Genomic DNA, 52,408 nt, shown 5'->3' with positions numbered 1-52,408 from the left:
CTCTTCTCTCGTCCCTGGTGTGGTCACGGGCAGCCATCTCGACTCCGTCATTGACGGTGGGGCGTTTGATGGGCCGCTGGGGGTTGTCTCGGCTTTGGCGGCTGTGGATCAGCTGCGGGCGGAGGGATTTGAGCCGGGCGTGCCTATTGGGGTGGGTGCGTTTGTGGAGGAAGAAGGGTCTCGGTTCGGGATGCCCTGTCTAGGGTCCCGGGTGGCGGCTGGTGTGTTGTCCGCTGAGAAGGCGCTGGCTTTGCAGGACCGGGCCGGGGTGCCTTTGGCAGCCGCGTTGGAGCAGGCTGGGATTGACCCGGCTGGAGTGGGACCTTCGCCGCTTATGCAGCGGATGGGGACGTTTGTCGAGTTGCATGTGGAGCAGGGTCGGGGGCTGACGGCGCCGGTGGGGGTGGCGAGTTCGATCTGGCCGCATGGGCGGTTTCGGTTCGCGTTCGGTGGTGAGGCCAACCATGCCGGCACCACGCTGATGGAGGACCGCCACGACCCGATGCTCACCTACGCGATGACCGCACTAGCCGCCAACAAGCAAGCCCGTCTGGCCGGCGCCCGCGCCACCTTCGGCCGGGTATCGGTCGAGCCCAACGGCACCAACGCCGTACCCTCCCAGGTCACCGCCTGGCTGGACGCGCGCGCCGCCGACACCGAAACCCTAGAACTGTTGCTCGCAGCAATCACCAAGCAAGCCATCGAACGCGCCGAACGCGACGGCACCACGCTCGAGGTCACCGCGGAATCAGTCTCCCCGATCGTCAACTTCCCGACCGGCCTGCGGGATCGACTGGTGAATGTGCTCGACGGCGCCCCCGTCCTCCCGACCGGCGCCGGTCACGACGCGGGCGTGTTCTCGGACGCCGGCATCCCGACCGCGATGCTGTTCGTCCGCAACCCGACCGGCATCTCACATTCGCCCGCCGAGTACGCCGAGCAGGACGACTGCCTCGCCGGCGTCGACGCGCTGGCCGCAGTACTGAAGGATCTCGCGAAGTGACGTCGTACTGGTGTGAGACCGCGCTCCTCCCGACCGGCCTCGCGCACGCCGTCCTGGTGACGACCGCCGATGGCCGCTTCACCTCGATCGAGCCCGACGCGGCCCCCGGTGACGCGCAGATCCTCAACGGACTCGTCATCCCAGGCCTCGCGAACTGCCACAGCCACGCCTTCCACCGCGCCCTCCGCGGCCGCACGCAGACCGAGCGCGGCACGTTCTGGACCTGGCGCGAGCAGATGTACGCCGTCGCCGCCGCGCTCACCCCCGACACGTACTACGAGCTCGCAAAGGCCGTGTACGGCGAAATGCTCCTCGCCGGAATCACCGCCGTCGGCGAATTCCACTACCTCCACCACGCCCCCGGCGGCCAGCGGTACGACGACCCGAACGCGATGGGCCTGGCGCTGATCGCCGCCGCGCGCGACGTCGGCATGCGGATCACGCTGCTCGACACCTGCTACATCGCCGGCGGAATCGACCAGCCACTCAACGAGGTCCAGCAACGCTTCAGCGACGGCGACGCGACGGCCTGGGCAGCCCGGGTCGCGCAGCTGAGCGGCAACGATGACGTCGTGATCGGCGCGGCCGCCCATTCGGTCCGAGGCGTGCCGCAGGATCAACTCGGTGCGGTGGCGTCGGCGTTTCCCGACGTACCGCTGCATATTCATCTGTCCGAGCAGGTCGCGGAGAACGCGGCTTGTCTCAAGGCGTACGGGCGGACGCCTGCGCAGGTGCTCGACGAGGCCGGGTTCCTCAGCGGGCGGACGAGCGCGGTCCACGCCACGCATCTCACCGACGTCGACGTCGGGCTGCTCGGCAGCTCCGCGACGTACTCCTGCTTCTGCCCGACGACGGAGCGCGACCTCGCCGACGGCATCGGCCCGTCGGTGCAGCTGCGCGACGCGGGCTCGCCGCTGACGCTCGGCTCCGACAGCCACGCGGTGATCGATTTCTTCGAGGAGATGCGAGCCGTCGAGCTGAATGAACGCCTCGCGTCCCAGGAGCGCGGCCACTGGTCGGCTCCCGAGCTCCTCAAGGCAGCCACCACCGACGGCCACCGCTCGATCGGCTTCACCGACGCGGGCACGATCGAGGTGGGTGCCCGCGCCGACCTGGTAGCCGTCTATCTGGACACGGTCCGCACCGCCGGCACCGGCGGCGGCCTGGAGACCGCAGTCTTCGCGGCATCAGCCGCAGATGTCTCCGACGTAGTCGTCTCCGGAAGTCATCTGGTTGCCGACGGCAAGCATGTTCGTCTGGATGTCCCGGCCCAGCTGACGAAATCGATCGAGGCAGTGACCCGATGACCTCACTCTTGCTGACCAACATCAGCTCGCTGGTGACCAACGACCCCACGTACGGCGGTCTCCTCGGCGAGCTCCACGACGCAGCCCTGGTCATCGACGGCACCAAGGTCGCCTGGGTCGGCCCGCGACGCGACGCACCCGCGGCCGACGGCGCGCTGGACCTCGGCGGCCGGGCTGTCATCCCAGGCTTCGTCGATTCACACTCACACCTGGTCTTCGCCGGCGATCGCGCCGAGGAGTTCGCCGCCCGCATGACAGGTACGCCGTACTCCGCCGGCGGCATCCGCACCACCGTCGCCGCGACCCGCGAAGCCACCGACGAACACCTGACCGCGAACGTGTCCCGCCTCGTGGCCGAGATGCGGCGGCAGGGGACCACGACGGTCGAGATCAAGTCCGGGTACGGGCTGACCGTCGCGGACGAGGCCCGTGCGCTCGAGATCGCGGGCCAGTTCACCGACGAGACGACGTACCTCGGGGCGCATGTCGTGCCGGCCGAGTACGCCGACGATCCGGCCGGCTACGTGGAGCTGGTGACCGGCCCGATGCTCGACGCGTCCGCCAAGCACTCGAAGTGGATCGACGTCTTCGTCGAGCGCGGTGCCTTCGACGCCGACCAGGGCCGCGCGATCCTGCAGGCCGGCATCGCCCGCGGCCTCCAGCCCCGGGTCCACGCGAACCAGCTCGGCGAGGGTCCCGGCGTACAACTGGCGTGCGAGGTTGGCGCAGCCTCGGCAGACCACTGCACCTATCTCACCGACGCCGACGTCGACGCCCTGGCCTCGGCCGGTGTCGTCGCCGGCCTCCTGCCCGCGATCGAGTTCTCGACCCGCTCGCCGTACCCCGACGCCCGACGCCTCCTCGACGCCGGCGTCACCGTAGCCCTCGCCACCGACTGCAACCCCGGCTCCGGCTACTCCTCGTCCATGCCGTTCTGCATCGCCCTCGCCGTCCGCGACATGCACATGACCCCGGCCGAAGCGCTCTGGTCCGCCACCGCCGGCGGAGCCGCCTCCCTCCGCCGTCCGGACCGAGGCCGCTTGACCCCCGGCGCCCAGGCCGACCTGGCCGTACTGGACGCGCCCACGCATCTGCACCTCTCCTACCGCCCCGGCGTTCCCCTGATCAAGCAGACCTTCATCGCCGGCCGTCCGGTGTAGCTGCAGATTCCAGGTGCGCTCCCGCCCGGATGCCGTCACTCTGGGGGCATGACGACTGAGCTGACCAGGCGACTCCGCGATGGCTTCCGCTGGCGGACGGATCGTGGCGCCTGAAGCAGCTATGCCGATGTGACCGACTGGTGGCGGGACGCCGACCTGCTCCGCGAGCTCGGACCGGCCTTGGCCGGGCTGTACAGCGAGGTGCCCACGCTCGTCCTCGGGCCGGTGTCGCGCGGGTCGTTGGTCGGCGCGCTGACGGCGGTCGCGCTGGGGGTCGGCTTTGTCGAGATGCGGAAGGACGCCGAGCCGGCCGTCGACAGCGATCGGTGGGTACGGCGTACCACCGGGCCCGACTACCGGGATCGGCACGTCGTGTTCGGCTACCGGCGCGACCTCGTCCGCGCCGGTGACAGGGTGTTGATGGTCGACGACTGGGTGGATACGGGCGCGACGGCGCTGGCCGCGCGGTCGTTGGTCGAGGAGTGCGGCGCGCGCTGGATCGGGGCGGCATGCATCGTCGACGCATTGACCGAACCGCGGCTCCGGCACGAACTGCCGGTCCGGTCGCTGCTCGACGTACGGCGCCTCTAGTCGGCCAGCTCCTTGGTGAGGAGGATGGCCGGGGTGCCGTCGGGGAGGCGTTGTTTGTCTATCTGGACGTAGCCGCGGGCGGTGTGGAAGGTCAGGCCGCCGTCGTCGAGGGGATGGGTCCGGACGCGGACGACGGCGCGGTCGAACGGCTTGGCGGCGCGTTCGATCGCGCGGTAGACCTGCGATCCGATGCCCTCCCGGCGGTGCTCGGTCGCGACCACGATCCGCTCGATCAGCAGGAAGCGGTTCGCGTACGTCTGGGTGAACCAGTCGAACTCGAGACCGTCGTACGCCGATCCCGGGGTGAAGGTCAGGACGAAGCCGGCCGGCTTGCCGTCCAGGTCGATGATCGCGGCGTGCGCGGCGATCAGGCGGAGCCAGTCGAGGCGGTCGGCGCCCAGCGGATCGACCAGGCCTACGGCGGCGTTGTTGAGCGCGAGCACCGCGCCGTAGTCGGCGGGGCTCATTGCGCGGAGTTTCACAGGGACAGGGTCGCACGGTAAACCTTTCCCCGGGAGGGGTCTCCCTGGCCGCACCCTGGCCCGGACCCCGAAATTCGGGCCTGCCCTTGGGAATGACCTGGGCCATGTGCAATGTTGAGCCTAGTGAACTCAAGTTTGTTGCGTCACGGATTTGAACCGAGGCGGACGAACGTGCAACATTGAGTCTGCATCACTCAACTTCGTGGAGGTATCAGAATGGCCCGCGCGGTCGGAATCGATCTCGGTACGACGAACTCCGTCATCGCCGTACTCGAAGGTGGCGAGCCCACCGTCATCCCCAACGCCGAGGGAGCGCGCACGACGCCCTCGGTGGTGGCTTTCGCCAAGAACGGCGAGGTCCTGGTCGGCGAGGTGGCGAAGCGCCAGGCCACCACGAACGTCGACCGCACCATCCGCTCCGTCAAGCGTCACATGGGCGAGAGCTGGAGCGTCGACATCGACGGCAAGAAGTTCACCCCCCAGCAGATCAGCGCGTTCGTGCTGCAGAAGCTGAAGCGGGACGCCGAGGCGTACCTCGGGGAGCAGGTCACCGACGCGGTCATCACCGTGCCGGCGTACTTCTCCGACGCGCAGCGCCAGGCGACCAAGGAGGCCGGCGAGATCGCGGGCCTGAAGGTGCACCGGATCGTCAACGAGCCGACCGCGGCCGCGCTCGCCTACGGCCTGGACAAGGGCACCGAGCAGACCATCCTGGTCTTCGACCTCGGTGGTGGCACGTTCGACGTGTCGCTGCTGGAGATCGGCGACGGCGTCTTCGAGGTGAAGGCGACCAGCGGTGACAACCACCTCGGTGGTGACGACTGGGACGCGCGCATCGTGCAGTGGCTGGTGACCCAGTTCAAGAACAAGAACGGCACCGACCTGTCCGGCGACAAGATGGCCATGCAGCGCCTCACCGAGGCCGCCGAGAAGGCCAAGATCGAGCTGTCCGCCGCGGCCGAGACCACGATCCACCTGCCGTACCTGAGCCTGACCGAGTCCGGCCCGCTGCACCTGGAGGAGAAGCTCTCCCGGGCAGAGTTCCAGAAGATGACCAACGACCTGCTCGAGCGCGCCCGCGCGCCGTTCAAGGCCGTCATCAAGGACGCCGGTATCGACGTGTCGAAGATCGACCACGTGATCCTGGTCGGCGGTTCGACCCGGATGCCCGCGGTGGCCGACCTGGTCAAGGAGCTGACCGGTGGCAAGGACCCGAACAAGGGCGTGAACCCGGACGAGGTCGTCGCGGTCGGCGCCTCCCTGCAGGCCGGTGTGCTGAAGGGTGAGGTCAAGGACGTCCTGCTGCTCGACGTGACCCCGCTGAGCCTCGGTATCGAGACCAAGGGCGGCGTGTTCACCAAGATCATCGAGCGCAACACCACGATCCCGACCAAGGGTTCGGAGATCTTCACCACGGCCGAGGACAACCAGCCGTCGGTGATGATCCAGGTCTACCAGGGCGAGCGCGAGATGGCCCGCGACAACAAGTCGCTCGGCAACTTCGAGCTGACCGGCCTGCCGCCGGCGCCGCGGAACGTGCCGCAGATCGAGGTCACCTTCGACATCGACGCGAACGGCATCGTGCACGTGAACGCCAAGGACCTTGCCACCGGCAAGGAGCAGCGGATGACGGTCACGGGTGGCTCCGCGCTGCCGAAGACCGACATCGACCAGATGGTCCGCGACGCCGAGCAGTACGCCGAGGAGGACCGCCAGCGCCGCGAGGCGGTGGAGAACCGGAACCAGGCCGAGAGCCTGGTCTACCAGACCGAGAAGTTCCTGCAGGAGAACGAGGACAAGGTCCCCGACGACGTCAAGACCGAGGTCAAGGACGCCGTCGCGGAGCTGAAGAAGGCCCTCAAGGGTGACGACGCCGAGGCGATCAAGACCTCCTCGGAGAAGCTCGCCCAGTCCAGCCAGAAGATGGGTGCCGCGATGTACGCGAACGCCCAGGCCGCCGGCGGCTCCTCGGACGAGACCAGCGCCGACGAGAGCTCGACCAGCAACGACGACGACGTCGTCGACGCCGAGATCGTGGACGAGGACCGGCCGCAGGACAAGACGGAGGACAAGTGACGGATCGACCCACTGGCAGCGAGTTCGGCGACGGCGAGCCCGTCGTCCGGGACAAGCGCCGGATCGACCCGGACACCGGCGCGGCGCGGGACACTGCGGATACGTCCGCGGCTCCCGCGCCCGGCGCCCAGCCGGGTACGCCGGGCACCCCGGGCGCACAGCCGCCCCGGGACCCGTCCGACCTGGTCGGTCCGTCCGCCCAGGAGGCCCTGCTGACCGAAGCGCTGAAGGAGCGTACGGCGGACCTGCAGCGACTGCAGGCCGAGTACGTGAACTACAAGCGCCGCGTCGACCGGGACCGGGAGGCGTCACGGGAGCTCGTCATCGGCTCGGTGCTGACCGAGCTGCTCGGGACCCTCGACGACGTCGGCCGGGCCCGCGAAGCAGGTGAGCTCGAGGGCGCGTTCAAGGCGGTCGCGGAATCGCTGGAGCGCGTCACCGAGAAGCTCGGCCTGGTGAAGTTCGGCGAGAAGGGTGACACCTTCGACCCGCGGATCCACGAGGCCCTGCTGCACAACTACTCCGACGAGGTCGACGGTCCGACCGCGACGATGATCATGCAACCGGGCTACCGGCTCGGCGAGCGGGTCCTGCGCGCGGCCCGGGTGGCCGTGTCGGAGCCGACCGAACAACTGCCGGCCGACGCGAAGGCCGACGTACCGGCGGAGAGCACAGATGATGACGCGGACAGGTCCGCGGAGTAGTAACGACCACGACGGGAGGGGAGGCGTCAGATGAGCACGAAGGACTGGCTCGAGAAGGACTTCTACAAGGTTCTCGGCGTCTCCAAGACCGCCGAGGCCGACGAGATCAAGAAGTCCTACCGCAAGCTGGCGCGCAAGTACCACCCCGACTCCAACGCCGGTGACGCGTCCGCGGAGGCCAAGTTCAAGGAGGTCTCCGAGGCGTACGACGTCGTCGGCGACCCGAAGAAGCGCAAGGAGTACGACGAGGCGCGCCGGCTGTTCGGCAGCGGCGGCTTCCGGATGCCGGGCGGCAACAGCCAGGGCGGCGGCGGGTTCAACTTCGACGTCGGCGACCTGTTCAACCGCGGCGGCTCCGGCGGCAGCAGCGGTGGCGGGCTCGGCGACATCCTGGGCGGCATGTTCGGCGGTGGCGGTCAGCGCACGACCACCTCGACGACGGCCCGTCCGCGGCGCGGCCAGGACATCGAGACCGAGGCGACGATCGAGTTCGCCGAGGCCGTGAACGGTGTCACGGTCGGGCTCCGGATGACCAGCGACGAGCCCTGCCCGACCTGTCACGGGACGGGTGCGAAGTACGGCACGGTGCCGAAGGTCTGCCTGAAGTGCGAAGGCACGGGGATGCAGACCTCGGTGCAGGGCGGCGTGTTCGCCATGACCGAGCCGTGCACCGAGTGCAAGGGTCGTGGCCTGGTCGTCGACCAGCCGTGCGAGACCTGCCACGGCTCCGGCCGCGGCCAGTCGAGCAAGACCATGCAGGTCCGCATCCCCGCGGGCGTGCAGGACAACCAGCGGATCCGGCTCAAGGGCAAGGGCGCGGCCGGCGAACGGGGTGGCCCCGCGGGCGACCTCTACGTCACCGTGCACGTGAAGTCGCACCGGATCTTCGGCCGGCAGGGCGAGCACCTGACGCTGAACGTCCCGGTGAGCTTCACCGAGGCGGCGCTGGGCGCCGAGATCAAGGTTCCGACCCTGGACGGTCTGCCCGTCACGGTCCGGATCCCGGCCGGTACGGCGAACGGCAGCAAGCTGCGCGTCCGCGGCAAGGGATCGGTCCGGCGGGACGGGACCAAGGGAGACCTGCTGCTCACCCTCGAGGTGCAGGTGCCGCACGAGTTGACCGACGAGCAGAAGGAAAAGCTGCAGGAGTTCAACTCCGCGTCGGAGCATCCTGATCTGCGGGCCGGGTTGTTCGGGAGCTCGTGATGGGTATCCCGTTCAGCCAGGTGCCGACCTGGGACGACCGCACCCCGATCTACGTGATCTCGGTGGCGGCCCAGCTGGCCGGCATGCATCCGCAGACCTTGCGCCAGTACGACCGGCTCGGCCTTGTGGTGCCGAGCCGGGCGTCCGGCCGCGGCCGGCGGTACTCGGCGTACGACGTGGCGAGGCTGCGCTATGTGCAGCACCTGTCCCAGGAAGAGGGCATCAACCTCGCGGGAATTCGCCACATCCTCGCGCTACAGTCGGAAGTGGAGGACCTGCGTCAGCGGGTCAACCAGCTTCTGGCCGAGGTTCAACGTGGTGTCGGCGCCTCCCGGCGCACCGCCACCAGCCGGGTCTTCTCGGCCGGCCCAGCAGGCGACGTGATCGCCATGGGCCGGCAGCAGACCACGACACGCTGGATCCGCACCCAGCCCCTGGAACTCGGCTCGCGCTGATCCTTCACCCCGGGTGATTCCCATACCACCGGAGGTACTCCGAAACCCACCCTCGGAGGCCTCCGGCTCCGGTGGAGGCCGTCGTTCCCCCGCGACGCCTCCACAGTCGAAGGCGCGTCATTCCCCCCGGCGCCCTTCGACCCCGCGGGGTGGTCCGTCCTGGACCGCCCCGCGGCCTCTTCACCAGAGCCTCCGGCCGACCCGGCCGGGGGCTCTGCGTGCGTTCATCTGCCGGTCACCCTTGAACCTGTTGTCTGCGGCAGGCGACCGCATACCCTGGCGAGGTGACGCTGAAGCTGGAGACGGACCGGCTGCTGATCCGGGACTGGGAGGAAGACGACGCCGACGCCGCGCTGGAGATCTTTGGCTCCGCCGACGTGGCGCCCTGGCTGTCACCTGCGATCGACAAGGTGCCGGATGCCGCGACCATGCGGATGATCCTGCAGTCCTGGATCGAGGCCCAGCCGAACTTCGTGGTCCCGGCCGGTCGCTGGGCGGTCGCCCGCCGCGACGACGGCGAGATCGTCGGCGCCCTGCTGATCCGGCTGCTCCCGCCGTACGAGGAGGATCTGGAGATCGGCTGGCAGCTGCGGCCGAGTGCCTGGGGCAACGGGTACGCGACGGAGGCGAGCCGAGGGCTGATGCGCTGGGCGTTCAAGGAGGGTGACGTCGACGAGCTGTTCGCGGTCGCCCGCCCGAACAACAAGCGCGCGATCGCGACTGCGAAGCGCCTCGGCATGCAGTGGGTCGGCGAGACCGACAAGTACTACGACCTGAATCTGCAGGTCTACCGCATGCGCGCCTCCGAGTTCAGCACCTAAGGCCCTCACCGGCCACCCATCGCCGGCTCCGGCTGGAGCCCGCGATCGGTGACGCCTGCCGACTACCCGGAGTGCTGCCCACCCTGAAAGATCCCTGGGATTTTTCAGAGTTGAGTGGAATGGACTCAAGTTTCGGTAGGTTGTGTCTGGTGAGACTTGTTAGTTGAGCTGGAAAGGCTGGATATAGATGGACGTTCAGCGGTTGACGACGCTGGCCCGGGAAACCTTGTCGGTCGCGATCCGTCAGACGTCCGCGGCGGGCAACCCGACCGTGGAACCGATTCACCTGCTCTCCGCGCTGCTCGCGCAGCCCGAGGGGACGACGATCGGTCTGCTCGAGGCGGCCGGCGGCGACATCGACGCCGTACGCCAGAAGACTGCGGCGCAGCTGAGCCGGCTGCCGAAGGCGAGCGGTGGCAGCGTGCAGGCGCCGAGCCTGTCGCCGAAGACCGGCGAGGTGCTGAACCAGGCAGAGCAGCGGGCCCTCGGGCTCGGGGACGAGTACGTCTCCACCGAGCACCTGCTGATCGCGCTCGCGACCGTCGAGGGTGCGGCCCAGACCGCGCTCGGCGTGACGGCGGACGCGCTGCTGCAGGCGTTCGACCAGATGCGGGGCAATCGCCGGATCACCTCCCCGGAGGCTGAAGGCACCACGAAGACGTTGGAGAAGTACGGCGTCGACCTGACCGAGCGGGCCAAGGAGGGCAAGCTCGACCCGGTCATCGGCCGTGACTCCGAGATCCGGCGCGTGGTCCAGGTGCTGTCCCGTCGTACCAAGAACAACCCGGTGCTGATCGGTGAGCCCGGCGTCGGTAAGACCGCCGTCGTCGAGGGGCTGGCCCAGCGGATCGTGGCCGGTGACGTGCCCGAGTCGCTGCGTGGCCGCCGGCTGATCAGCCTGGACCTCGGTGCGATGGTCGCGGGTGCGAAGTACCGCGGTGAGTTCGAGGAGCGGCTGAAGGCCGTGCTGACCGAGATCAAGGAGTCCGACGGTCAGATCATCACGTTCATCGACGAGCTGCACACCGTCGTCGGCGCCGGTGCGTCCGGCGAGGGTGCGATGGACGCCGGCAACATGCTGAAGCCGATGCTGGCCCGCGGTGAGCTGCGGATGATCGGTGCGACGACCCTGGACGAGTACCGGACCCGGATCGAGAAGGACCCGGCGCTGGAGCGTCGTTTCCAGCAGGTGTTCGTGGGCGAGCCGTCGGTCGAGGACTCGATCGCGATCCTGCGCGGTCTGAAGGAGCGGTACGAGGCGCACCACAAGGTCGCCATCTCCGACTCGGCCCTGGTCGCCGCGGCCACGCTGTCGCACCGGTACATCTCCGGCCGGCAGCTGCCCGACAAGGCGATCGACCTGGTCGACGAGGCAGCGTCCCGGCTGCGGATGGAGATCGACTCGTCCCCGGTCGAGATCGACTCACTGCGTCGTACCGTCGACCGGTTGAAGATGGAGGAGCTCGCGCTGTCCCGCGAGGAGGACCCGTCGTCGCAGGAGCGGCTGGAGCGGCTGCGTGCCGACCTCGCCGACCGCGAGGAGGAGTTGCGCGCGCTCGAGGCCCGTTGGGACCGGGAGAAGTCCGGCCTTAACCGGGTCGGTGAGGTCAAGGAGCGCATCGACGAGCTGCGCGGCCAGGCCGAGCGCGCCCAGCGCGACGGCGACCTGGAGACCGCGTCCCGGCTGCTGTACGGCGAGATCCCGCAGCTCACCAAGGAGCTCGAGGAGGCCGGTGCCGAGGAAGAGGTTGCCGAGGGCCCCGAGGCCATGGTCAACGAGGAGGTCGGTCCGACCGAGATCGCCGAGGTGATCGCGATGTGGACCGGGATCCCGACCGGGCGGCTGCTCGAGGGCGAGACCGGCAAGCTGCTCCGGATGGAGGACGAGCTGGGTCGCCGGCTGATCGGTCAGCGCGAGGCGGTCAAGGCCGTGAGTGACGCCGTACGGCGGGCGCGGGCCGGCATCTCCGACCCGGACCGGCCGACCGGTTCATTCCTGTTCCTCGGTCCGACCGGTGTCGGTAAGACCGAGCTGGCGAAGGCGCTGGCGGACTTCCTGTTCGACGACGAGCGGGCGATGGTCCGGATCGACATGTCGGAGTACGGCGAGAAGCACAGCGTCTCGCGGCTGGTCGGCGCCCCGCCCGGCTACGTCGGGTACGAAGAGGGCGGCCAGCTCACCGAGGCGGTGCGGCGACGTCCGTACTCGGTGATCCTGCTGGACGAGGTGGAGAAGGCGCACCCCGAGGTCTTCGACATCCTGCTGCAGGTGCTGGACGACGGTCGGCTGACCGACGGCCAGGGTCGTACGGTCGACTTCCGCAACGTGATCCTGATCCTGACCAGCAACCTGGGTTCGGCGTACCTGGCCGACATGTCGCTGGACGAGAAGGCCAAGCGGGACCAGGTGATGGCGGTCGTGCGGCAGTCGTTCAAGCCGGAGTTCATCAACCGGCTGGACGAGATCGTGCTGTTCGACGCGCTCGGCAGCGAGGAGCTGACGCAGATCGTGGCGCTGCAGATCGCCGCGCTGCAGCGGCGGCTGACCGACCGGCGGATCACCCTCGAGGTGGACGAAGGCGCGATGGAGTGGCTGGCGATGACCGGGTACGACCCGGTGTACGGCGCCCGCCCGCTGCGCCGGCTGGTCCAGTCCGCGATCGGTGACGAGCTGGCTCGCGGGTTGCTCGACGGCTCGGTTCGCGACGGCGAGACCGTCAAGGTGACCCTCAACGAGTCCAAGGACGCCCTCGAGGTGTCCTGACAGCATCCGGGGCCCGGTCCTTCGTGGACCGGGCCCCGGTCTGTTCAGATCCGGTAGCTCAGGATCGTGACGCCGTTGTCCAAGGCGGTCTGGTTGTTCAGGGTGAGTTTCGTCTGCGGAGTGTCATCCGCGAACAGCTTCTGCCCGGTGCCCAGCAGCACCGGGTGCAGCATCAGGTCGAGCTCGTCGACCAGGTCGTTGGCGAGCAGGCTGCGGAGCAGGGTCGGGTTGCCGTACATGATGATGTCGCCGCCGTCCTGCTTCTTCAGTTGCTTGAGGGCGGCGATCGTGTCGCCCTCCAGGAGCTCGGCGTTCCAGGTCAGGTCGCCCTTGATGGTGCTTGAGGCAACCAACTTCCGCAGGCTGCGGAGGCGATCGCCGTACGGCCCCTCGGCGTTGCCCCAGGCGGCGGCGAACATCTCGTACGTACGACGTCCGCAGAGGAAGTAGTCGCATCCGGCCAGGGCCTCGATGGAGAGTCGCACCGACTCATCCCCGAAGTACGGCAACGCCCACCCGCCGAACGACGTACCGCCGTAACCACCCGGATCCTCGGCGACGCCGTCGAGGGTGACGAGGGCCGAGGCGATGATCTTGCGCATATCTCTTCCTTTCGAGTGTTTGCTGTGTAGACCGGGCTCGGCGCCGAAAGGAATCGGAGAGAATGGGGAAGTGACGCACTGGGTCAACACCACGCACGACTGGGCAGCCTCCGTCGACCGGGATCATCTGAACGCGATCCGTGCAGACGCCGATCGGTATGCGCCCGGGGGTGTGCTGCACCTGGTGCTCGAGGTGCTCGCCTACGCGGACGACGAGGCCGAGTCTGCCGGGGAGCGTGGGGTGTGCTCGGTGAGGTTGTACGACGACGGGTCGATCGCGATCGCCGACAACGGCCGCGGGACCGACACCCGCGTCGACGAGCAGGGCAAGGTGGTGAAGAAGCCGGTCATGGCGACGAAGGACCTCCGGTTCTTCGACGATCCGTCGGCCCCGTTGCTCCCCGACGGGCATCCGCGGCGCGGGATGTCCGTCGTCGCCGCGCTCAGCGACTGGCTGGTCCACACCAACCGCCGTACGAACGGCTCCTGGACCCAGCGCTACGAGCACGGCATCCCGGTCACCTCATTGGACCCGATCGACTCCGACGGCAGCACGGGCACGACGGTGCGCTTCCGGCCGTCGTACGGCGAGGTCGTGGACCTCACGCCGTACCTGCGCTTTCCTCATCTCGACATCAGGTCTTTGCGGAAGAAGTAGTTCGTGTGCCCGGGCGGGTAGTCGTGCTTTACGCCGTACTCGAGGTAGCCCGCCTTGCGGTAGAAGTCGGGCGCCTGGAAATCGAAGGTGGTGACGTCTGACCACTGGCACCCGCGTCGGCGGCCTTCCTCCTCGATCGACCGGAGCAGGGCGCTGCCCAGACCCTGGCCGCGCGTGGTGTCGTCGACCCACATCGTGTCGATGGTGAGCCAGTGCCAGACCCGCTCGACGCGCCCGACGCATCCGCCTCGGAGGGCGCCGTCCGGACCGAGAGCAAACACCTGCACCGGCTCCGACTTCAGATTCGCCGGCTCGAACCGCTCCTGGACTGCCGTCGACCGGGACTGGTTGTAGGCGACCAGTTGGTCTACCAGTTGGTCCTCGAGACCCGCGTCCGGCTCGATCCGGAGTTCGAACTCGTCCACGTGGTCACTGTCGTGCTTGCGTGCCTTCCGGGCAACACATTTCCCGGTCCGGCTTGGGCGATCTGGCAGGATCAGGGGAGGGGGCAGCTGGAAGGAACTTCGGAGCGAATGAGCGAGCAGCGCGGCGATCTGCCGGGCGAGGAACAACCAGGGCCGTACAGCGGTCTGTTCGGTGCGGCTCCGGACACCTACAGCTACCAGTCGACTCCGCCCAAGCAGGTGACGATCGCCTCGGTCATCGCGATCGGCCTGGGCATGATGTGCCTACTGCTAGCGATCCTCACCCTCACCTCCGCCGGCGACCAGATCTCCGAAGTACTCACCGGCTCCCGCGGCAACGCTCCGGTCGCGGTCGCCGCGGCGATGATCTGCGCCTTCATCTACCTCGTCCCCGCCCTCTACCTCCGCAAACGCCGCCCCTGGTCCCGCTACATGCTGATAGCCGTATCCGCCCTAGGCATAGCCGGCGGCGCCATGGCCCTCCCCGCCAGCATCCTCGGCCTCGCAATCCACCTAACCCTCCTAACCCTCATGCTCCAACGCCCCACCAAACTCTGGTTCCACCGCTGACCCCACAATCTGCCCCGGGTTGCCCCGCAATGCCCCACGACACCTGTGGATGACGACGGTCGTGCGATGCCCGACTCCGGCACAATCCGGTGGTGCCCAACTCGTCCGCCCCAGATCCCGCCCTCAGCGCAGGGATCGACGAGTCCGTCCTGGTCGGCGACGATCGGCGTCCGGGGAGCTACACACTCGCAGCGGTCATCGCCGATGATGCCGCGGCCGAGAGCCTCCGAGCGGAGCTCCGGACGCTCACGCAGCGAAAGGTTGTGCGTCTGCACTGGGTCGCGGAGTCGGCCAAGCGGAGGGATGTGATCGCCGCAACCGTTGCGCGCCTCGGTCTCGTGGCGATTGTTGTGGTCGGCAGCCCGGTTCACAGGCAGAAGCAAGAGCGTGCTCGGCGGTGCTGCCTGGAATTCCTGTTCTACGAACTGGATCAGCTGGGAGTGGGCAAGGTCTGGCTCGAGTCGCGGGCGCGGTGACAGCAGCCAACCTGAGCGAGCCGAGGTGGCTGCTGGCGATGTCCGAGATGGTTGCCGTGCATCACGTGACGGTCCGCTAGAAACGCGAAAGCTGGGCCCCATCATCCGGGTGGGAATCCCAGCTTCACTTCTCTCCAAGCAGCACCTGGTGAGCTGATCCCATTGTGGCACATCGTGGGCCTGACTGTCGTGGCCCATCCACAGTCAGGCTCAGAGTTTCTGTAGGCGGTTGAGGGCTTCTTGGAGGACTTCGGGTTGTTTGCAGAAGGCCCAGCGGACGAGGGGGCGGCCTAGGTCGGTGTTGTCGTAGAAGACTTGGTGGGGGATGGCTACTACGCCGGTTTTTTCGGGGAGTTGGCGGCAGAAGGTGATGCCGTCGGTGTGGCCGAGGGGGCGGATGTCGGTGGTGATGAAGTAGGTGCCGGCGGGGCGGTGGACCTCGAAGCCAAGGTCGGTGAGGCCGTTGGCGAGGAGGTCGCGGCGGGACTGGAGGTCGGCGCGGAGGGCGTCGAAGTAGTCGTTGCCTAAGGCAAGGGCGTTGGCGACGGCGGGCTGGAACGGGGCGCCGGAGGTGAAGGTGAGGAACTGCTTGGCGGTGGTGACGGCGGTGACGACCTCGGGCGAGCCGGTCACCCAGCCGATCTTCCAGCCGGTGACGGCGAAGGTCTTGCCGGCGCTGCTGATCGAGACGGTTCGGTCCGCCATCCCGTCGTACGACGCCAGCGGCCGGTGCTGCAGCCCGTCGTACACCAGGTGTTCGTAGACCTCGTCGGTGATGACGACCAGGTCGTGCTCGACGGCGACATCCCGAATCCCCTGGAGCTCGTCATCGGTCAGGACGGTGCCGGTCGGGTTGTGCGGCGAGTTGATCAGCAGGACCTTCGTCCGCGGCGTGATCGCGGCTCGCAGTTCATCCAGATCCAGCCGGTACGACGGTGCCCGCAGCGTCACCGGGACACGACGTCCGCCGGCGAACGCAATCCCGGCGGCGTACGAGTCGTAGTACGGCTCGAGGGCGATCACCTCATCGCCCGGCTCCACGAACGCGAGCAGCGCGGCCGCGACCGCCTCGGTGGCACCGGTGGTGACCAGGACCTGCGTATCCGGGTCATATGACAGGTCATAGAACCGCTTCTGATGGTCCGCGATCGCCTGCCGCAGCGCAGGCACGCCGCGAGCCGGCGGATACTGGTTCGCCCCCGCGCGGATCGCCGCGATCGCGTCCTCGAGCAACGAGTCCGGCCCGTCCCGGTCCGGGAACCCCTGACCGAGGTTGACCGACCCGGTCGCCACCGCGAGCGCGGACATCTCGGCGAAGATCGTCGTACCCAGTCCGTCCAACCGCTCAGCGTGTGCGCGCATTGCTCAACCCTCGACCGCCGTGACCATGTGCGCAAGCCAGGCGCGCGCGGCCGAGCGGTCGGCAGCGGTGAACGACGCCTCGAGTTCGTCCTCGACCTTGCGGATCGCCGGCGTCGCCTCGTCGAGTCGCCGGGCTCCGGCGTCGGTCAGGTGGACCTGCTGGGTACGGCGGTCTTTCGGGTTCGGCCTGCGTTCGACCAGGCCGGCCCGCTCCATCCCCGTGATCAGCTCGTTGGCCGACTGCCGCGTCGTACCGACCACGCGGCCGACGTCGGCGATGGTCAGGCCCGGATCCTTCCGCACGCAGAGCAGCGTCCCGTACTGCTGCACCGACAGCCCGTGCTCGGCGAGCGCCTCGGCGAGCACGGAGCGCATGCTCAGCCACGCATGCCGGACGAGGAACGTCACGCAGCCGTCGTCGGCGTAGGAGTCCATGCTCCCCATTCTGCCCGGGTCCGGGAGAGGACACGAAAATGGAGATTGACAGGTTCCTGTCAATCGAGGATGATCGAGATCTCGTCAGGGTCCTGACAATTATAGGAGACTTCGTGTCCTCGATCGACCTCATCCCTGAGCGGCGCCAACGCCGCATTCTTGCCATCCTGGTCGTCTCGGCCGTCCTGATCTGGATCGACTCGACCGTTCTCGGTATCGCTCTCGAACGCCTGGCCGACCCCGTCGACGGCCTCGGCGCCACGCCCGGCCAGCTGCAGTGGGCCGTCGGCATCTATTCGCTGCTCTTCGCCACCGCGCTGTTCCTGGCCGGTGCGCTCGGTGACCGCTACGGCCACCGGACCATCCTGATGCTCGGTCTGCTGATCTTCGGCGGTGCGTCCGCCTGGGCCGCCTGGGCCGGCGACCCCGTGTCCCTCATCCTCGCCCGCGCCTTGATGGGCCTCGGCGGCGCGCTGATCATGCCGCCGTCGATGGCGATCATCGGCTGGACCTTCCCGCCGGAGCGCCGGGCCGGCGCGATCGCGATCTGGGGCTCGTCGGCCGGTGTCGGCGTCGCCGTCGGGCCGGTGCTCGGCGGCCTGCTGATCGACCACTTCTGGTGGGGTTCGGTCTTCACCATCAACCTGCCGATCGTCGCGTTCGGCCTGATCGGCGCCGCCCTCGTCCTGCCGAACCCGCGCAGCCCGCAGCGTCGCCGGCTCGATCCGCTCGGCCTCGGCCTGTCCACCCTCGGTCTGCTCGGCCTCTCGTACGGCCTGATCGAAGGCGGCCACGAGGGCGGCTGGGACCGCTGGCAGGTCTGGGCGAGCATCGCGGCCGGACTCGTCCTGCTCGCCGGATTCATCTTCTCCGAATGGCGGGAACGCGAGCCGAGCTTCGACCCGCGCCTGTTCCGCAACCGCCGGTTCGCGGCCGGCAACTTCACCCTCGCGGTCGTGTTCCTCCTGCTGACCGGCCAGAGCTTCTACCTCGCCTTCTACCTGCAGGGTGCCCGCGGCATGAGCGCGCTGTCAGCAGGTCTGATGTCGTTGCCTGCAGCAAGCGGCGTCATCGTCGGCTCGCAGCTGGGCTCCCGGCTGGCGGCCCGGTTCGGTGTTGCGAAGGTCTCCGGTACGGCGGTCCTCGTGCTCGCAGCCAGCTCGTCGATGAACCTGCTGTACGACGTCGACACCTCGCTCGTCTGGGTCGGTGTCGTCGGCGCACTGGTCGGCCTGTCCATCGGCATGACCACGGCTCCGACGACGACCGCAGTACTGGCGACGCTCCCGCTGGATCGCATGGGCGCCGGATCGGCCGTCAACAACGTACTTCGCCAGGTCGGCAGCGTGCTCGGGGTTGCCATCCTCGGCACGATCGTCTCCTCGACGTACCAGCACCGGATCGCGCCGTCGCTCGTCGGCCTACCCGATGAAGCCGGTACGTCGGCCGAGGCGACCCGGCACGTCGCGGCCACGCTCGGCCGCCCCGAGTTGGTGAAGGCCGCGAACGACGCGTTCATCCACGCCATGCACGTCGCGGCTCTCGTCGGTGCCGGCATCGTCCTGGTCGGCGCCATCGTCCTGATGCTCGCATTCCGGCAAACCAGCCGGCCTGCAAAGGTTCAGGAAGAGGCGCCGACGCAGACGGTCGAGGTCTGAGGGGGTGTCACCCGGTCCCACGCCTACTGCGCGGCACTCGGCACGGCACCTCGCCGCACTGGAGCAAAGGGCACGATGCTCCGCATCGAACCCTCCGCTCCAGCACGCCGATGCACCGCGCCGAGCACCTGCTCGCTACGGCGTGGGACCGGGCGACACCCCCTAGCTCCAAGGTGACGGCGGCGGGGGCGGTACGACGGCGGGGCGGTCCTCGCACCACGTCGCGCCGGTCCAGCCGCCGTCGTTGCCACCGAGGTCCCGGACCTCGAACTCCGGCGGGCCGTTGAAGTGGAACGTCCCGCAGTTGTTGACGAACGGCGCGCCGACGTTGCGTGCGTCGACGTTCTCGAACGTCGCCCAGCCGCCGACCCGCGCGTTGACCACGTTGGTCCCGGTGCCGTCGACCTTGATGTTGCGGACGGCAACGTTCGTGATCCCGTAGTCGTCCTTCACCGGCCAATCGACGACGAACATCATCGCGTTGTACGTGGAGTCCAGGAACGAGCTGTCGGTGATCTCGATCGTCCCGGACATCGTCGACTGCAAGGCGTACAGCCAGATCGCGCCGAGCCCGATGTCCCAGTTCAGATCCCGCGGACCGCCGCGGACCGTGGTGTTGCGGGCGAACGTCAGCTTGCCCTCGAACGGCGTCGCGTTGAACCGCGAACCGGCATGCAGCGTGCTGCCCTCGCGGATCGGGTCCGCGACCAGGTTGTCGGTGACCGCGTTGTCGCGACCGCCGTAGATCGCGATGTCGTTCGCGAGCACCGGCGTCTGCACGGTGTTGTGGTCGTACACGTTGTTGTGGTTGACCAGGCCGTCGGCGTTCGACTCCGACCACATCGCCAGTCCGTCGTCACCGCTGTTGCGGACGAAGTTGTTGGTCGCCCGAACGTTGGAGACACCAAGGTGCAGGTTCATGCCGTCGGCAACAGCGTCGGTGATGACGTTGTTGCGGATCAGCAGCCCGTCCATCGGGCCGTCGAGCCAGATGCCGACCTTGGTGTGATGCAGGTACAGGTTCTCGATCGTCGAGCCGCCGCCGATCGCGCCGCCGATCCCGTTCACCTGGTCGGTGTCGATGCGTTCGCGGACATCGCTCTCGATCGCGAAGTCCGACAGATGTACGCCGGTGCTCCCGCCGTCGGCGGCGTACTTGCCGTAGAAGCCTGGCGCGCTATGCACGGACTTGTCCGGCGCGGGCTCGGCCAGCGGGAGGACCTTGCCCTTGATGATCGTCCACCAGTTGCCGGCGCCGCGGACCGTCACCTTGTCGACGACGATGTGCCGGTTGACCTGGAACGTTCCGGCCGGGATGAACACCGACCACCCGATCCGTTGCGCCGCCGCGATCGTGCGCTCGATCGCGGGTGCGGCGTCACGTCCCCCGGTCGGGTCGGCGCCGAACAGCCGCACATCCAGAGAGCGAGCGGGTTGCCGGAGCGGCGCCTTCACCAGCTCGAAGTCCGCGACGTCGAGCACGGTCCACGCCGCCGCGGTCGCCCGAGGTACGGCGAACCGGACCCGCGAGCCGGCGTGGTACGTCCGGTCGAGCATCACGCGCTGCTCGTCGTAGAAGTGGTTCGGCCGGAACGGCTTGGCGACCGGGTCCGGTTCGGGCTTCCACCAGCCCGGGATCGGGTCCACGTTCGGGTCGTTCGAGAACGGATACATCCCGTAGAGCCAGGCGTACTGCGACGTCAGCGTCATCGTCTGCTTGTGCTTCCCGTTGACCGAGACGTCCAGCGGCGCGGTGATCCCGCCGCCACCCGGCGCGTCCGGGATGCTGTACCGCAACGTCAGCGCGTTGGCCGCACGGGTCAGCGTGAATTCGACGTACTGCTTGGGCTGCAGCCGTACGGCGGTCCGCCCGGAGGCCTCGGCCGGGAGCGTGTACGCGTCCCGCCCCGGGCCGATCTTCTCGCCGGTGTAGACGGCGTTCTCCGCCTCCTGCTCGACGAACGGTACGTCGGCACCGCGGCCGGCGACCAAGGCGGGATCGAGCCCGGCCCGGGTTGTCCGCGGCGCTGGGTGCGCGGCGGCTGACTGAGATGTGAGGACTGCTCCGAGGAGTGCGGTCGCACAGGCGACCGTGAGCAAGCGTGAACGGGACATTGGCGGATCCCCTCCGGACGAATTGTCTGGAGGTTATGCACTCGACGATCGGTGCGCAAGATCTCGACAGGTCAGAGAAATTTCCGGACCATGAAGACGTCGACCGGGTCCTCGCTGTCCACGACGAAGCCGTGGCGCTCGTACAACTTGCGGGCCGGACTGCCCTGCAGGACGTTCAGCCAGACGGTCCCGTCAGTGCTGTCCAGAACGGTCCGCAGTACTTCGGTGCCGAGGCCCTGGCCCTGGTGCTGCGGAGCCAGGTAGAAGTGCTCCAGCCACCGGCGATCCTCGGCCGGTCGGACGGCGATCGAGCCGGCCAGCTCGCCGCCGACCTCGATGATCTGGGTGTGCTCGGGTGAGAATCCGTCGCGCAGTCGCTGTCGGACGCGATGCGCGTCGTACCGGCCGAGGCGCTCCAGGTCCGGGCGCATGACGACGGCCCGGATCTCGACGAGGTCTTCGAGGTCACCGGATGCGGCCTGGCGCAAAGCGAATCTCATGGCAGGTCGGGCTGGGGTTCCGGGCGGAGGGCGCGGAGCCAGAGCTCGGTCTGGGCGATGTGGGCGGAGGCGGCGGTCTCGGCGGCCGCGGGGTCGCGGGTGACGATGGCGTCGAGGATGGCGCGGTGGCCGCGGTCGCTGGTCTGCTTGATCGCGTCGAAGTCGGCGCCGGGCTCGAAGATCCGGTAGTGGCCGCCGCGGCCGCGGATCACGTCGGTGAGCGCGGTGACGGTCGGGTTGCCGCCGGCCGAGCAGATCGCGCCGTGGAACTCGGCATCCAGGTGCTGGATCTCCACCGGGTCAGTGGTCGCCTCGAGCCGGTCGAGGATCGAGCTCAGTTGCGCGGCGAGCTCCGGATCCTGGCGAGCGGCTGCCGCGGCGGTTGCGTGTGACTCGAGGACTCGGCGTACCTCCAGCAGCTCGAGCAGGCCCTCGAGCGGGATCAGCTCGACCGACAGTGAGAACCGGCTGATGATCGAGGCCGGGTCCAGCGCCGAGACGTACGTGCCGGATCCGTGCCGGGACTCGATCACGCCGAGCGCGGCCAGCGACCGCACCGCCTCGCGCAACGAGCTGCGGGACACCCCCAGGTGGTCGCACAGCTCGGGCTCCGGCGGGAACTTCGCCCGCGGGCCGAGCTCGCCCGACGCGATCATCTGACGCAGACCGGCCAGCGCCTTGTCCGTGGCAGCCATTCGTCACCTCCTCCCCGAAGCGTAAGTCCTCAGACCAATCGTGGTCACATCCGCCACAAAGCGGTCGGCCACCCGCGACGAGCCGACCGATTCATCAGACGTCAGGAGGTGAGTTCGCGCGCCACGACGAGACCGAGCTGGAACCGCGTGGTGACGCCGCGGTCGGCCATAACGTGCGCGATCCACCGTCGCGTGGTCCGGAGGCTGATCCCCAGTTGCCGGGCGATCGCCTCGTCCTTCAGCCCGGCCGATAGCAGTTGTAGCACCCGCTGCTCGGACTTCGCCGGCGGCTTGCCGCCGTTGAGGTGCTGGTCGAACGGGATGCTCCGCTCCCACATGCCGTCGAAATGCGTGACGAGCAGCGAGAGCAGGGAACTGGGATGGACGAGTACGGCGGTCTGCGCCACGTCCGCGCCGTCGACCCCCAACGGCAACAGCGCGAGACGCCGGTCGACGATGACCAGCTTGGTCGGCACCACCGGCGAGAGCCGGGCTTGCTCGCCCGCGTCGCGGAAGGCGGTCATCCTGGCGAGCTGGCCCGGCTCGGTCAGTGACTCGGTGGAGTAGATCGCCCGCCAGCGCACACCGCGGGCCAGCGCGTCCATCTCGTCCGGGTTGTCCTTGGCGCCGACGTACGGCGGCTTGTCGAACAACACGACTTCCTGCTCGGCGCCGCTCATCAGCTGGGCCGCGCGCTGGCTGATCGTCGACTGGCCGGTGATCAGCTCGACGACCTGCGACGTGTGCTCGTAGCGCGTGCCCTGGTGGAAGTCCGCGAGCAGACTCTCCGCTTCCAGCCTGGCCCGCTCGAGTTCGTCCTGGCGGCGGGCGATCAGCGATCCGACCGCGACATCCGGCGGCGCCGGGATGAACCTCGCCGGAACGCCGGGTCTCCTGCTCACCAGTCCGCATCGCTCGAGCCGCGAGATCGCCTGCCGGGCGCGGGTCGTGCCGATCCCGGTTCCGGTTGTCAGCTCGGCCAAGGTCGAGCCCGGAGCTGTCAGCAACTGCCGGTAGAGCTGCTCGTCCAGGGCGGCGACACCGACGGCGGCGAGCTTGCCTTCGTCAACTCGCTCACTGGACATCGTCGCGAGAGTACTCCGCGGAAGCGGTCGCGGCGCAGCGAATTTCTCGATGGCCGGTCAAGGACATTGGCTTCATCGTGCCGCCGGAAACCCTGGCCGTACGCCGCGCGCGGTGAGCACACTGCATCCGCCATAGATCGATTTCCGTCCTCCATCGGGAGTGCCCCCATGCATCCTGTACCGAGACGTGTCGTCCGAGGGGCGCTGGCGTTGGCGACGCCGCTGACGCTCGTCCTCGCCGCCACACCGGCCGTCGCCAACCAGCCCACAGCAACCCCTCCTACGCCCAGCACGCGGGTGATCGTCCAGTTCGCCGGCCAGCCGGTCCCGGAGCAGGCGGCGGTCCGGGCCGCACATGCGAGCTTCCGGCAGGCCGTCGCCACCGCCGGCATCCACGCCACCGTCACCCGCGAGTTCACCCAACTCCTCAACGCCGTCGCGGTCACGACAGACGCGGCCGGTGTCGCCCGGCTCCGCACCCTTCCCGGCGTGACCGCGGTCTATCCGGACCAGCAGGTGCACTCCAGCGGTGACGCCGCAGTGGCGCAGATCAAGGCGCCCGAGGTGTGGCAGACCAAGGACCGGAAGGGTACGGCGGTCACCGGCGCCGGCCAGACGATCGCGATCGTGGACACCGGTATCGACTACACCCATCCCGATCTCGGCGGCGGGTTCGGCAAGGGTCACAAGGTTGCCGCCGGCTACGACTTCGTGAACAACGATGCCGACGCGATGGACGACAACGGACACGGCACCCACGTCGCCGGGATCGTCGCGGGCCGCAGTACGCAGGCCGACGGTCGGACCGGTGTTGCGCCGGGCGCGACCTTGACGGCGTACAAGGTGCTCGGTGCGGACGGCAACGGCTACGAGTCCGCGGTCATCGCCGGTTTCGAGGCCGCGGTTGCCGCCGACAACCCGTTCCGCGCGACCGTCGTGAATCTGAGCCTGTCCGGCGATCCGGCACCCGACGACCCGCTCGAGCAGGCCGCCGAGAACGCCGTCCACGACGGGGTCGTCGTCGTCGCGGCCGCGGGCAATGCAGGTCCGGGCGAGGGCACCGTCGGTTCGCCGGCGGAGGCGCCCGACGTCCTCGCGGTCGGCGCGAGCATCACCGGTATCGACGTACCGACCGTCGCCGTCACCGCGCCGGTCAAGCGCACCCTCGACGTCCAGCGGGTCGGGTTGTCGGCGAACCCGCCGGCCGGCGGTGAGGACCTGGAGGTCGTCGACGCGGTCAACGGCGCTCCCGGCGACTACGACTCGATCGATGCGACCGGCAAGGCCGTCCTGGTCGCGTACAACAGCGAGCTGCTCGGTGACATCCTTGCGACCGCCGAGCAGCACGGGGCAAAGGCGGTCCTGCTGCGGACTCCCAACTACTACAAGGGCGGCGCAGGCCACCTTCTGCTCCCGGCCTTCACCGCCGGTACGTCGGACCCTGGCAAGGCCTCGCTGGTAGCCACCGTGATGAACGGGACCGACGCCGCGGACCTCTCCCAGTGGCTCACGCAAGGCCCGGTCCGGGTGCACATCGGTGGCACCGACGCGACCGACCAGATCGCCGAGTTCAGCTCGCACGGCCCGGCGGCCGGAAGCTACGCGATCAAGCCGGATCTGGTCGCGCCAGGAGTCGAGATCCGGTCCACGTGGCCCGGCGGCCAGTACGCCGAGGACAGCGGCACCAGCATGGCCGCTCCGCACGTCGCCGGCGCCGCCGCGCTGGTCCGGCAGGCTCACCCCGACTGGACCGCCGACCAGGTCACCGCAGCTCTGACCGGCGGAGCTGACCGGCTCTCGACAACGTTGGACGCTGTCACCCAGGGATCGGGTCGCCTCGATGTGGCAAGCGCCGATCAGCTGGCAGTCCTGGCGAGCAGGCGCTCCCTGAGCCTGGGTGCCGCGGACCTCAGTAGCCACACGCTGCATTCCACGACCACGGTCACACTGACCAACGTGTCGTCCACGACCAGGACGCTGCACCTCGATGCGAAGTCGGCCACCGGTACTCCGGCGACGGTCTCTGTCACCCCGAGCTCCGCCCGGCTCAGCCCGGGGAAGAAGGTGACGGTCCGCGTCACAGTGACCGGCGCCCGTCCGTCCGGTGTTGCGGACTGGAGTGGGTGGCTGCGTGCCTCGGTCAGCGGGTCTCCGGACCTGTCCGTCCCCTGGCTCCTGGCCGTGCGGCCGCTCGACCTGCACGCCAACCCGGACCCGACCATCTCGGGTGCCTCCGTCTACATCCACTCCGACGCCGTCCTGACCGCGGCGCCGCGGGTGTCCGTGACCGCGCCCGGCTCGCACCACGCGATCACCGGTACGGCGACGTTCGACCACACAGGCTGGTGGAAGTACTCCGTACCTGCCGGGCCGGCCGGTGCGTACCAGGTGTCTGCGGTCGCTCGGACCCCATCGGGCGCGTGGCTCGACGGACAGACATCGTACGAAGAGCTGGGCACCGCGCACGGGTCCGGTCCGGACGGGTGGCAGTCCGTCGGTCCGGTCAGTCAGGGCGCGGAGAAGATCGGGTACACCTCGAAGGCCGGGCGGATGTTCGCCCAGCCGTACCTCTCGTCACGGCCGGGCGTCTTCCGGACCGATGACGGGGGCACCACCTGGCGTGAGCTGCGCAATCTGCCGATCGGTGGCGGTGTGGACCTCGGGATGGCGACCGACCCGACCCGGCCGGACACCGTGTACCTCGCGGTCGAGGGCGGACCGGACCCGACGTACCAGGGCAAGATCCTGGTCAGCCACGACGCCGGCGACACATGGACCACGCTGCCCTTCCCGGACGTGAGTCCGAGTGATCTGTCCATCGACCCGACCGGGCGGGTCCTCGTCGTACCGACGTTCGACAACAGCATCTACGTCAGCACCGACCGCGGTCAGACGTGGACGAACTACCCCAGCCCGGGGGAGCACCTGCAGCAGGTCAGCCTGATCGGCCACGACCTGTACTTCGGCGACGGTCTGAAGCTCTACGTGATCCGGAACGTCGACGGTACGCCGGAGCCGCGGCAGGAACTGTTCACGTCACCCGAGGACGACCAGTTCGTGGTGAGCGTTGCCGGAGACGCGAACCTCCTCGTAGCCCGTACTCCGCGGCGTCTCTATCTGTCCCGTGACCACGGTGCGAGTTGGCAACCCGGTCCGGCGGCGCCGGACGCGGACGCCTTCTCCTCGGTGCAGGTGGTCAACGGCGACGTGTACGCCGCGGCGTCGGACGAGATCTTCGTCGACCGGGGTGAGGGAGCGCAGTGGACCACGATGCCGAGCCCGGTCCACGGGGACCTCGTCCGGATCTCCGCGCCGCCGAACAGCAAGCAGTTGGTGGTCTCGGCCGCGGGCAGCGGGGTGTACCTCACCGATGACTCCGGTGCGACGTACCATCGCGTCGGTCTGACCAGCGCCGACGTACACGGCCTGGCCGTCGGCCAGGACGCATCCGGCAAGCCCACCCTTGTCGCCGGTACGACGTTCTCCACCTTCACGACCACACTGCCGGTGCAGCGGGTGCCCGACCCGGCCGGCTACGACTGGGGACTCAACGGCAGCGACATCCTGCTGGGAAACCGGATCACGGCGCTGACGACCGATCCAGCCGATCCGCACCGGCTGTTCCGGGCCGTGTCGAAGGCGCAGGGGCGTCCGACGATCGAGGAGTCGACCGACGGTGGCAGGACGTGGACGATCAAGCTGAACGTGCTCGCCGATGCACGGATCTACCAGCTTGTCGTCGACCCGGCGAACCGCGACTACATCTATGCGGCGGTGGACGACGTCCTCAGCCCGGGCGTGGTCGTCAGCCGTGACGGCGGCAAGACTTGGCGGAAGAACAACCTGCCCATCGGCGTCACGGCGATCGCCGCCGATCCGCGCAACCCCGACCACCTCTGGCTCGGCGGACCGGACGGGTTGTACCGCTCGGACGACCAAGGGCAGTCGGTCCAGCGGCTCTCCGCCGTACCGGTGTCGGTCATGGCGCTCGACCCGCGCAACCCGGACCACCTGGTCCTCGGCGGGAGCGGCCTGTTCGACAGCCGGGACGGCGGCCGCACGGTGAAGGCGGCCTCGACCTCCGGGTTCCGGCTGAACATCACCGCGCTGACGTACGGCGCCGACGGCCAACTCTTCGCGGCCGACGGTGACAGCTCCGACGCCGGACTCCCGGTCGGCGGCCGGGGCGTACTGAACAGCCGCGACGGTGGGCGCAGCTGGCACAACATCTCCGACGGACTGCCCAACCTGGACGTGGCGAGCCTGATCACGTCACCGGACGGGCAGTGGCTGTACGCCGGAACCGTCGGCGGTGGCGTCTACCGCGTCACGACTCACTGACCCGACAAGTAGCCGAGAAACGCTGGCAGGTCCTGCACCTGCCAGCGTTTCGGCGCGATCTGCTGGTACGGCGTCCCGTCGGCGGACGGCACGTGCGTGATCAGCGCCGTCGTCATCCCGCGTTCGTGCGGAAGGGCGAGGTTCACCTCGAGGTCGTCGATCATCGCCGCCCGCGCCGGGTCGATCGCGAACCGGGTCAGGAACGCGTCGAGGCTCTCGGCGTACGGCTTGGGGATCAGATCGCCCGCGATGATGTCGAAAACGTCGTCGAAATGGGTCGTCAGCCCGAGCCGGTTCAGCGCCTGCTCGGCGTGGTAGACGGAGCCGTTCGTGTAGACGAAGCGCCGTCCGGGCAATGCCGCGAGCGCCGCGGCGAGGGCGGGATCCGGGGTCAGCACCGTGTAGTCGATCCGGCGCTCGAACCCGAGGAACTCGTGCGGGTCGATGTTGCGCGTGACCATGGCGCCGCGCAACGAGGTGCCGTACTGCGCGACCAGCTCGGCCTGGATCCGCCGCGCGCCGGTCAGGTCGGTGCCGTAGAAGCCTGCGACGGCCGAGAGGATGCCGTGGGTCAGTTGCTCGGCCAGTGCAGAGCCGGCCGGATACAGCGTGTTGTCGAGGTCGAGGATCCAGGTGTCGACGTCAGACCGCATCTGGCCAGGGTAGTGACACACTGGGGGCGTCACCGACGGGAGGATTGAACGTGGCGACTGCGCTCATCACCGGGCCGGCGACCGGGATCGGCCGTGCGTTCGCGGACAAGCTGGCGCTGGAGGGCTACGACCTGGTGCTGGTGTCGCGCGACGAGGCCAAGCTCAAAGAGGTCGCCGCCGACGTCACCCGGCTGCACGGTGTCGAGTGCGAGGTGCTGGCCGCGGACCTGACCGACGCCGACGATCTGGCCCGGGTCGAGGAGCGGTTCCGGACCGGTCCGATCGAGGTGCTGGTGAACAACGCCGGCTTCGGTCAGAAGAAGCCGTTCTGGGCGAACCCGGTCGACGTCGAGGAGAAGCAGCTGGATCTGCTCGTCCGCGTCGTACTGCGGCTCACGCACGCGGCGGTGCTGCCGATGATCGAGCGGGGCTCCGGTGCGGTGATCAACGTGTCGTCGGTGGCCGGGTTCCTGCAGCGCAACGTCTACAGCGCGCACAAGGCCTGGGTGACGAACTTCTCGGCCGGCCTCGCTCTCGAGCTGCACGCGAACGGCGTTGCGGTGATGGCGTTGTGCCCGGGGTTCGTGCACACCGAGTTCCACGAGCGGATGGGGATGGACAAGTCGCTGATCCCGTCGTTCATGTGGCTGGACGCGACCGATCTGGTCGACGCGGCCTGGAAGGACCTGATGCGCGGCAAGCCGATCTCGATCCCGAGCCGCCGCTACAAGCTGATCGTCGCCGGGACCCGCTTCATCCCGCGAGCGCTGATCGCGCGGGTCTCGACCGTAGGCCTGGACGGCCGCCGCCGCGGCTGAGCGGGTCTACAGCTTCTCGGCGACCTCGGTCAGGACGTCGAGGGTGGCGGTGATGAGCGGGTGATCGGCGCGGCTCGCGCGGACGGCGGCGTACACGCGGCGGGTCGGCACGGGGTCGGGGAGAGGGCGGATCAGCGCGAGCGTCGGCTCCGGTACGGCGAGGCGCGGGACGAGCGAGACCCCGCCACCGGCTGCCACGAGGGCTGCGACTGCACGGAAATCGTCGGACTGGTGGACGATCCGCGGCTGGAATCCGGCCTGCTCGCAGGCGAGGACGACGACGTCGCGGATCGGGTTGCCCGGCGCGGTCATCACCCAGCCGTCGTTCGCCAGCATCGCGAGCTCGATCGTGTGCTGATCGGCGGCCGGATGTGTCGGTGGCAGTACGGCGACGAAAGGCTCGGCGTACAAGGGGATCCGGACCAGCCGGCGGTCGTCGGGGCGGGGTGAACCGCGGTGCTCGACGGCGATCGCGAGGTCGGCGTCGCCGTCGAGGAGATGGGTGATGCCTTGGTGGCCCTCGGCGTCGCGGACGACGAGGTGGAGGCCGGGGGTGGTCTCGCGCAACCGCGGGAGGGCCGGCGCGACGAGCAGGGTGATCGCGGTGGCGAAGGCAACGATGCGGACCTCGCCGTTGGCGCCGTTCGCGTGCAGGCGCATCGCGTCCTCGGCGCGTTCGACCTCGGTCAGGATGATGTCGGTGTGTTCGAGGAGCAGGCGGCCGGCGGAGGTGATCGCCACCCGGCGGCCGCGGCGTTCGAGCAGTTCCTGGCCGACCTCGGACTCCAGGGCTGCCAGTTGCTGCGAGACGGCCGAGGGCGTCAGATGCAGCACCTCGGCCGCCGCGGTCACGGTCCCGTGGTCAGCAAGCGCTCGCAACACCCGCAGGCGTCGTACCTCGATCACGAACCTCAGCTTCGCATGCGCCGGCGGTGGATGCGATGAGGGTCAGCTCGACGGCCTGCGGAGCCGGGGTGCGACGCTCCCGCCAGCGCCGGTAGGCGTCGCGGATCGGGTGACGTCGTGGGACATATGGCCGGATCGGCGCGTCCGGCCTGGCGGAATGGGTCTGTTCGTGGATCGACTTGATCACGGAGAACGGTACGTATTGCACGGTGGTTCCTTTCGACTCTTCGACAGTAGGAACCGGGACATTGATACGTCCAATGAAAGTTCTGCGCGGAGTTGATGTGTCTGGTGCATGATTGTGGTCATGGAACTACGGCAGCTCAGGTCGTTCGTGGTGGTGGCCGAGGAGATGAACGTCGGGCGCGCGGCGACGCGGCTGCACCTGACCCAGCCGTCGCTCAGCCGGCAGATCGCGGCGCTCGAGCGCGATCTCGGCGTGGAACTGTTCGCCCGGGTGAAGAAGCGCTTCGTCATGACGGCCGCGGGCGAGACGTTCCTGGCCGAGGCACAGGACCTGTTGCGACGGTCCGACGAGGCGGTGCGCGCGGCGCAGCGGACGCAGCGTGGTGAGCTCGGGTCGTTGCGGCTGCGGTTCGTGCAATCGGCGACGTTCGAGCCGCTGCCGCAGATCCTCGGCGCGTTCCGGCAGGCGTATCCGGAGGTCGTGCTCGACCTGGAGTCGATGACCACGCTCCGGCAGACCGAGGCCTTACGGGACGGCCGGATCGATGTCGGGCTGCTGCGGCCGACCGTGCCCGCATCGGTGGGATCAGCTGGCGGTAAGAGCGGGACGGTGGTGCGGCTGGCACCGGGGTTGGTGTCCCGGGTGGTTGCCGAGGACCAGCTGGTGGCCGTGTTGCCGGCTCGGCATCGGCTCACGCGACGCAAGCGGATCCGGCTGACCGACCTCGCGGAGGAGCCGTTCGTGTTCTACTCGCGGCCGAGTGGACCCGCAGTACACGACACGATCCTCGGGTTCTGCCGGGCGGCCGGGTTCACGCCACGGATCGAGCAGGAGGCGGCCGACGTACAGACGATCGTGTCGCTCGTCGCGGCCGGGCTCGGCGTCTCGCTGCTGATCAGCCCGACCCCGCCGTCGAACCCGGACTCGGTCGTCTACCGCGAGTTGTCCGACGACCTACCGCCCTGGCCGCTCTCCGTAGCCTGGTCGCCGGACAACCGTTCGCCCGTCCTGGCGCGTTTCCTCGAAATCGTTTAGCCGAAGACGTCCGGGTCGCCGCCGGTGCGGACGCCGGTCTCGAGGTCGGCGATCGTTGCCATGTCGTCGTTGTCGAGGCGGAAGTCGAAGACCTCGAAGTTCTCCTTGATCCGGCTCGCCGTCTTGGACTTCGGGATCACCACGTTGCCGAGCTGCAGGTGCCAGCGGATCATCACCTGGGCGGCCGACTTGCCGTACTTCGCACCGATCTTCTTCAGCTCGGCGTTGTCGATCAGCTCGCCGGACGCCAGCGGGCTCCACGCCTCGGTAACGATGTCGTTCTCGGCGTTGAACGCGCGCAGCTCGTCCTGCGGCAGCGCCGGGTGCAGCTCGATCTGGTTCACCGCCGGGCGGATCGTGGTCTCCTCGAAGATCCGCCGCAGCGCGGGCTCGTGGAAGTTCGAGACGCCGATCGAGCGGACCCGCTTGTCGGCATACAGCTGCTCGAACGCCTTCCAGGTGTCGACGTACTTGTCCCGCTTCAGGCACTGCCAGTGGATCAGGTACAGGTCGACGTACTCCAGGCCGAGCTGGTCGATGCTCTTGTCGAACGCCGCCAGCGTCGAGTCGTAGCCCTGGTCGCTGTTCTGCAGCTTTGTGGTGATGAACAGTTCGTCACGGGGCAGGCCGGACGCGGCGATGGCTCGCCCGACGCCGGCTTCGTTCTGGTACGCCGCGGCGGTGTCGATGTGCCGGTAGCCGGTCTCGAATGCTGCGGTCACCACGTCGGCGACGATCGCTTCCTCGACCTGCCAGACCCCCAGGCCCAGCTGCGGGATCTCGACGCCGTTGTCCAGAGTGATGGAGGGGACTGTGCTCATCTGCCCATTCCACCCGGCAAAGGGTTTCTGGCCCAGTCATCCGACGTGTGACAACAACCTCATTAACCGGCAGTAACCACTTCATGAGTCTTTGCATCCGGCTCCAGGAAACGGAGTAATGCGCTGCCCTCGCGCTCCAGCTCGGCCTGCGTTTTCTTCAACGTCCTGCCGAACGGGGTGAGCGTGAGAGTGGCCACACCACGCTTCTTCTCGGTCGTCCACAGCCCGGCAACGACGCCGTCGACGGTGTACGTCGCCTTGACGCGAAGGTTCTTCGTGAAGACGTGCGGTTTGTGCTCGTCCGCGATGATCCGCTCCCGTTTCGCATGCGAGAGCAGCACGTTGTCGAACTCCGGCAGGAACCGCGCCGGCGCCGGAGTGTCCTCATCGGGACGCGGTCCGTCCGGTACGTCGTACAACGTCTTGCCGGCCTCGTCCGTGAACGTCTCCAGCTCGAGCTCGTCGAACAACGGCTTGGCCTTCTGCAACCCGGACCAGGTCTGGAAGTCCGCCGGTGTGGCCGGCCCGAACGCCTGTAGGTATCGCGTCACCAATTCGCCGGGCTCGGCGCGCTTGTGCAGTTTCTTCCCGATCCACTCCTCGGCCGGCGTGAATCGCGAATTTGCCGTCCAGGACCAGCGCACATCAGCTGGGTACATCACCAGCGGCACGAGCATCCGCGTGCAGAACCCGAGCGCCCGCTCGTTCACCTCCGGGAACTGCTCCTGCAACGCGTCCCGCACCTCGGTGAAGGTGAGCGGCTCCTTGGCCAGCAGCTTCTCCGCCGCAGCCACCACCTTTTCCGGCTCCAGCCCGGCGCCCCGGTCCCCGAGCACCCGCAATCCGGCCTCGAGCACCGGGCTGACTGTGGTCCGAAACCGCAGATAGTCGGTGGCGGTCACCAGATGCAACGTCCCCCGGAACATCGTCGCCCGCACCACCTCCCGCGCCGCGACGGCCTGATCCAGCTGTGCTTCCGCGAACCCGTCGATCCGGGTCCACAACCCGACATAGGGATGCTTGGGCTCCTGCCCCTGCATCCCGGCCAACTGTCCCACCACGTCAACCGCCGGGACGTCCGCCCGCTCCAGCAGCAGCTGCCTGGCCAGCGTCGCCCGGTTGACCGCCCTCGCACTCAGAACCGACATGCCCACATCCTGCCCGTGCGGACCGACAAGTCGAGCAGTTGACCGTCCGAATATCGCCCCACCGGGATGAGTCGGGCCACCCTCGCAGGTGCGATCTTCGTCGGGAGAGCAGGAGCTGCGCGCCATCGAGCGGGAGGGGTCCACTGATGATGCGAGCGGTTGGTCTGGTGCTGGCGGCGCTCCTCCTCGTCTCCTGCGGAGGGTCCGGCGAGCGACCGTCGGGCTCTTCGACGCGCACGCCCGCGTCGCTGCCGTCCGTGACAGCGACGGTTCCGAGCGCGACTCGTACGCCGGAACGCTCGGAGAAGCCGGCCGCCACCTCGGCATCCGAGCCCCCGCAGCCGGAAACCACCAGGACGACGCAGACCGAGACCGAGACCACCAGGGCGACCGAGACCGAGACGACCAGGGCGACGAAGACCGAGACGACCAGAGCCACCGAGACGACCAGGGCTACGCGGACCGAGACCACCACGGCGACCCGGACGGCGTCGGCCGCGCCCTCCTCGGCGACCACGTCGTCGACCCAACCCACGTCGGCCGAGACGGGCGGGGCACCAACCTGGCTGTGGTGGGTGCTGGCGGCGATCGTGGTCGCGCTCGCCGTGGGGATTCCGCTGCTGGTCAGGTCGCGCCGTCGCCAGGCCTGGCGCGACGACCTCGCGTCCGGTGAGGACGAGGTGGCGTGGTTCGCCCGCGGGCTGATCCCGGAGCTCCGCCGGCAGCCTTCCCCAGCGCAGGCCGCCGGCGCCTGGAACGTCGAGTCGAGCCGGGTCGTTTCCGCCGAGGACAAGCTGACCGTCCTCGAACAGTCGGCTCCGGACGAAGCCGCCGGCACCCGCGCCCGCACCCTCCGGGACGCCGTCCGGGCAGCCCGGAGCGATATCGAGAATCTGCTGGCCTCCGCGACAGCGATCTCGATGCCGCGGGACCTGGACGCGGTCGCTGCACGGCTCGAACAAGCCCTCGGAGAACCGCGTCCGGCGGCGACTACCCCGCCAGCGCCGCCCGGGCCTCGATGAAGGCGGCGATGGCGGTTTCTACGTCCTGGGTGGAGTGGGCGGCGGAGAGCTGGACACGGATCCGGGCCTTGCCCTGGGGGACGACCGGGTAGGAGAAGCCGATGACGTAGACGCCGAGGTCGAGGAGCTTGTCGGCCAGGCGGCCGGCTTCGGCGGCGTCGCCGATCATGACGGGGGAGATGGGGTGGTCGCCGGGGAGGACGTCGAAGCCGGCCTCGGTCATCTTGGTGCGGAAGAGCTTGGTGTTGGCAGCGAGCTTGTCGCGGAGGGCGCTCGAGGTGCCGATCAGCTCCAGGGCCTTGAGTGACGCGGCGGTGACGGACGGGGCCAGGGAGTTCGAGAACAGGTATGGGCGGGAGCGCTGCCGGAGGAGCTCGACGATCTCGCGGCGGGCGGAGACGTAACCGCCGGATGCGCCGCCGAGCGCCTTGCCCAGCGTGCCGGTGACGATGTCGACGCGGTCTTTCACGCCGAACAGCGACGGCGTACCGGCGCCGTCCGGCCCGACGAAGCCGACCGCGTGCGAGTCGTCGACCATGACGAGAGCGTCGTACCGCTCGGCCAGGTCGCAGATCTCGTCGAGCGGGGCGACGTACCCGTCCATCGAGAACACGCCGTCGGTCGCGATCAGCCGGTACCGCGCGTCGGCGGCGTCCTTCAGTTGGGCCTCGAGGTCGGCCATGTCACGGTTCTTGTACCGGTAACGCTTCGCTTTCGAGAGCCGTACGCCGTCGATGATGCTGGCGTGGTTGAGCTCGTCGGAGATGATCGCGTCCTCGGCGCCGAGCAGGGTCTCGAAGAGGCCGCCGTTCGCGTCGAAGCAGGAGCTGTAGAGGATGGTGTCCTCAGTCCCGAGGAAGTTGCTCAGGGCACCTTCCAGGTCCTTGTGGATCTGCTGGGTGCCGCAGATGAACCGTACCGAGGACAGTCCGAAGCCCCACCGGTCGAGGGCCTCCTTGGCCGCGGCGACAACGTCCGGGTGGTCGGACAGGCCGAGGTAGTTGTTCGCACAGAAGTTCAGTACTTCGTTGCCCGAAGCAACCGAGATCAGCGACTGCTGCGGTGAGGTGATCACCCGCTCGGACTTGTACAGCCCGGCGTCCCGGATCTCGCCGATGGTCGCCGTCAGGTCGTCCCGCATCCGTCCGAACATCAGTGCTTCTCCTCCAGAGTTTCCTGCGTCCAGTCCATGATCACCTTGCCGCACTGCCCCTGTCGTGCGACGTCGAACGCGCGCTCGAAATCGCCGTACCCGAATCGGTGGGTGATCACCGGCGTCAGGTCCAGGCCGCGTTCGAGCATCACCGACATCGAGTACCAGGTCTCGAACATCTCCCGGCCGTAGATGCCCTTGATCGTCAGCATGTTGAGCACGACCGTGCCCCAGTCGATCGCGATCTCGTCCGACGGCAGGCCGAGCATCGCGATCTTCCCGCCGTGCGTCATGTTCGCGAGCATGTCCCGCAGCGCGGCCGGCTGCCCGGACATCTCCATCCCGACGTCGAAGCCCTCGCGCATCCCGAGGCTCTGCTGCGCCTGCGCGATCGTCTCCTCGCCGACGTTCACCGCGCGGGTGACGCCGATCTTCCGGGCCAGGTCGAGGCGGTACTCCGAGAGGTCCGTGATCACCACGTTCCGCGCGCCGGCGTGCAGCGCGACGGCCGCGGCCATCACCCCGATCGGGCCGGCGCCGGTGATCAGCACGTCCTCGCCGACCAGCGGGAACGAAAGAGCAGTGTGTACGGCGTTGCCGAACGGGTCGAAGATCGCGGCGACGTCGAGGTCGACCGGGTCCTTGTGCACCCACGCGTTCATCGCGGGCAGCGCGACGTACTCCGCGAACGCGCCCGGCACGTGGACGCCCAGCCCGCGGGTCTTGATGCAGAGGTGACGCCGGCCGGCGCGGCAGTTGCGGCAGCGGCCGCAGACCAGGTGGCCCTCGCCGCTGACCAGGTCGCCGACCGCGACGTCACGAACGCCGACGCCGACCTCGACCACCTCGCCGCAGAACTCGTGCCCGGTGACCATCGGAACCGGCACGTTCTTCTGTGCCCAGGGGTCCCAGTTCTGGATGTGCAGGTCGGTGCCGCACAACCCGGTGCGGAGCACCTTGATCAGGACCTCGTCGGCCTCGATCTTCGGCTCCGGAACATCCTGCAACCACAGACCGGGCTTCGCCTCGGCCTTCACGAGCGCCTTCATGCCCACATCGTCGTCCGGGGCAACCATCCCCGTCCATCGACACGTCGTACACAGCCTTTGCAGTCGAACTGCATACTTGTCCGCATGCGGGGAGTAGTCAGGGGACTCGGAATCGTGTTCCTGGTGGTGGGCGTCGGGTTGCTCGGGTGGGTCGGCTGGCAGTACCTCGGTACGGGGATCAGCTCGAACGCGCAGATGGGTAAGGCGGAGGACTCGCTGCGGAACCAGTGGAATGCGCCGGAAGCTGTGAAGCCGTCGACCGGGAAGCCGTTCGTGCTGCTCAGGATCCCGCGGTTCGGAGCCGACTGGGAGAAGCCGGTCGTCGAGGGCATCGACGCCGACGACCTCGCGCGCGGGATCGGGCACTATCCACAGACCCAGCTGCCGGGTCAGCCGGGCAACTTCGCGATCGCCGGGCATCGGGTCACGCACGGTTCGCCGTTCCGCAAGCTGCTCGACCTGCGGAAGGGTGACCAGATCATCGTCGAGACCCAGGACGCTGTTTACACCTACGAACTCGACGGTTCGCCCCGCGACCTGACCGTGAAACCGACAGACACATGGGTCCTCGACCCGGTCCCCGGCAAGCGCGACACCCCGACCACCTCGATCATCACGCTCACCACCTGCCAGGACCTGTTCCACTCCCCGGACCGCTCGGTTGCCTTCGGCCACCTGGTCAAGGTCCAGAAGAAATCGTGAACTCGACCGTGTTCTAAGCTCAACGCTCATGAGCTACGACCGGGACGGACTGCTGGAGCAGGTCAAAAGCAAGGCGATCGTGCACGGTCGCGTGACGCTGGCGTCGGGGAAGGAAGCCGACTACTACGTCGACCTGCGCCGCATCACGCTGGACGCGGCGGCCGCGCCGCTGATCGGCCCGGCGATGCTCGAGCTGACCAAGGACCTGGAGTACGACGCCGTCGGCGGGCTCACGCTCGGCGCGGACCCGGTCGCGATGTCGATGCTGCACGCCGCGGCGCAGCAGGGCCGCACGCTCGACGCGTTCGTCGTACGGAAGGCCGAGAAGACGCACGGTCTGCAGCGACGGATCGAAGGACCTGACGTGAAGGGCCGGCGGGTGCTCGCGGTCGAGGACACGTCGACGACCGGCGGTTCGGTGCTGACCGCGGTCGAGGCGCTGCGTGAGGCGGGCGCTGAAGTAGTCGCCGTCGCGGTGATCGTGGACCGGGCGACCGGCGCGCAGGAGCGGGTCGAGGCGGAAGGCCTGGAGTACCGGTCGGTGTTCGGACTCGAGGACCTGGGGCTGAACTGATGCAGGGCAGCACCATCCTGCTCGTCGCGGTAGCCGTTGTGGTCGGCGTCGGTCTCGCCTATTTCAACTACTACCGGGCGAAGAAGCGCCGCGAGCAGTTCACCGGGCTGGCGGCGCAGCAGGGCTGGTCGTCCGTGCCGTCCAACCCCTCGCTGGCCGGCCAGTGGATGGGTACGCCGTTCCAGACCGGCGACAACTGGTATGTCAGGAACGTGCTGTCCGGCCCGTTCAACGGGCGCCCGATGGTTGCCTTCGACTACAGCTACCAGACCCACACGACCAACGGCCGGGGCCAGCGGCGAACCACGACGCACCGCTTCGGGGTGGTCGTGATGCAGCTGCCGGGCGCGCTGCCGCATCTCGAGGTGACGCACGAGGGGATCTTCGGCGGCGCGGTGGCGAATGCGTTCGGCTTCCGCGACATCCAGTTCGAGAGCGAGCAGTTCAACCGGGCGTTCCGGGTCAAGGCCGACGACGAGCGGTTCGGGCACGCGGTGGTCACGCCGCGGATGATGGAGCTGCTGCTCGCCCGCGGTGAGATCGGCTGGCGCACCGAGGGGAACTCGCTGGTCGGCTGGGCCAAGGGCGACCACGACCCGAACCAGCTGATGAGCCGCCTCGGGCTGCTCCAGCAGGTGATCAAGAACGTCCCGCCGTACGTCTGGCGCGACTACGCCGGGATCGACCCCCGCGTTCAGTAACCACCCATCGGACCTGCCTACCCGTAGAGTCGCAGTCAGCACTGCCAACACTCGGGAGCTCGTCATGGTTTGGGTCATCATCGTGATCGTCGCGGTGATCGTCATTCTGGCGATCATGCTGATCACGTCGTACAACCGGTTCGTCAAGCAACGGAACCTGATCCAGGAGTCCTGGCGGCAGATCGACGTCGAGCTGCACCGCCGGTACGACCTGATCCCGAACCTGGTCGAGACCGTCCGGGCGTACGCCGCGCACGAGCGGCACGTGTTCGAGGAGGTCGCCCGGCTGCGTACCCAGGCGGTGAACGTGCAGGGCGCGACCCCGGAGCAGCGGGCCGCCGCGGAGGGTCAGTTGTCCGGCGCGCTGCGTCAGATGATGATCTCGGTCGAGGCGTACCCGCAGCTGCAGTCGAACCAGAACTTCCTCGGTCTGCAGCGCGAGCTGACCGACACCGAGGACCGGATCGCGGCCGGTCGCCGGTTCTACAACGCGAACGTCGGCGACTACAACACCCGGATCGAGGCGTTCCCGTCGAACCTGATCGCCGGCGCCTTCAAGTTCGAGAAGGCAGGGTACTTCGAGGTCAAGGACGAGCAGGTCCGCTCCGTACCGCAGGTGTCGTTCGGCACGATCGGGTCGGTCGCAGGTGAGCAGGCGCCGCCGCAGATGCAGCCCGGCGCGCCGTCGTCGGGGCAGATCCACCCGCAGATGCCGGGTGACCAGGGCAACTACCAGGCGCCGCCGCAGCCGATCCCGGGCGGCTACCAGCAGCCGGGCCAGCAGCCTGGTCAGCCTGGGCAGCCGCCGTTCCAGGGACAGGGAGAGCCACCGGTGGGCGGGCCGCCTGCGGGTTCCCCCGCACCGCAGGACGGTCAGCCGCCATTCACCGGTGGCCAGTAGGCACCGGTTCCCCGTAGCCCAGGACCCCCGACCCCGGACTCTCTCCCAGTGCCAGACCCGGAGTGACGGCGGTCAAGTCGCCACACCGGGTCTGCCCTCCCCCCGGTACCTGAGTCAACAGTGCCGCAGCGAGATACATCCGGCGTACATCGGGGTTCCGCATGGTGCGACCGGATGACACGATAGGCCGGTTCAAGAGTGGAGAGGTCGGACGAGTGGACAGTCTGAGGTACGGGATCCTCGGACCTCTGCGGCTCGTCCACGTCCAGGGCCAGCCGTTGAAGGCCGCGAAACCGCGCCAGCTGCTGGCGACTCTGCTGCTGCACCCGAACCGGTTCGTATCCACCGATCTGATCGCTGACGCGCTCTGGGAGAGCAGTCCGCCCCGGTCGGCTACCGCGAACATCCGGACGTACGTCCGCGCGCTGCGTGGGGTGCTGCAGGACGCCGGACTACCCGCACCGATCGACACGTCCGCCGCCGGGTACAGCATCGAGGTGGGTGTCGACGAGCTCGACGCGAGCCTGTTCGAGTCGCTGCTGGCCGAGGGCGGCCACCTGCGGGATGCCGGCGACGGACGCCAGGCGATGCAGGTCCTGTCCCGTGCGTATTCGCTCTGGCGCGGCCGTCCGCTCGACGACCTGCCGATGCCCGCGGCTTGGGAGGGCTCGATCGCGCGCCTGGAGGCGCAGCACCGCGGCCTGGTCGACAACCTCTTGGACCTGCGACTCGAGTACGGCGACGCGAGCGGTGCGGCTGTACTGCTCAGCGCCCGCCTCACCGACGACCCGTACGACGAGCAGCTCTGGCGCCGCTTGGTCGACGCACTGGTCGCGGCCGGCCGGGTCGGTGAGGCGCGGGCGGCGTACCAGAAGGCAGTGCAGACGCTCGCGGACGAGCTCGACATCAAGCCGGGGCCGGAGCTGGAGGCCGCTGGTGCGCGCGCCGAGAACGGCCGCTCGGCCAACTGGCCGAACCCAGGCATCCCCGCGGACCGTACGGCGGAACGCCCCGGACCGGCCGCGCAACCCGGACCGATGGCTGCGCCTGAGCTGACCGACCCGGTCCGGCCGCCGAGTCAGCTCCCGCTCGACCTGGCCGACTTCAGCGGACGACAGGGGCACCTGGAGCAACTGCGGGACCTGGTCTGCGGTCGTGACCCGGTGCGGCCGCCGATCGCGGTCATCTCCGGTGCGCCCGGAACCGGGAAGACTTCACTGGCCGTTCGGCTAGGCCATCTGGTCCGGGAGTACTTCCCGGACGGGCAGATCTACCTGGACATGCACGGCGCGACGCAGCCCCGCGATCCGGCCGCCGCGCTGACCGATCTGCTGCTGAGCCTGAACCTGCCGGACTTCGCGATCCCGACGGACCCGGAGCGGCGGTCCGCGATGCTGCGGTCCGAGCTGGCGAGCCGGCGCGTGCTGATCATCCTCGACGACGTGGCCGCGGCCGGTCAGGTGACGCCGCTGATGCCCGGTACCGGTGCGTCGGCGGTAGTTGTGACGAGTCGCAACCGGCTGATGGACCTGGCCGGGGCGGACAGCATGCCGCTCGACACGTTCGACGACCGGGAGGCCGCCGTACTGCTGTCGTCGGTTGCCGGGTCTGGGCGGATCGACGCGACCTCCCCTGAGGCCGAGGAGATTCTGACGGCGTGTGCGAACCTGCCGCTCGCGATCCGGATCGTCGGCAGTCGCCTGGCGCAGCGGCCTGATCTGAGTGCGCGAGAGCTTGCGCGGCGGCTGCGGGACGAGACGTCGCGGCTGGACGAGCTGAGCATCGGTGAGCTCGCCGTACGGACGAGTGCAGACCTGAGCTACGACGCGCTCAGCCCGGAAGAGGCTCGGTTGTATCGGCTGATCGGGCACTTCGCGGTCGGTGTCTTCTCTGCTCGTGCACTGGAGGCAGTCGCATCGCCAGCCGCCGTACGGCGGAGTCTGGACCGGCTGATCGAGGTCAACCTGGTCCGGATCAGCTCGGTCGACCACCGCGGTACGGCGCGCTATCGCGTCCACGATCTGCTGCGGCTGCACGCGCTCGGCGTCGGCGACGACGAGCAGAAGGCGCAGGCCGTCAGGGATGTCGAGACTGTCGTCGAGGCGATCTTGAACAAGATCCGTCGCGCGAACGAGGCCTTGTCCTTCGAGTACTTCGGCGTCCTCGAGCACACCGGTCCGCTGACAGCGCCGGACCCGTCGCCGTTCACCGAGGCCGACGCGATCGCATGGCTGGACAGTGAACGCAGTACGTTCGTGCCGGCGATCCGGGCCGCGGCGCAGAACGGGTTGCACGACCACGCGTGGCGGATCGCAGCGGCGTGGGGTCCGTACCTGGACCTGCGGGCCGGGTTCGACGACTGGAACGGTTCGCACCAGCAGGGTCTGCTGAGCGCGATCGAGTGCGGCGATCGGCACGGCGAAGCGATCATGCACCGCAACCTTGGCCAGCTCGCCGTGTACCAGGACGACTGGGACACCGCGCGACGGCACTTCGACGCGGCCGCGGAGGTGTTCGCCGAGGTGGGCGACCGGCTCGGCGAGGGCGTGGCGGCCGTCGGGCTCGGCACCTGGCTGCGGGAACGCGGGCAGCGCGACGAAGGGCTCGCGCAATACGAGAAGGCGATCGAGGCCTTCGTCGAGGACGGCAATGCGAACGCCGAGGCGCTGGCTCGGACCGCGGCGGCGAACGTGTACCTGGTCCGTGGCGACCTCGATACCGCGCGAAGCCTTCTGGCACAGGCGTTCCTGATCGCAGTACGCCGGGCTGACGCGCACCGCGAGGCCAAGGTACGGCGTCGGATCGCGGCGCTCCGCGTGAACCAGGGGCGCCACGACGAGGCGGTACGTCAGTTGCGTAAGGCGCTGGCGATCTTCGACGGGATGGGTGACGACCACTGCGCGGCGTACACCCGGGCCCTTCTCGGGCAGGCGTTGATGGAGCGCGGCGAGGTTGCCGCGGCCCGGAAGACGCTGCTCGACGCGATCGACATCGGTCACCGGCTGGGCGATCGCAGTGTCGAAGGCCAGGCGGCGCAGCACCTCGGTGAGCTGTACCTGTCCACGGGCAGCCTCGACAACGCGCGCCGCACCCTCGAACGCGCCGCACGCGTGTGGCAGCAGGCGGGCAACGACGCCGCTGCGACCACCTGCCGCCGGCTGCTCGCCGGGTCTGAAACCGGGGTTGCGGCCGGCTGAGTCGAATGTACGGCCGCTGTATCCGGGTCGGACAGGATTTCACCATGCCACGGCACGCAGGCCGAGGTTTTCGGGGAATCGGGGGAGAGAACCTATGGCCTGGGGGGAGGTTGCCGTGGAGCGCCCGAACGTCCCGCGGGTGTCAAACCCGCGGGACAACGAGGCGGCGCTGAACTGGCAGCTGGAACGGCTCGGATCGGCGGCCTGGAAGGACTGGCCGCTGAAGTTCCAGCGGATGGCGTTCGGCTATGCGCACGACAGCGGTTGGCACGATGCGGCCGACGCGGTTGGTTGGCTCAATCACCACGACCTGCTCCGTGAAGGGGCGGCGCCACGGGGGGCGCTGGTCTGGTACCAGGCGGCAGACCGGATCCGGGTGGCATGCTCACTCGGCTCCGGTCAGGTGGTCGGCCCGCTCCTGAACGGCCCGGTCGAGATCGCCGCCCTGTCCCTACTCAGCACCGACTTCGTCTGGTCAGACCCACACTTCCCGTTCGGCCACTGACTCAGTCGGTGTGATTGTTGGTGACCGGGTGCTTCGGGGCGGCGTGCTTCGGTGCGTCGGCCGAGTTGGTGTTGCGGTTGCGGCGCTTGGCGAGGAAGTACTCGACGACCATCGGGATCAGCGAGACGAGCACCAGCAGGATCAGCGCGGCCTCGAGGTTCTTGTGGATGAACTCGACATTTCCGAGCGCGTGGCCGAGCAGCGTGATCGTCGGCGCCCAGAGCACCGCTCCGACCGCGGTCCAGACGAAGAACTTGCGTGCATCCATCTTGCCGGCACCCGCGACGATCGTGACGAACGTCCGGACGATCGGGACGAAGCGGGCCATCACCAGCGCGCGCGGACCGTACCGCTCGAAGAAATCGTGCGTTTGCTCGATGTACTTCGGTTTCAGGAACCGGGCGTTCGGGTTGCGGAACAGCGATGTGCCCAGGAATCTGCCGATGTAGTAGCCGGACACGTTGCCGAGGAACGCGGCGGCGGTCAGCAGCACACAGGCCAGCCACAGCGGTACGTCGATCGTGCCCCGCGCGATGAACAGGCCGACCGCGAACAGCAGTGAGTCACCGGGCAGGATCGGGAACAACACCCCGCACTCGATGAACACCACAATCAGCGTGCCCCAGAGGGCCCAGTTACCCATCCAGTTCAGGAGGTACTCCGGGTCCATCCAGTTGGGCATCAGCATCGCGACAAGAGGAAGCACGCGGACAGGGTAGCGTCCCGACCTGTGCATGAGCTGAGCGGCGACCTCCGGGGCGCGGACATGGTCGGGCCGAGCGAGGTCGGCGTCGGGCCGTGGGTGGGCGATCTGCCGGACGACCCGCGGCTGGATCCGGAGCTGCTCGCCGAGGGTGATCGGCGCAACGTCGTCGACAAGTACCGGTACTGGAGGCTCGAGGCGATCGTCGAGGACCTGGACCGGCAGCGGAACCCGTTCCACGTCGCGATCGAAAACTGGCAGCACGACCTGAACATCGGCTCGGTGGTCCGGACAGCGAACGCTTTCCTCGCGGCGGAGGTTCACATCGTCGGCAACCGGAAGTGGAACCGCCGCGGCGCGATGGTCACCGACCGCTACCAACATGTCCGCCACCAGCCGACGCTGGCCGACCTGGCGTCGTACGCCGCATCACATGGTCTGCCGGTCATCGGTATCGACAACTTGCCCGGCTCGGTGCCGTTGGAGACCTACGACCTGCCTCGCGGCTGCATTCTGCTCTTCGGTCAGGAGGGGCCTGGGCTGACAGAGGATGCCCATGCGATCTGCACGGCCGTCCTGTCGATCGCACAATTCGGCTCGACCCGGTCGATCAACGCAAGCGCTGCCGCCGCGATCGCCATGCACGCCTGGATCCGCCGGCACACCTTCGGTCAGCCGTCGAGCAGCTGATCCAGGATCCCCGCCGCCAGTTGGAGTACGGCGCGCTCGGTTGGGTTGAGCCGGGTCTCGATGGCTTCGGCGAGCCAGTCGTCCGAGCTCTTCACGTGTTCGCGGAGCAGACGCCGCCCGTCGTCGGTCAGCTCGATCGTGTGTCGCCGGCGGTCCTGCGTGTCCTGTTCCCGCGCGATCAGCCCCTGCTCCTCGAGGCTTGCGAGCACCCGAGTCAACGACTGTGGCTGTACTCGCTCGGCGGCCGCGATCTCGCTCGCCGTCAGTGCTCCCCGCCGGTGCAGCTGTCCCAGCACGGCAACGCCGGTGCTCCCGAGCCCGTCACCTGATCGCTCGGCCCGCAGCCGCAGCGCCAGCCGGGTGCTGGTCCGCCTGAGCGCGACGGCTGTGTCATACGCTTCCACTTACTATCCTCCCGGTGTCGACGCTTAAGAATGCTAAGCTCAGCTTACTATGAGCGTCCACCTCATCCACTGGTCACGGGACACGCCGGTCGTCCCGACTCAGCTGGTCACCGCGGCGCTCGCGATGGCCGTGCCCATCACGTACGGCGTCGCAACCAACCACCTGGAGCATGCCTCCTTCGCCTCGCTCGGCGCGCTGGCGCTCTCCGGGGCAGCGGTTCGTAAGCCGCTCTTGGGGTTGGTCGGTCTTGGCATGGTCGTCACAGGTGCTGCGTTGGCGTGGCGGATCGTTGCTCCGGGCAACACAGCGCTGTGCGGGGACCTGCGTCGGCGTACTGATCGGCGGGCTGCTGATCCTGTGGGCGCCGCTGTCGTGGGTGATCGTCGTGGTCGTCGGCATTCTCGGCGGGCTGCGGCCGTTGCTGAAGGAACGCAACTACGCTGCTTATGCCACCGTCATGACCCCGCTGGTCGTCCTGTTGATGGACCTCGGCCGTACGCCGGAGCTGTCGACCGTCCGCTACCGGCTCATCGACACCGTGATCGGCTGCCTGATCGCGATCGTTCCGACTTTGCTGTTGAGGAGAAGACATGTGGGCTGACCACGCGATCTGGTGGCAGATCTACCCTCTTGGCTTCACCGCCGACCGCCCCGCGCATCGCCTGGCCCACTTGGAGAACTGGCTCGACTACGCGATCGAGCTGGGGTGCAACGGTCTGCTGCTCGGTCCCGTCTTCGCTTCCGAGACGCACGGCTACGACACGATCGATCACTTCCGGATCGACCCTCGCCTGGGCGACGACGCCGACTTCGACCACCTGGTCGCCGAGGCACACGACCGCGGTCTGCGGATTGCGCTGGACGGCGTCTTCAACCACGTGGCTCGCTCGTTCGTCCACCCGGAGTGGTTCCGAGCCGACGGCGGTACTTTCGAGGGCCACGAGCACCTGATCGCGCTCGACCACAGCAACCCCGCCGTCGCGCAGTACGTCGGCGACGTACTGCGTCATTGGCTGGACCGCGGCGTCGACGCCTGGCGCCTCGACGCGGCGTACGCCGTCCCGCCCGAGTTCTGGCGCAATGTGCTGCCGCGCGACCGGGACGCGTGGTACTTCGGCGAGGTGATCCACGGGGACTACGCCGGGTACGTCGAGAAGAGCGGGCTCGACTCGGTCACGCAGTACGAACTGTGGAAGGCGATCTGGAGTTCTCTCAACGACGGCAACTTCTTCGAGCTGTCGTACGCGCTCGGGCGGCACAACGCGCTGCTGGACACGTTCGTGCCGCAGACGTTCGTCGGCAACCATGACGTGACGCGGCTCGCGACGCGCCTCGAGGACGAGCGGCATCTCGGGCACGCTTTGGCGATCCTGTTCACGGTCGGCGGTGTGCCGAGCGTCTACTACGGGGACGAGCAGGCGTTCCGTGGTCTCAAGGAGGATCGCGTCGGCGGTGACGATGCGATCCGGCCGGCGTTCCCAGACACACCCGAAGGGCTCGCGTCGTACGGCTGGCCGACGTACCGCCTGCACCAGGACCTGATCGGGCTGCGACGGCGTCACTCCTGGCTCACTCACGCCCGGACCACGGCCGACCACGTGACCAATCAGACGATCGCGCTGCGGGCCCGGCACGGCGACGAATGGGTGCTGCTGCTGCTCAACGTGTCGGACTCCGACGCGGAGTTCCCGGTCGAGGATGCGGTCGTCGTCCCGCCGCACGGCTGGAAATTCTTGACACATCCGTAACGTGCGCCCGGGGTGCCGCGTTGTACCTGCTGACAGAAGTGAGGCCTTCTCGACACAAAGTCAGCCCCAACTCGGGGGGCTCGGCGTGCATCAAGCATGTCGTACTGGGTTTGCGACGGGAATCATGGGGGTTTGTTGATGAACGCTCTGTGGGACGAACTGATACACGAGTTGGGGACCGTGCGCGCCTTGAGCGCGGCGGCTCTGGAAGCGCGCACGGAGACCTCTCGCGTCGCGCTGATCACCCTGCTGGACGCCGAGACCGCGGAGATCTCGGCGATCCTCGACCAGCTCCTCCGCGCCGAAACGTCATCCGCGGCCTAGCAAGGCGCTGATCGCCTGCTGCAGCGCATCGGTCGGGTCGTCGGGCTGTTCGAACGAGCGGTAGGCGATGTGCGCGTCCGGACGAACGAGCAAACAGCCTTCGTCCGGGATCTCACGCACCCGCGCCCAGTCGCCGTACAGGTCGTCGAGCTCACGACCGGGCCCGATCACGTACGGCTCGATCGGTACGCCGAGGTGCTCGGACACGGACTGCGCCGCCTTCACCCACGCCTCGCCGCCGATGCCGGTGAGCAACGTGAACCGGCCCTTTCCGACCACGTCCAGCGTGCTGACGGTGTCGGTGCCGCGGGTCAGCCAGCAGTGCGGGATCCGGGCGCCCGGCCAGGTCGTCGGGTGATAGTACAGCTCGTGATCCCGCTCGTACGGCGGCTCCGGCGTACCGTCGTCGATCACTGCGGATGACTTGTAGCGCTGGCCGAGCTCGACACCGTGCGCGTTGAACTCGTAGTCCTTGAGCTCGATCGCCTGCCGCAGTTCCTCGCGCTGGGTGGCGCCCTCGGGGGTGTCGTCCTTGCGGGACTCGATGGTCCGTCCGGCCGGCGCGTCCGGGGTCATGCCGAGCGCGCGGAAGATCTGCCCGAACTGGTTGCGGCTCTTGTTGGCGCGGTCAACGATCTGCTTCGCGATCGGGGCGCGCTCATCGTCGTACGTCTGGAGGAGTTCGGGTGCGGCCTGTCCCTTCAGGACAAGGGCAAGCTTCCACGCCAGGTTGTACGCGTCCTGGATCGACGTGTTCGAGCCGAGTCCGTTGCTCGGCGGGTGGCGGTGGATCGCGTCGCCCATACAGAACACGCGGCCCTTCGACGTCTTCTCGGCGTACATGTGGTTGACGCTCCAGACCGACGTACTCTTCAGCTTCACGTCGATGGTGTCGTCGCCGACCAGGTTGTGCACGATCTCGGTCGCCATCGCCTCGTCGACCACCGGCGCGGGCTGGGAGATGTCGTAGCCCCAGACGATCAGCCATTCGTTCCACGGGCGGACCATGCGGACCAGTCCGGCGCCGATGCCGCCGATCTGCGCGCCCGGCTGGAGGACCCAGTACAGAACGCTCGGGCGATGAGCGACGTACCGGCTCAGGTCGGCCTCGAAGACGATGTTCATCGAGCCCTCGATGTCCATCGCACCGGCCATCGGCAGATCGATGTCCTGGGCAACCTTGCTGCGCCCGCCGTCCGCGCCGATCAGGTACTTCGCCCGGATCTGGTATGTCGTGTCGCTGAGCCGATCGCGGACCGTCGCGGTGACGCCGTCGTCATCCTGCTCGAGCGAGAGGTACTCCGTGTTGAAGCGGAGCTGGGCGCCGCGGCTGGCCGCCGTACTGACGAGGATCGGCTCGAAGAGCGTCTGCGGAAGGTCGCACGGCAGGCACGGGCTCGCCTCGGTGTAGTCGGCGAGCCGGCGCGGATGCGTGCCCCACGTACGGATCCGGCCGATCTCCTCACCCGCGAGGCTGGTGCAGAAGGCTGTCTGCCCCATCAACTCGTGGGCGGTGCCGTTGTCGACGATCTGGTCCTCGATGCCCATGTCGCGCATGAGTTCGATCGTGCGTTGATTGGTGATGTGCGCGCGGGGCGTGTTCGCGGTCCAGCCGTACCGGGTCAGGACGATGTTGTCGACGCCGTACGTGGACAGGAAGAGCGAGGCGGCGCCGCCGGCGGGGCCGCTGCCGACGATGAGAACGCCTGTCGAGATCACGCTTGCGTCTCCTCTTCGGTGGCCAGCACCAGGTCGTAGTTGACGGAGAAGTACGTCTTTCCGTCGTCATGATGTTCGGTGAAATCGGCGATGAGCGACTGCTTGACCCCGAAGACCGCATCCGTCTCGAGGTACTCGTCCCCGGCCGCGAAAACATGGGTGATGAGCCGTGCGTAGCCCGGTGCGGTGACCATGAAGTGGATATGCGCGGGTCGCATCGGACTGCGGCCGCCGGCGCGGAGCAGCTCGCCGACCGGGCCGTCGTCGGGGATCGGGTAGGCGACCGGCTTCACCGCCCAGAACCGGTAGTTGCCCTCAGCATCGGTTGTCAGATGGGCCCGGTTCTGCGGTCCGTCGAGGTCCTTCTGTACGTCGTAGAACCCGTCCTCGTCGGCCTGCCAGGTCTCGACGAGCGCGCCGGCGATCGGCTCGCCCTTGGTGTTCAGGACCCTGCCGCTCACCAGGCACGGCTGTCCCGGGGCGCCGTTCGCGATGTCGTCGCCGAGCTGAGCCTCGGGCGATCCCTCGACGAAGAACGGGCCGAAGACTGTGGATTGCGTGGCTTCCGGCGGCTTGCGGTTGCCGAGTCCGACGGTGAGCATCGACAGCCCGAGCACGTCGGCCAGCAGCACGAACTCCTGCCGGGTCCCGGTGGAGATCTGGCCGGTCCGGGTGAGGAAGTCGATCGCGGTGAAGTACTCGTCCTCCGTCAGCTCCACCTCCCGCGCGAACGCGTGCAGGTGGCGCACGAGGGCGCTCATCACGTCCTTGTAGCGGTCACTCGCGCTGCCGTCGAAGCTCGCCACGACGGCTTCGGTCAGATCATCGCCTTGCAGATCCATCGGTCTCCTCGCTCATCAAGGTCGCGTACCGGCCCAGGCGCGGGTGAGGATCTCGCGCACCAGGTCCTCGGTCACGGGAATCGGGTTGTCGGTGGGCTTGAACGCCTTCACCGCCTCTTCCACCTGCTCCTGGGCAAGCCCGAGCTCCCGCAGGTTCGTCGGCACGTCCGCAGCGGTGAACAGATCGAACAACCCGCTCGCCAGCTCGCCCGCTCCGGCGACCACGGTGCTCGCTGTAGTCGCCGTGCTCCTGCCTTCCGCGGTGCTCATGCTCGACGTGCCGGCGTTTCCTGTGGTCGCGTGCGTTGTGGTCAGTGCGGCTTCGAGGCGGGCTGCTGCTTGCGGGACCGCGGGAGCGTTGACGCGGGCGACCTGGGGCAGGATCGCCGCGTGGGTTTCCGCGTGGGGGAGGTTGTAGGTGCCGCCGAGCAGATGGCAGAGCTTGTGATGCAGTCCAGTCCCGGCCGTCGCCATCGCCGATCCGGCCAGGCAGGCGCCGTACAGAAGGTTGCCTCGAGCATCTAAGTTGGTGGGTTCCAGCATCGCTTGCCGTAGGCCGTCGGCGAGCGCGCGGAAACCTTCGACCGCGGTCACCTCGGTGATCGGATCAGCCCTCGGCGTCCAAACAGCCTCGACACAGTGCGCGATCGCGTTGGCGACACTCGCTGCGGTGACCTTCTTCGGCAGGTGCTGACTCAACACCGGGTCGTACACGACAACCCGTGGCAGCACCCGCAGATCCGTGCCGGTCGTCTTGCTCCCGCCCGCAGTCTCGCCCCACACCGGCGTCATCTCAGATCCCGCGTACGTCGTGGGCACCGCAACAATCACCACGTCACCGGTAAGCGCGACCGCCTTCGCGAGCCCGATCGCCGAGCCGCCGCCGATCGCGATAACCCCGTCCGCGTCGACCTCCCGCGCCTTGGCCCTGGCGTTCTCCGCGACCTCGGTCGGCACATGCTGGGCAACCCCGTCGATCCGCCCCGCGAACCGATCGCCCAGCTCCACCTCGACCACGTCCGCCGCATCTCGCGCGGACTTCGTCGCCACGACCAGTACCCGACGTACCCCGAGGGCCTCGACCTCGCCGGCGACCTGGTCGAGCGCGCCCGCTCCGAACACGACCCGCCCCGGCAGGAACGTGTGCACGAACCCGGCCTGGGACTCCGCTCGTCCCGGATCAGCTGGACGCGGCATCGGCAGCTCCGATAGGATTTCGCTCAGCGAATAGTTCTTCTTTCAACGAAAAGTAGGCTAGCCGATGGCGAGTGACGCGTCTACAGGCACGTTCCTGCAAGGCCTGGAGCGCGGACTCGCGGTGATCCGCGCCTTCTCCGCCGACGCGCCGTCCCTCACGCTCAGCGAGGTCGCGCGAGCGGTCGGCATCACGCCCGCGACCGCGCGGCGGATCCTGCTCACGCTGGAGGAGCTCGGGTACGTCCGCAGCGACCACCGCCGCTTCTCGCTCACCCCGCGCGTACTCGCCCTCGGCTGGGCCTACCTCTCCTCGCTGGACCTCGGCGAACTAGCCGGCCCATTCATGGAAGAGCTCAGCGCCAAGACCCGCGAGTCCTGCTCGATCGCCACGCTCGACCTGCCGGACATCGTGTACGTCGCCCGCGTCCCCACGAGCCGGATCATGACTGTCGCCCTCGGCGTCGGCGCCCGCCTCCCGGCGTACCCGACCTCCATGGGCCGCGTCCTGCTCGCCGGCCTGCCGGAGGACGAGCTCACGTCGTACCTCGAGACTTTGCGCGCCGAAGCGCTCACCCATCGCACGGTCACATCCCCGAACGACCTGCGCACGACGATCGCCCAAGCCCGCGCGGACGGCTACGCGCTGGTCGACCAGGAGCTCGAGCAGGGCCTCCGCTCGATCGCCGCCCCGATCTACAACTCCCGCGGCCGCATCATCGCCGCCCTCAACGTCTCCGCCCACGCGTCCCGCTCGACCCCGACCTCACTCCGCACCGAAGCCCTCCCGCATCTCCAGCAAGCTGCCGCCCAGATCACTACCGCCCTGACCCACCGCGGCAACTTCTAGACGCGTCAGGCCTTCAAGCCTTCGAAGATCTCCAGGTAGTGCGGGTTGTTCATGATGCCGATGATGTTGCCGAACGGGTCGACGACGGACGCCGTGCGGAAGCCGGTGTTGTTGCCGCGTTCGGTGATCGGCTCCTGGAGGGTGGCGCCGTGGTCGAGGAGGTGCTTGAGCTCGGCCTCCAGGTCGTCGACGTGCCAGTGAATGACGGCGCCGGCGGGGCCTGACGCGACCTGGTGCGAGGCGTACTTCGCGTCGATGATCCCCAGCTCGCACTGGAAGTCGCCGAAGCGGAACTCGACGTACGCCGGGTCCTCGGCAGTCGGCACGGCGTAGTACGCCTCGATGCCGAGCAACTCCTCGTACCAGGCCCGCGCCGCCTTCACATCCGCGGCGTAGAAGCTGACGGTGGCGAATCCTCGCATCATCGTGGTGGTCCTTTCCTGGGAACTTCCCGGTTGATGACCACCACGATTCCAGCCAAAGTGCTCACCGAGTGAGCACTTTGTTGGACGAGGTTATTCGCCGGTGCGCAGGCGGCCGTGGAGGTGCCAGTCGTGCCAGCCGTCGGCATGCTTGATCGCCTGCCGCAACGTGCCCTCGGCTCTGTACCCGGTGCGCTCGGCGACGCGGCAGGACGCGGTGTTGACGGTGGAGTGCTGGATGCCCAGCCGGTTGAAGCCGATCAGCTCGAACGCCCAGGCCGACAATGCCTCGACCGATCCCGCGGCGATCGACCGGCCCCGTGCCGCAGGGGTCACCCAGTACGACAGGCTGGCCGACCCCTCGTCCAGCGAGATGTTGCGCAGGCCGACCTGTCCCAGCGGCTGATCGTCGCCATCGACGACCGCCCAGCTCGCCGCCGTCTCGGTCTCCCAGCGGCCGGCCCACTGCCCGACCCACTCAGCTGCTTCCTCGAGTGTGTCGAGGCGGCGGACGTGCCACCGCTGGATATCAGGACAGGCGAACGCCATCAGCACAGCGCCCGCGTCGTCCTGCTGCCACGGCCGCAGGACCAATCCGTTGTACGCCGTCAGCCGCGGCTGACTGGCACCTCGCAGCGTTCCATCAGG

At 68.5% G+C, this 52,408-nt stretch carries 51 protein-coding genes (1 of these 51 only partly in view); 29 read left to right on the top strand and 22 right to left on the bottom strand.

Annotation, left to right across the window (positions count from 1 at the left end; translation table 11 throughout):
• Nucleotides 1-19 precede the first annotated feature (19 nt).
• From ACFWUU_RS39870 to ACFWUU_RS39855, 4 genes are all read left to right on the top strand, one after another.
• Nucleotides 20-1,003, top strand: a complete 984-nt coding sequence (locus tag ACFWUU_RS39870) for an allantoate amidohydrolase (protein ID WP_380183820.1) — start codon at nt 20-22, stop codon at nt 1,001-1,003.
• Nucleotides 1,000-2,310, top strand: coding sequence for a formimidoylglutamate deiminase (locus tag ACFWUU_RS39865; RefSeq protein ID WP_380183808.1), 1,311 nt, complete (start codon nt 1,000-1,002; stop codon nt 2,308-2,310). Before ACFWUU_RS39870 ends, ACFWUU_RS39865 begins: the two co-directional genes overlap by 4 nt.
• Nucleotides 2,307-3,470, top strand: a complete 1,164-nt coding sequence (hutI, locus tag ACFWUU_RS39860; RefSeq protein WP_380183806.1) for an imidazolonepropionase — start codon at nt 2,307-2,309, stop codon at nt 3,468-3,470. The genes ACFWUU_RS39865 and hutI overlap by 4 nt, the downstream gene beginning before the upstream one ends.
• Before the next feature lie 129 nt (nt 3,471-3,599).
• Nucleotides 3,600-4,061: a phosphoribosyltransferase family protein gene (locus ACFWUU_RS39855; RefSeq protein WP_380183804.1), complete on the top strand. Its 462-nt coding sequence runs from the start codon at nt 3,600-3,602 to the stop codon at nt 4,059-4,061.
• Here the strand turns inward: ACFWUU_RS39855 and ACFWUU_RS39850 are convergent.
• A complete protein-coding gene (locus ACFWUU_RS39850; RefSeq protein ID WP_137256223.1) occupies nt 4,058-4,528 on the bottom strand; it encodes a GNAT family N-acetyltransferase in 471 nt (156 codons plus the stop codon). The genes ACFWUU_RS39855 and ACFWUU_RS39850 overlap by 4 nt on opposite strands.
• Nucleotides 4,529-4,759: 231 nt before the next feature.
• Between ACFWUU_RS39850 and dnaK the strand changes: the two genes are divergently transcribed.
• The 6 genes from dnaK to clpB all read left to right on the top strand — a co-directional run bounded on the left by dnaK (nt 4,760) and on the right by clpB (nt 12,569).
• Nucleotides 4,760-6,619 carry a molecular chaperone DnaK gene (dnaK, locus tag ACFWUU_RS39845; RefSeq protein ID WP_380183802.1) on the top strand — a complete coding sequence of 620 codons (1,860 nt, stop codon included), beginning with the start codon at nt 4,760-4,762 and terminating at the stop codon, nt 6,617-6,619.
• Entirely contained in the window at nt 6,616-7,323 is a 708-nt protein-coding gene (gene grpE / locus ACFWUU_RS39840; RefSeq protein ID WP_137256225.1) for a nucleotide exchange factor GrpE, read from the top strand. The genes dnaK and grpE overlap by 4 nt, the downstream gene beginning before the upstream one ends.
• Nucleotides 7,324-7,353: 30 nt before the next feature.
• Nucleotides 7,354-8,529 (top strand): molecular chaperone DnaJ, encoded by a 1,176-nt coding sequence (gene dnaJ / locus ACFWUU_RS39835; RefSeq protein WP_380183800.1) that lies wholly within the window; start codon nt 7,354-7,356, stop codon nt 8,527-8,529.
• The gene (locus ACFWUU_RS39830) at nt 8,529-8,984 is read left to right on the top strand and encodes a heat shock protein transcriptional repressor HspR (RefSeq protein ID WP_130442662.1); all 456 of its coding nucleotides are present in this window, start codon (nt 8,529-8,531) and stop codon (nt 8,982-8,984) included. The genes dnaJ and ACFWUU_RS39830 overlap by 1 nt, the downstream gene beginning before the upstream one ends.
• A 284-nt stretch (nt 8,985-9,268) precedes the next feature.
• Nucleotides 9,269-9,805 carry a GNAT family N-acetyltransferase gene (locus ACFWUU_RS39825; protein WP_137256227.1) on the top strand — a complete coding sequence of 179 codons (537 nt, stop codon included), beginning with the start codon at nt 9,269-9,271 and terminating at the stop codon, nt 9,803-9,805.
• A gap of 187 nt (nt 9,806-9,992) precedes the next feature.
• Nucleotides 9,993-12,569 (top strand): ATP-dependent chaperone ClpB, encoded by a 2,577-nt coding sequence (clpB, locus tag ACFWUU_RS39820; RefSeq protein WP_380183798.1) that lies wholly within the window; start codon nt 9,993-9,995, stop codon nt 12,567-12,569.
• A gap of 44 nt (nt 12,570-12,613) precedes the next feature.
• Here the strand turns inward: clpB and ACFWUU_RS39815 are convergent, their stop codons facing one another.
• On the bottom strand, nt 12,614-13,171 hold the full coding sequence (locus tag ACFWUU_RS39815; RefSeq protein WP_380183796.1) for a dihydrofolate reductase family protein: 558 nt from the start codon (nt 13,169-13,171) through the stop codon (nt 12,614-12,616).
• A gap of 70 nt (nt 13,172-13,241) precedes the next feature.
• On the opposite strand from ACFWUU_RS39815, the gene ACFWUU_RS39810 reads away from it, so the two are divergent.
• Nucleotides 13,242-13,829, top strand: a complete 588-nt coding sequence (locus ACFWUU_RS39810; RefSeq protein ID WP_380183794.1) for a hypothetical protein — start codon at nt 13,242-13,244, stop codon at nt 13,827-13,829.
• Here ACFWUU_RS39810 and ACFWUU_RS39805 read toward each other — a convergent pair.
• Nucleotides 13,796-14,254 (bottom strand): GNAT family N-acetyltransferase, encoded by a 459-nt coding sequence (locus tag ACFWUU_RS39805; RefSeq protein ID WP_380183792.1) that lies wholly within the window; start codon nt 14,252-14,254, stop codon nt 13,796-13,798. The two genes, ACFWUU_RS39810 and ACFWUU_RS39805, sit on opposite strands and share 34 nt — an antisense overlap.
• Before the next feature lie 108 nt (nt 14,255-14,362).
• Here ACFWUU_RS39805 and ACFWUU_RS39800 point away from each other — a divergent pair, with 108 nt between their 5' ends.
• Complete coding sequence (locus ACFWUU_RS39800) at nt 14,363-14,824, top strand: hypothetical protein (RefSeq protein WP_380183790.1); 462 nt, start codon at nt 14,363-14,365, stop codon at nt 14,822-14,824.
• A 92-nt stretch (nt 14,825-14,916) separates the two neighbouring features.
• The gene (locus ACFWUU_RS39795; protein WP_380183787.1) at nt 14,917-15,300 is read left to right on the top strand and encodes a hypothetical protein; all 384 of its coding nucleotides are present in this window, start codon (nt 14,917-14,919) and stop codon (nt 15,298-15,300) included.
• A gap of 210 nt (nt 15,301-15,510) precedes the next feature.
• Here the strand turns inward: ACFWUU_RS39795 and ACFWUU_RS39790 are convergent, their stop codons facing one another.
• Together ACFWUU_RS39790 and ACFWUU_RS39785 are read right to left on the bottom strand one after the other, a co-directional pair.
• The gene (locus ACFWUU_RS39790; RefSeq protein WP_380183785.1) at nt 15,511-16,662 is read right to left on the bottom strand and encodes a pyridoxal phosphate-dependent aminotransferase; all 1,152 of its coding nucleotides are present in this window, start codon (nt 16,660-16,662) and stop codon (nt 15,511-15,513) included.
• 3 nt (nt 16,663-16,665) lie between these two features.
• A complete protein-coding gene (locus ACFWUU_RS39785) occupies nt 16,666-17,097 on the bottom strand; it encodes a MarR family winged helix-turn-helix transcriptional regulator (protein ID WP_380183783.1) in 432 nt (143 codons plus the stop codon).
• A gap of 113 nt (nt 17,098-17,210) precedes the next feature.
• Here ACFWUU_RS39785 and ACFWUU_RS39780 point away from each other — a divergent pair, with 113 nt between their 5' ends.
• Entirely contained in the window at nt 17,211-18,755 is a 1,545-nt protein-coding gene (locus ACFWUU_RS39780; RefSeq protein ID WP_380183781.1) for an MFS transporter, read from the top strand.
• 162 nt (nt 18,756-18,917) lie between these two features.
• On the opposite strand, the gene ACFWUU_RS39775 is transcribed toward ACFWUU_RS39780, so the two are convergent.
• The 4 genes from ACFWUU_RS39775 to ACFWUU_RS39760 form a co-directional block, all read right to left on the bottom strand.
• Nucleotides 18,918-20,870, bottom strand: coding sequence for a glycosyl hydrolase family 28-related protein (locus tag ACFWUU_RS39775; protein ID WP_380183779.1), 1,953 nt, complete (start codon nt 20,868-20,870; stop codon nt 18,918-18,920).
• Nucleotides 20,871-20,941: 71 nt separating this feature from the next.
• The gene (locus tag ACFWUU_RS39770) at nt 20,942-21,370 is read right to left on the bottom strand and encodes a GNAT family N-acetyltransferase (RefSeq protein WP_380183777.1); all 429 of its coding nucleotides are present in this window, start codon (nt 21,368-21,370) and stop codon (nt 20,942-20,944) included.
• Nucleotides 21,367-22,065, bottom strand: coding sequence for a FadR/GntR family transcriptional regulator (locus ACFWUU_RS39765; RefSeq protein ID WP_380183775.1), 699 nt, complete (start codon nt 22,063-22,065; stop codon nt 21,367-21,369). Before ACFWUU_RS39765 ends, ACFWUU_RS39770 begins: the two co-directional genes overlap by 4 nt.
• 101 nt (nt 22,066-22,166) lie before the next feature.
• On the bottom strand, nt 22,167-23,150 hold the full coding sequence (locus ACFWUU_RS39760) for a helix-turn-helix domain-containing protein (protein ID WP_380183773.1): 984 nt from the start codon (nt 23,148-23,150) through the stop codon (nt 22,167-22,169).
• A 168-nt stretch (nt 23,151-23,318) separates the two neighbouring features.
• Here ACFWUU_RS39760 and ACFWUU_RS39755 point away from each other — a divergent pair, with 168 nt between their 5' ends.
• Entirely contained in the window at nt 23,319-27,491 is a 4,173-nt protein-coding gene (locus ACFWUU_RS39755) for a S8 family serine peptidase (RefSeq protein ID WP_380183770.1), read from the top strand.
• Here the strand turns inward: ACFWUU_RS39755 and ACFWUU_RS39750 are convergent.
• Nucleotides 27,485-28,144, bottom strand: a complete 660-nt coding sequence (locus tag ACFWUU_RS39750; protein ID WP_380183767.1) for a pyrimidine 5'-nucleotidase — start codon at nt 28,142-28,144, stop codon at nt 27,485-27,487. The two genes, ACFWUU_RS39755 and ACFWUU_RS39750, sit on opposite strands and share 7 nt — an antisense overlap.
• 50 nt (nt 28,145-28,194) lie before the next feature.
• On the opposite strand from ACFWUU_RS39750, the gene ACFWUU_RS39745 reads away from it, so the two are divergent.
• Complete coding sequence (locus ACFWUU_RS39745; RefSeq protein WP_380183765.1) at nt 28,195-28,962, top strand: SDR family NAD(P)-dependent oxidoreductase; 768 nt, start codon at nt 28,195-28,197, stop codon at nt 28,960-28,962.
• 6 nt (nt 28,963-28,968) lie between these two features.
• Here ACFWUU_RS39745 and ACFWUU_RS39740 read toward each other — a convergent pair whose 3' ends face one another.
• The gene (locus ACFWUU_RS39740) at nt 28,969-29,868 is read right to left on the bottom strand and encodes a LysR family transcriptional regulator (RefSeq protein WP_380183763.1); all 900 of its coding nucleotides are present in this window, start codon (nt 29,866-29,868) and stop codon (nt 28,969-28,971) included.
• Nucleotides 29,869-30,175: 307 nt separating this feature from the next.
• Between ACFWUU_RS39740 and ACFWUU_RS39735 the strand changes: the two genes are divergently transcribed.
• On the top strand, nt 30,176-31,090 hold the full coding sequence (locus tag ACFWUU_RS39735; RefSeq protein ID WP_380183761.1) for a LysR family transcriptional regulator: 915 nt from the start codon (nt 30,176-30,178) through the stop codon (nt 31,088-31,090).
• Here ACFWUU_RS39735 and ACFWUU_RS39730 read toward each other — a convergent pair.
• Nucleotides 31,087-31,911 carry an aldo/keto reductase gene (locus ACFWUU_RS39730; RefSeq protein ID WP_380183759.1) on the bottom strand — a complete coding sequence of 275 codons (825 nt, stop codon included), beginning with the start codon at nt 31,909-31,911 and terminating at the stop codon, nt 31,087-31,089. The two genes, ACFWUU_RS39735 and ACFWUU_RS39730, sit on opposite strands and share 4 nt — an antisense overlap.
• 62 nt (nt 31,912-31,973) lie before the next feature.
• On the bottom strand, nt 31,974-33,059 hold the full coding sequence (locus ACFWUU_RS39725; protein WP_380183758.1) for a winged helix DNA-binding domain-containing protein: 1,086 nt from the start codon (nt 33,057-33,059) through the stop codon (nt 31,974-31,976).
• A 146-nt stretch (nt 33,060-33,205) separates the two neighbouring features.
• On the opposite strand from ACFWUU_RS39725, the gene ACFWUU_RS39720 reads away from it, so the two are divergent.
• Nucleotides 33,206-34,081 (top strand): hypothetical protein, encoded by an 876-nt coding sequence (locus tag ACFWUU_RS39720; protein ID WP_380183757.1) that lies wholly within the window; start codon nt 33,206-33,208, stop codon nt 34,079-34,081.
• Here ACFWUU_RS39720 and ACFWUU_RS39715 read toward each other — a convergent pair.
• Nucleotides 34,050-35,234 (bottom strand): glycine C-acetyltransferase, encoded by a 1,185-nt coding sequence (locus ACFWUU_RS39715; protein WP_380183755.1) that lies wholly within the window; start codon nt 35,232-35,234, stop codon nt 34,050-34,052. The genes ACFWUU_RS39720 and ACFWUU_RS39715 overlap by 32 nt on opposite strands.
• Entirely contained in the window at nt 35,234-36,283 is a 1,050-nt protein-coding gene (gene tdh, locus ACFWUU_RS39710) for an L-threonine 3-dehydrogenase (RefSeq protein WP_380183753.1), read from the bottom strand. Before tdh ends, ACFWUU_RS39715 begins: the two co-directional genes overlap by 1 nt.
• 84 nt (nt 36,284-36,367) lie before the next feature.
• Here tdh and ACFWUU_RS39705 point away from each other — a divergent pair, with 84 nt between their 5' ends.
• From ACFWUU_RS39705 to ACFWUU_RS39680, 6 genes are all read left to right on the top strand, one after another.
• A complete protein-coding gene (locus ACFWUU_RS39705; RefSeq protein ID WP_380183751.1) occupies nt 36,368-36,985 on the top strand; it encodes a class E sortase in 618 nt (205 codons plus the stop codon).
• A gap of 28 nt (nt 36,986-37,013) precedes the next feature.
• Nucleotides 37,014-37,559 (top strand): orotate phosphoribosyltransferase, encoded by a 546-nt coding sequence (pyrE, locus tag ACFWUU_RS39700; protein ID WP_371405716.1) that lies wholly within the window; start codon nt 37,014-37,016, stop codon nt 37,557-37,559.
• Nucleotides 37,559-38,260, top strand: a complete 702-nt coding sequence (locus ACFWUU_RS39695; RefSeq protein ID WP_380183749.1) for a DUF3137 domain-containing protein — start codon at nt 37,559-37,561, stop codon at nt 38,258-38,260. Before pyrE ends, ACFWUU_RS39695 begins: the two co-directional genes overlap by 1 nt.
• Nucleotides 38,261-38,324: 64 nt before the next feature.
• Entirely contained in the window at nt 38,325-39,161 is an 837-nt protein-coding gene (locus ACFWUU_RS39690; protein WP_380183747.1) for a LemA family protein, read from the top strand.
• Between the two features lie 215 nt (nt 39,162-39,376).
• Nucleotides 39,377-42,358 (top strand): BTAD domain-containing putative transcriptional regulator, encoded by a 2,982-nt coding sequence (locus ACFWUU_RS39685; RefSeq protein WP_380183745.1) that lies wholly within the window; start codon nt 39,377-39,379, stop codon nt 42,356-42,358.
• A gap of 94 nt (nt 42,359-42,452) precedes the next feature.
• Nucleotides 42,453-42,863 (top strand): hypothetical protein, encoded by a 411-nt coding sequence (locus tag ACFWUU_RS39680; protein ID WP_380183743.1) that lies wholly within the window; start codon nt 42,453-42,455, stop codon nt 42,861-42,863.
• Between the two features lies 1 nt (nt 42,864).
• Here the strand turns inward: ACFWUU_RS39680 and ACFWUU_RS39675 are convergent, their stop codons facing one another.
• Nucleotides 42,865-43,569 (bottom strand): DedA family protein, encoded by a 705-nt coding sequence (locus ACFWUU_RS39675; protein ID WP_380183741.1) that lies wholly within the window; start codon nt 43,567-43,569, stop codon nt 42,865-42,867.
• A 60-nt stretch (nt 43,570-43,629) separates the two neighbouring features.
• Here ACFWUU_RS39675 and ACFWUU_RS39670 point away from each other — a divergent pair, with 60 nt between their 5' ends.
• Nucleotides 43,630-44,256: a TrmH family RNA methyltransferase gene (locus ACFWUU_RS39670; RefSeq protein ID WP_380183818.1), complete on the top strand. Its 627-nt coding sequence runs from the start codon at nt 43,630-43,632 to the stop codon at nt 44,254-44,256.
• Here the strand turns inward: ACFWUU_RS39670 and ACFWUU_RS39665 are convergent.
• Nucleotides 44,238-44,660 (bottom strand): MarR family winged helix-turn-helix transcriptional regulator, encoded by a 423-nt coding sequence (locus tag ACFWUU_RS39665; protein WP_380183739.1) that lies wholly within the window; start codon nt 44,658-44,660, stop codon nt 44,238-44,240. The two genes, ACFWUU_RS39670 and ACFWUU_RS39665, sit on opposite strands and share 19 nt — an antisense overlap.
• A gap of 170 nt (nt 44,661-44,830) precedes the next feature.
• On the opposite strand from ACFWUU_RS39665, the gene ACFWUU_RS39660 reads away from it, so the two are divergent.
• From ACFWUU_RS39660 to ACFWUU_RS39650, 3 genes are all read left to right on the top strand, one after another.
• Nucleotides 44,831-45,262: an FUSC family protein gene (locus ACFWUU_RS39660; protein ID WP_380183737.1), complete on the top strand. Its 432-nt coding sequence runs from the start codon at nt 44,831-44,833 to the stop codon at nt 45,260-45,262.
• Nucleotides 45,252-46,409: an alpha-amylase family protein gene (locus ACFWUU_RS39655; protein WP_380183735.1), complete on the top strand. Its 1,158-nt coding sequence runs from the start codon at nt 45,252-45,254 to the stop codon at nt 46,407-46,409. Before ACFWUU_RS39660 ends, ACFWUU_RS39655 begins: the two co-directional genes overlap by 11 nt.
• Nucleotides 46,410-46,547: 138 nt before the next feature.
• Nucleotides 46,548-46,733 carry a hypothetical protein gene (locus ACFWUU_RS39650; RefSeq protein ID WP_137256259.1) on the top strand — a complete coding sequence of 62 codons (186 nt, stop codon included), beginning with the start codon at nt 46,548-46,550 and terminating at the stop codon, nt 46,731-46,733.
• Here ACFWUU_RS39650 and ACFWUU_RS39645 read toward each other — a convergent pair.
• Genes ACFWUU_RS39645 through ACFWUU_RS39635 form a run of 3 tightly spaced genes read right to left on the bottom strand, consistent with a single transcriptional unit; the run spans nt 46,719 to nt 50,491 of the window.
• The gene (locus ACFWUU_RS39645) at nt 46,719-48,452 is read right to left on the bottom strand and encodes an FAD-dependent oxidoreductase (protein ID WP_380183733.1); all 1,734 of its coding nucleotides are present in this window, start codon (nt 48,450-48,452) and stop codon (nt 46,719-46,721) included. The two genes, ACFWUU_RS39650 and ACFWUU_RS39645, sit on opposite strands and share 15 nt — an antisense overlap.
• On the bottom strand, nt 48,449-49,294 hold the full coding sequence (locus tag ACFWUU_RS39640; RefSeq protein WP_380183731.1) for an intradiol ring-cleavage dioxygenase: 846 nt from the start codon (nt 49,292-49,294) through the stop codon (nt 48,449-48,451). Before ACFWUU_RS39640 ends, ACFWUU_RS39645 begins: the two co-directional genes overlap by 4 nt.
• Nucleotides 49,295-49,309: 15 nt before the next feature.
• Entirely contained in the window at nt 49,310-50,491 is a 1,182-nt protein-coding gene (locus tag ACFWUU_RS39635) for a maleylacetate reductase (protein ID WP_380183728.1), read from the bottom strand.
• Nucleotides 50,492-50,555: 64 nt separating this feature from the next.
• Here ACFWUU_RS39635 and ACFWUU_RS39630 point away from each other — a divergent pair, with 64 nt between their 5' ends.
• Nucleotides 50,556-51,338, top strand: coding sequence for an IclR family transcriptional regulator C-terminal domain-containing protein (locus tag ACFWUU_RS39630; protein WP_380183726.1), 783 nt, complete (start codon nt 50,556-50,558; stop codon nt 51,336-51,338).
• 5 nt (nt 51,339-51,343) lie between these two features.
• Here the strand turns inward: ACFWUU_RS39630 and ACFWUU_RS39625 are convergent, their stop codons facing one another.
• Nucleotides 51,344-51,763: a VOC family protein gene (locus ACFWUU_RS39625; protein WP_380183724.1), complete on the bottom strand. Its 420-nt coding sequence runs from the start codon at nt 51,761-51,763 to the stop codon at nt 51,344-51,346.
• A 90-nt stretch (nt 51,764-51,853) separates the two neighbouring features.
• Nucleotides 51,854-52,408 carry the 3' portion of a GNAT family N-acetyltransferase gene (locus ACFWUU_RS39620; protein ID WP_380183721.1) on the bottom strand. The gene runs 27 nt beyond the window's last position, so 555 of the gene's 582 nt are visible here — the last part of the coding sequence; the start codon falls outside the window, past its right edge; the stop codon is at nt 51,854-51,856.

This window comes from Kribbella sp. NPDC058693, assembly GCF_042715335.1.
GTDB lineage: Bacteria > Actinomycetota > Actinomycetes > Propionibacteriales > Kribbellaceae > Kribbella > Kribbella jiaozuonensis.
The sequence above is the reverse complement of the archived record's forward strand: the minus strand, read 5'-3'. Positions and strand labels throughout refer to the sequence as shown.

Excerpts from the sequence above, each read along its gene's own strand:
- ACFWUU_RS39635 (WP_380183728.1), bottom strand. The coding sequence starts at position 50,491 with ATGCCGCGTCCAGCTGATCCGGGACGAGCGGAGTCCCAGGCCGGGTTC.
- ACFWUU_RS39775 (WP_380183779.1), bottom strand. The coding sequence starts at position 20,870 with ATGTCCCGTTCACGCTTGCTCACGGTCGCCTGTGCGACCGCACTCCTC.
- ACFWUU_RS39625 (WP_380183724.1), bottom strand. The coding sequence starts at position 51,763 with ATGATGCGAGGATTCGCCACCGTCAGCTTCTACGCCGCGGATGTGAAG.
- ACFWUU_RS39830 (WP_130442662.1), top strand. The coding sequence starts at position 8,529 with ATGGGTATCCCGTTCAGCCAGGTGCCGACCTGGGACGACCGCACCCCG.
- ACFWUU_RS39800 (WP_380183790.1), top strand. The coding sequence starts at position 14,363 with ATGAGCGAGCAGCGCGGCGATCTGCCGGGCGAGGAACAACCAGGGCCG.
- ACFWUU_RS39735 (WP_380183761.1), top strand. The coding sequence starts at position 30,176 with ATGGAACTACGGCAGCTCAGGTCGTTCGTGGTGGTGGCCGAGGAGATG.
- ACFWUU_RS39720 (WP_380183757.1), top strand. The coding sequence starts at position 33,206 with ATGATGCGAGCGGTTGGTCTGGTGCTGGCGGCGCTCCTCCTCGTCTCC.
- ACFWUU_RS39695 (WP_380183749.1), top strand. The coding sequence starts at position 37,559 with ATGCAGGGCAGCACCATCCTGCTCGTCGCGGTAGCCGTTGTGGTCGGC.
- ACFWUU_RS39690 (WP_380183747.1), top strand. The coding sequence starts at position 38,325 with ATGGTTTGGGTCATCATCGTGATCGTCGCGGTGATCGTCATTCTGGCG.
- dnaJ (WP_380183800.1), top strand. The coding sequence starts at position 7,354 with ATGAGCACGAAGGACTGGCTCGAGAAGGACTTCTACAAGGTTCTCGGC.
- ACFWUU_RS39715 (WP_380183755.1), bottom strand. The coding sequence starts at position 35,234 with ATGTTCGGACGGATGCGGGACGACCTGACGGCGACCATCGGCGAGATC.
- ACFWUU_RS39655 (WP_380183735.1), top strand. The coding sequence starts at position 45,252 with ATGTGGGCTGACCACGCGATCTGGTGGCAGATCTACCCTCTTGGCTTC.
- ACFWUU_RS39705 (WP_380183751.1), top strand. The coding sequence starts at position 36,368 with ATGCGGGGAGTAGTCAGGGGACTCGGAATCGTGTTCCTGGTGGTGGGC.
- ACFWUU_RS39785 (WP_380183783.1), bottom strand. The coding sequence starts at position 17,097 with ATGGACTCCTACGCCGACGACGGCTGCGTGACGTTCCTCGTCCGGCAT.
- ACFWUU_RS39650 (WP_137256259.1), top strand. The coding sequence starts at position 46,548 with ATGAACGCTCTGTGGGACGAACTGATACACGAGTTGGGGACCGTGCGC.
- ACFWUU_RS39770 (WP_380183777.1), bottom strand. The coding sequence starts at position 21,370 with ATGAGATTCGCTTTGCGCCAGGCCGCATCCGGTGACCTCGAAGACCTC.
- ACFWUU_RS39630 (WP_380183726.1), top strand. The coding sequence starts at position 50,556 with ATGGCGAGTGACGCGTCTACAGGCACGTTCCTGCAAGGCCTGGAGCGC.
- ACFWUU_RS39815 (WP_380183796.1), bottom strand. The coding sequence starts at position 13,171 with ATGCGCAAGATCATCGCCTCGGCCCTCGTCACCCTCGACGGCGTCGCC.
- ACFWUU_RS39680 (WP_380183743.1), top strand. The coding sequence starts at position 42,453 with ATGGCCTGGGGGGAGGTTGCCGTGGAGCGCCCGAACGTCCCGCGGGTG.
- ACFWUU_RS39765 (WP_380183775.1), bottom strand. The coding sequence starts at position 22,065 with ATGGCTGCCACGGACAAGGCGCTGGCCGGTCTGCGTCAGATGATCGCG.
- ACFWUU_RS39640 (WP_380183731.1), bottom strand. The coding sequence starts at position 49,294 with ATGGATCTGCAAGGCGATGATCTGACCGAAGCCGTCGTGGCGAGCTTC.
- clpB (WP_380183798.1), top strand. The coding sequence starts at position 9,993 with ATGGACGTTCAGCGGTTGACGACGCTGGCCCGGGAAACCTTGTCGGTC.
- ACFWUU_RS39730 (WP_380183759.1), bottom strand. The coding sequence starts at position 31,911 with ATGAGCACAGTCCCCTCCATCACTCTGGACAACGGCGTCGAGATCCCG.
- ACFWUU_RS39725 (WP_380183758.1), bottom strand. The coding sequence starts at position 33,059 with ATGTCGGTTCTGAGTGCGAGGGCGGTCAACCGGGCGACGCTGGCCAGG.
- tdh (WP_380183753.1), bottom strand. The coding sequence starts at position 36,283 with ATGAAGGCGCTCGTGAAGGCCGAGGCGAAGCCCGGTCTGTGGTTGCAG.
- ACFWUU_RS39790 (WP_380183785.1), bottom strand. The coding sequence starts at position 16,662 with ATGCGCGCACACGCTGAGCGGTTGGACGGACTGGGTACGACGATCTTC.
- ACFWUU_RS39750 (WP_380183767.1), bottom strand. The coding sequence starts at position 28,144 with ATGCGGTCTGACGTCGACACCTGGATCCTCGACCTCGACAACACGCTG.
- pyrE (WP_371405716.1), top strand. The coding sequence starts at position 37,014 with ATGAGCTACGACCGGGACGGACTGCTGGAGCAGGTCAAAAGCAAGGCG.
- ACFWUU_RS39850 (WP_137256223.1), bottom strand. The coding sequence starts at position 4,528 with ATGAGCCCCGCCGACTACGGCGCGGTGCTCGCGCTCAACAACGCCGCC.
- hutI (WP_380183806.1), top strand. The coding sequence starts at position 2,307 with ATGACCTCACTCTTGCTGACCAACATCAGCTCGCTGGTGACCAACGAC.
- ACFWUU_RS39760 (WP_380183773.1), bottom strand. The coding sequence starts at position 23,150 with ATGTCCAGTGAGCGAGTTGACGAAGGCAAGCTCGCCGCCGTCGGTGTC.
- dnaK (WP_380183802.1), top strand. The coding sequence starts at position 4,760 with ATGGCCCGCGCGGTCGGAATCGATCTCGGTACGACGAACTCCGTCATC.
- ACFWUU_RS39660 (WP_380183737.1), top strand. The coding sequence starts at position 44,831 with ATGCCTCCTTCGCCTCGCTCGGCGCGCTGGCGCTCTCCGGGGCAGCGG.
- ACFWUU_RS39755 (WP_380183770.1), top strand. The coding sequence starts at position 23,319 with ATGCATCCTGTACCGAGACGTGTCGTCCGAGGGGCGCTGGCGTTGGCG.
- ACFWUU_RS39670 (WP_380183818.1), top strand. The coding sequence starts at position 43,630 with ATGGTCGGGCCGAGCGAGGTCGGCGTCGGGCCGTGGGTGGGCGATCTG.